General features: G+C 58.3%; 57 protein-coding genes and 1 pseudogene (2 of these 58 cut by a window edge). 32 read left to right on the forward strand and 26 right to left on the reverse strand.

Annotation, left to right across the window (positions count from 1 at the left end; genetic code table 11):
- The 11 genes from FY156_09610 to FY156_09660 form a co-directional block, all read left to right on the forward strand.
- On the forward strand, positions 1-333 hold the 3' portion of the coding sequence (locus tag FY156_09610) for an NUDIX domain-containing protein (GenBank protein ID UXS01705.1). The gene continues 108 nt to the left of window position 1, outside the view; the window shows 333 of its 441 coding nt (coding positions 109-441); its start codon lies off the left edge, out of view; the stop codon is at positions 331-333.
- 920 nt (positions 334-1,253) lie between these two features.
- Positions 1,254-2,333: an ABC transporter substrate-binding protein gene (locus FY156_09615; protein UXS03101.1), complete on the forward strand. Its 1,080-nt coding sequence runs from the start codon at positions 1,254-1,256 to the stop codon at positions 2,331-2,333.
- Positions 2,334-2,441: 108 nt separating this feature from the next.
- Positions 2,442-3,119: a ribulose-phosphate 3-epimerase gene (locus FY156_09620; protein ID UXS01706.1), complete on the forward strand. Its 678-nt coding sequence runs from the start codon at positions 2,442-2,444 to the stop codon at positions 3,117-3,119.
- An 81-nt stretch (positions 3,120-3,200) separates the two neighbouring features.
- Entirely contained in the window at positions 3,201-3,698 is a 498-nt protein-coding gene (locus FY156_09625) for a hypothetical protein (GenBank protein UXS01707.1), read from the forward strand.
- 60 nt (positions 3,699-3,758) lie between these two features.
- The gene (locus FY156_09630; protein UXS01708.1) at positions 3,759-5,066 is read left to right on the forward strand and encodes an adenylosuccinate lyase; all 1,308 of its coding nucleotides are present in this window, start codon (positions 3,759-3,761) and stop codon (positions 5,064-5,066) included.
- A 70-nt stretch (positions 5,067-5,136) separates the two neighbouring features.
- A complete protein-coding gene (locus tag FY156_09635) occupies positions 5,137-5,700 on the forward strand; it encodes a serine hydrolase family protein (protein UXS01709.1) in 564 nt (187 codons plus the stop codon).
- Positions 5,701-6,327: 627 nt separating this feature from the next.
- Positions 6,328-8,577: an EAL domain-containing protein gene (locus tag FY156_09640; protein ID UXS03102.1), complete on the forward strand. Its 2,250-nt coding sequence runs from the start codon at positions 6,328-6,330 to the stop codon at positions 8,575-8,577.
- Between the two features lie 281 nt (positions 8,578-8,858).
- A complete protein-coding gene (locus FY156_09645) occupies positions 8,859-9,623 on the forward strand; it encodes a phosphoribosylaminoimidazolesuccinocarboxamide synthase (protein ID UXS01710.1) in 765 nt (254 codons plus the stop codon).
- Positions 9,624-9,656: 33 nt separating this feature from the next.
- Complete coding sequence (gene purS, locus FY156_09650; protein UXS01711.1) at positions 9,657-9,899, forward strand: phosphoribosylformylglycinamidine synthase subunit PurS; 243 nt, start codon at positions 9,657-9,659, stop codon at positions 9,897-9,899.
- Positions 9,900-9,917: 18 nt separating this feature from the next.
- On the forward strand, positions 9,918-10,589 hold the full coding sequence (gene purQ, locus FY156_09655) for a phosphoribosylformylglycinamidine synthase subunit PurQ (protein UXS01712.1): 672 nt from the start codon (positions 9,918-9,920) through the stop codon (positions 10,587-10,589).
- 97 nt (positions 10,590-10,686) lie between these two features.
- A complete protein-coding gene (locus FY156_09660) occupies positions 10,687-11,091 on the forward strand; it encodes a hypothetical protein (protein UXS01713.1) in 405 nt (134 codons plus the stop codon).
- Positions 11,092-11,264: 173 nt separating this feature from the next.
- On the opposite strand, the gene FY156_09665 is transcribed toward FY156_09660, so the two are convergent.
- Positions 11,265-11,570 (reverse strand): DUF1127 domain-containing protein, encoded by a 306-nt coding sequence (locus tag FY156_09665; GenBank protein UXS01714.1) that lies wholly within the window; start codon positions 11,568-11,570, stop codon positions 11,265-11,267.
- 91 nt (positions 11,571-11,661) lie between these two features.
- Here FY156_09665 and FY156_09670 point away from each other — a divergent pair, with 91 nt between their 5' ends.
- The 4 genes from FY156_09670 (at position 11,662) to FY156_09685 (ending at position 16,387) form a co-directional block, all read left to right on the forward strand.
- A complete protein-coding gene (locus FY156_09670) occupies positions 11,662-13,080 on the forward strand; it encodes a PLP-dependent aminotransferase family protein (protein ID UXS01715.1) in 1,419 nt (472 codons plus the stop codon).
- A gap of 118 nt (positions 13,081-13,198) precedes the next feature.
- Positions 13,199-13,789 carry an acyloxyacyl hydrolase gene (locus FY156_09675; protein UXS01716.1) on the forward strand — a complete coding sequence of 197 codons (591 nt, stop codon included), beginning with the start codon at positions 13,199-13,201 and terminating at the stop codon, positions 13,787-13,789.
- A gap of 114 nt (positions 13,790-13,903) precedes the next feature.
- On the forward strand, positions 13,904-16,138 hold the full coding sequence (gene purL, locus FY156_09680) for a phosphoribosylformylglycinamidine synthase subunit PurL (GenBank protein ID UXS01717.1): 2,235 nt from the start codon (positions 13,904-13,906) through the stop codon (positions 16,136-16,138).
- 15 nt (positions 16,139-16,153) lie between these two features.
- Entirely contained in the window at positions 16,154-16,387 is a 234-nt protein-coding gene (locus tag FY156_09685; GenBank protein ID UXS01718.1) for a BolA family transcriptional regulator, read from the forward strand.
- A gap of 84 nt (positions 16,388-16,471) precedes the next feature.
- Here the strand turns inward: FY156_09685 and FY156_09690 are convergent, their stop codons facing one another.
- Positions 16,472-17,620, reverse strand: coding sequence for a hypothetical protein (locus tag FY156_09690; protein UXS01719.1), 1,149 nt, complete (start codon positions 17,618-17,620; stop codon positions 16,472-16,474).
- Positions 17,621-17,734: 114 nt separating this feature from the next.
- Between FY156_09690 and FY156_09695 the strand changes: the two genes are divergently transcribed.
- From FY156_09695 to FY156_09705, 3 genes are all read left to right on the forward strand, one after another.
- Complete coding sequence (locus FY156_09695) at positions 17,735-17,998, forward strand: hypothetical protein (protein ID UXS01720.1); 264 nt, start codon at positions 17,735-17,737, stop codon at positions 17,996-17,998.
- Between the two features lie 144 nt (positions 17,999-18,142).
- The gene (grxD, locus tag FY156_09700; GenBank protein UXS01721.1) at positions 18,143-18,478 is read left to right on the forward strand and encodes a Grx4 family monothiol glutaredoxin; all 336 of its coding nucleotides are present in this window, start codon (positions 18,143-18,145) and stop codon (positions 18,476-18,478) included.
- Between the two features lie 136 nt (positions 18,479-18,614).
- Positions 18,615-19,823 carry a multidrug effflux MFS transporter gene (locus tag FY156_09705; GenBank protein UXS03103.1) on the forward strand — a complete coding sequence of 403 codons (1,209 nt, stop codon included), beginning with the start codon at positions 18,615-18,617 and terminating at the stop codon, positions 19,821-19,823.
- Positions 19,824-19,895: 72 nt separating this feature from the next.
- Here the strand turns inward: FY156_09705 and FY156_09710 are convergent, their stop codons facing one another.
- The 5 genes from FY156_09710 to rpsD form a co-directional block, all read right to left on the reverse strand.
- Positions 19,896-20,720: an inositol monophosphatase gene (locus FY156_09710; GenBank protein UXS01722.1), complete on the reverse strand. Its 825-nt coding sequence runs from the start codon at positions 20,718-20,720 to the stop codon at positions 19,896-19,898.
- 28 nt (positions 20,721-20,748) lie between these two features.
- Entirely contained in the window at positions 20,749-21,576 is an 828-nt protein-coding gene (locus FY156_09715) for an inositol monophosphatase (GenBank protein ID UXS01723.1), read from the reverse strand.
- Positions 21,577-21,588: 12 nt separating this feature from the next.
- Positions 21,589-22,497 (reverse strand): tRNA 2-thiocytidine(32) synthetase TtcA, encoded by a 909-nt coding sequence (gene ttcA / locus FY156_09720; protein UXS01724.1) that lies wholly within the window; start codon positions 22,495-22,497, stop codon positions 21,589-21,591.
- Between the two features lie 63 nt (positions 22,498-22,560).
- Positions 22,561-23,490 (reverse strand): glutaminase, encoded by a 930-nt coding sequence (locus tag FY156_09725; GenBank protein ID UXS01725.1) that lies wholly within the window; start codon positions 23,488-23,490, stop codon positions 22,561-22,563.
- Between the two features lie 70 nt (positions 23,491-23,560).
- On the reverse strand, positions 23,561-24,178 hold the full coding sequence (rpsD, locus tag FY156_09730) for a 30S ribosomal protein S4 (GenBank protein ID UXS01726.1): 618 nt from the start codon (positions 24,176-24,178) through the stop codon (positions 23,561-23,563).
- 452 nt (positions 24,179-24,630) lie between these two features.
- Between rpsD and FY156_09735 the strand changes: the two genes are divergently transcribed.
- On the forward strand, positions 24,631-25,620 hold the full coding sequence (locus FY156_09735; GenBank protein ID UXS01727.1) for a TerC family protein: 990 nt from the start codon (positions 24,631-24,633) through the stop codon (positions 25,618-25,620).
- A gap of 32 nt (positions 25,621-25,652) precedes the next feature.
- On the opposite strand, the gene FY156_09740 is transcribed toward FY156_09735, so the two are convergent.
- The 7 genes from FY156_09740 to FY156_09770 form a co-directional block, all read right to left on the reverse strand.
- Positions 25,653-27,167, reverse strand: coding sequence for an ATP-binding protein (locus FY156_09740; GenBank protein UXS01728.1), 1,515 nt, complete (start codon positions 27,165-27,167; stop codon positions 25,653-25,655).
- A gap of 130 nt (positions 27,168-27,297) precedes the next feature.
- Positions 27,298-28,182, reverse strand: coding sequence for an EamA family transporter (locus FY156_09745; protein ID UXS01729.1), 885 nt, complete (start codon positions 28,180-28,182; stop codon positions 27,298-27,300).
- 37 nt (positions 28,183-28,219) lie between these two features.
- Positions 28,220-28,855 carry a LysE family translocator gene (locus FY156_09750; GenBank protein UXS01730.1) on the reverse strand — a complete coding sequence of 212 codons (636 nt, stop codon included), beginning with the start codon at positions 28,853-28,855 and terminating at the stop codon, positions 28,220-28,222.
- Between the two features lie 155 nt (positions 28,856-29,010).
- Positions 29,011-29,250: a hypothetical protein gene (locus tag FY156_09755; protein UXS01731.1), complete on the reverse strand. Its 240-nt coding sequence runs from the start codon at positions 29,248-29,250 to the stop codon at positions 29,011-29,013.
- A 385-nt stretch (positions 29,251-29,635) separates the two neighbouring features.
- On the reverse strand, positions 29,636-30,448 hold the full coding sequence (locus tag FY156_09760; GenBank protein UXS01732.1) for a glutamate racemase: 813 nt from the start codon (positions 30,446-30,448) through the stop codon (positions 29,636-29,638).
- Positions 30,432-31,259, reverse strand: coding sequence for an RNA methyltransferase (locus FY156_09765; protein UXS01733.1), 828 nt, complete (start codon positions 31,257-31,259; stop codon positions 30,432-30,434). The genes FY156_09760 and FY156_09765 overlap by 17 nt, the downstream gene beginning before the upstream one ends.
- A gap of 109 nt (positions 31,260-31,368) precedes the next feature.
- On the reverse strand, positions 31,369-31,899 hold the full coding sequence (locus tag FY156_09770) for a hypothetical protein (GenBank protein UXS01734.1): 531 nt from the start codon (positions 31,897-31,899) through the stop codon (positions 31,369-31,371).
- Between the two features lie 214 nt (positions 31,900-32,113).
- Here FY156_09770 and FY156_09775 point away from each other — a divergent pair, with 214 nt between their 5' ends.
- Positions 32,114-33,328, forward strand: coding sequence for an NADP-dependent isocitrate dehydrogenase (locus tag FY156_09775; protein ID UXS01735.1), 1,215 nt, complete (start codon positions 32,114-32,116; stop codon positions 33,326-33,328).
- A 389-nt stretch (positions 33,329-33,717) separates the two neighbouring features.
- The gene (locus FY156_09780; protein UXS01736.1) at positions 33,718-34,344 is read left to right on the forward strand and encodes a glutathione S-transferase family protein; all 627 of its coding nucleotides are present in this window, start codon (positions 33,718-33,720) and stop codon (positions 34,342-34,344) included.
- Positions 34,345-34,398: 54 nt separating this feature from the next.
- On the opposite strand, the gene alaS is transcribed toward FY156_09780, so the two are convergent.
- The gene (gene alaS, locus FY156_09785) at positions 34,399-37,062 is read right to left on the reverse strand and encodes an alanine--tRNA ligase (GenBank protein UXS01737.1); all 2,664 of its coding nucleotides are present in this window, start codon (positions 37,060-37,062) and stop codon (positions 34,399-34,401) included.
- A 221-nt stretch (positions 37,063-37,283) separates the two neighbouring features.
- Complete coding sequence (recA, locus tag FY156_09790) at positions 37,284-38,375, reverse strand: recombinase RecA (GenBank protein ID UXS01738.1); 1,092 nt, start codon at positions 38,373-38,375, stop codon at positions 37,284-37,286.
- Between the two features lie 246 nt (positions 38,376-38,621).
- Between recA and FY156_09795 the strand changes: the two genes are divergently transcribed.
- Positions 38,622-39,563 carry a carbohydrate kinase gene (locus FY156_09795; GenBank protein UXS01739.1) on the forward strand — a complete coding sequence of 314 codons (942 nt, stop codon included), beginning with the start codon at positions 38,622-38,624 and terminating at the stop codon, positions 39,561-39,563.
- 31 nt (positions 39,564-39,594) lie between these two features.
- Positions 39,595-40,518: a pseudouridine-5'-phosphate glycosidase gene (locus FY156_09800; GenBank protein UXS01740.1), complete on the forward strand. Its 924-nt coding sequence runs from the start codon at positions 39,595-39,597 to the stop codon at positions 40,516-40,518.
- 72 nt (positions 40,519-40,590) lie between these two features.
- On the opposite strand, the gene FY156_09805 is transcribed toward FY156_09800, so the two are convergent.
- Complete coding sequence (locus tag FY156_09805) at positions 40,591-42,777, reverse strand: OmpA family protein (protein UXS01741.1); 2,187 nt, start codon at positions 42,775-42,777, stop codon at positions 40,591-40,593.
- Positions 42,778-43,126: 349 nt separating this feature from the next.
- Here FY156_09805 and FY156_09810 point away from each other — a divergent pair, with 349 nt between their 5' ends.
- The 5 genes from FY156_09810 to FY156_09830 all read left to right on the forward strand — a co-directional run bounded on the left by FY156_09810 (position 43,127) and on the right by FY156_09830 (position 47,090).
- Entirely contained in the window at positions 43,127-43,900 is a 774-nt protein-coding gene (locus tag FY156_09810; GenBank protein ID UXS01742.1) for an ABC transporter substrate-binding protein, read from the forward strand.
- A 113-nt stretch (positions 43,901-44,013) separates the two neighbouring features.
- Complete coding sequence (locus tag FY156_09815; GenBank protein ID UXS01743.1) at positions 44,014-44,817, forward strand: ABC transporter permease; 804 nt, start codon at positions 44,014-44,016, stop codon at positions 44,815-44,817.
- Positions 44,814-45,644 carry an ABC transporter permease gene (locus tag FY156_09820; GenBank protein UXS01744.1) on the forward strand — a complete coding sequence of 277 codons (831 nt, stop codon included), beginning with the start codon at positions 44,814-44,816 and terminating at the stop codon, positions 45,642-45,644. Before FY156_09815 ends, FY156_09820 begins: the two co-directional genes overlap by 4 nt.
- 168 nt (positions 45,645-45,812) lie before the next feature.
- Positions 45,813-46,079 carry an aspartate-semialdehyde dehydrogenase gene (locus FY156_09825; GenBank protein UXS01745.1) on the forward strand — a complete coding sequence of 89 codons (267 nt, stop codon included), beginning with the start codon at positions 45,813-45,815 and terminating at the stop codon, positions 46,077-46,079.
- Between the two features lie 186 nt (positions 46,080-46,265).
- Positions 46,266-47,090 (forward strand): class I SAM-dependent methyltransferase, encoded by an 825-nt coding sequence (locus FY156_09830; protein UXS01746.1) that lies wholly within the window; start codon positions 46,266-46,268, stop codon positions 47,088-47,090.
- 102 nt (positions 47,091-47,192) lie between these two features.
- Here FY156_09830 and FY156_09835 read toward each other — a convergent pair whose 3' ends face one another.
- The 4 genes from FY156_09835 to FY156_09850 all read right to left on the reverse strand — a co-directional run bounded on the left by FY156_09835 (position 47,193) and on the right by FY156_09850 (position 50,225).
- The gene (locus tag FY156_09835) at positions 47,193-48,158 is read right to left on the reverse strand and encodes an aliphatic sulfonate ABC transporter substrate-binding protein (GenBank protein ID UXS01747.1); all 966 of its coding nucleotides are present in this window, start codon (positions 48,156-48,158) and stop codon (positions 47,193-47,195) included.
- 274 nt (positions 48,159-48,432) lie between these two features.
- Positions 48,433-48,921: an Lrp/AsnC family transcriptional regulator gene (locus FY156_09840; GenBank protein UXS01748.1), complete on the reverse strand. Its 489-nt coding sequence runs from the start codon at positions 48,919-48,921 to the stop codon at positions 48,433-48,435.
- A gap of 67 nt (positions 48,922-48,988) precedes the next feature.
- Entirely contained in the window at positions 48,989-49,645 is a 657-nt protein-coding gene (locus FY156_09845; protein ID UXS01749.1) for a uracil-DNA glycosylase family protein, read from the reverse strand.
- Positions 49,638-50,225 (reverse strand): thermonuclease family protein, encoded by a 588-nt coding sequence (locus FY156_09850; protein UXS01750.1) that lies wholly within the window; start codon positions 50,223-50,225, stop codon positions 49,638-49,640. The genes FY156_09845 and FY156_09850 overlap by 8 nt, the downstream gene beginning before the upstream one ends.
- A gap of 107 nt (positions 50,226-50,332) precedes the next feature.
- Here FY156_09850 and FY156_09855 point away from each other — a divergent pair, with 107 nt between their 5' ends.
- On the forward strand, positions 50,333-51,868 hold the full coding sequence (locus tag FY156_09855; protein ID UXS01751.1) for a HAMP domain-containing histidine kinase: 1,536 nt from the start codon (positions 50,333-50,335) through the stop codon (positions 51,866-51,868).
- A 57-nt stretch (positions 51,869-51,925) separates the two neighbouring features.
- On the opposite strand, the gene FY156_09860 is transcribed toward FY156_09855, so the two are convergent.
- Positions 51,926-52,330 (reverse strand): diacylglycerol kinase, encoded by a 405-nt coding sequence (locus FY156_09860; GenBank protein ID UXS01752.1) that lies wholly within the window; start codon positions 52,328-52,330, stop codon positions 51,926-51,928.
- A gap of 8 nt (positions 52,331-52,338) precedes the next feature.
- Entirely contained in the window at positions 52,339-53,361 is a 1,023-nt protein-coding gene (gene cobT / locus FY156_09865) for a nicotinate-nucleotide--dimethylbenzimidazole phosphoribosyltransferase (protein UXS01753.1), read from the reverse strand.
- Positions 53,362-53,381: 20 nt separating this feature from the next.
- On the opposite strand from cobT, the gene FY156_09870 reads away from it, so the two are divergent.
- Genes FY156_09870 through FY156_09880 form a run of 3 tightly spaced genes read left to right on the forward strand, consistent with a single transcriptional unit; the run spans position 53,382 to position 55,187 of the window.
- Complete coding sequence (locus tag FY156_09870; protein UXS03104.1) at positions 53,382-54,269, forward strand: adenosylcobinamide-GDP ribazoletransferase; 888 nt, start codon at positions 53,382-53,384, stop codon at positions 54,267-54,269.
- A 19-nt stretch (positions 54,270-54,288) separates the two neighbouring features.
- Entirely contained in the window at positions 54,289-54,483 is a 195-nt protein-coding gene (locus tag FY156_09875; protein UXS01754.1) for a DUF1289 domain-containing protein, read from the forward strand.
- The gene (locus FY156_09880; protein UXS01755.1) at positions 54,480-55,187 is read left to right on the forward strand and encodes a TIGR02281 family clan AA aspartic protease; all 708 of its coding nucleotides are present in this window, start codon (positions 54,480-54,482) and stop codon (positions 55,185-55,187) included. The genes FY156_09875 and FY156_09880 overlap by 4 nt, the downstream gene beginning before the upstream one ends.
- Before the next feature lie 116 nt (positions 55,188-55,303).
- Here FY156_09880 and FY156_09885 read toward each other — a convergent pair whose 3' ends face one another.
- From FY156_09885 to FY156_09895, 3 genes and pseudogenes are all read right to left on the reverse strand, one after another.
- Positions 55,304-55,885 carry a transglutaminase-like cysteine peptidase gene (locus FY156_09885; protein UXS01756.1) on the reverse strand — a complete coding sequence of 194 codons (582 nt, stop codon included), beginning with the start codon at positions 55,883-55,885 and terminating at the stop codon, positions 55,304-55,306.
- A 767-nt stretch (positions 55,886-56,652) separates the two neighbouring features.
- Positions 56,653-56,742, reverse strand: a pseudogene (locus tag FY156_09890) (DUF2497 domain-containing protein).
- A gap of 464 nt (positions 56,743-57,206) precedes the next feature.
- On the reverse strand, positions 57,207-57,413 hold the 3' end of the coding sequence (locus tag FY156_09895; GenBank protein ID UXS01757.1) for an ABC transporter permease. 555 nt of this gene lie beyond the right edge of the window; 207 of the gene's 762 nt are visible here — the last part of the coding sequence; its start codon lies off the right edge, out of view; the stop codon is at positions 57,207-57,209.

Here is a 57,413-nt window from a genome sequence, read left to right on the forward strand (position 1 = left end):
GCGGAACACTGGAGCATTCCAGGCGGAAAAGTCGACCATATGGAGCCGGCTCATATCGCGGCAAAACGCGAGGCCGAAGAGGAAACGGGGCTGACGATCGGCCAGGTGGATTTCCTCTGCCACAGCGAACTGGCGCTGGCCTCCGATAACCAGCACTGGGTTTCCCTGATATATATAGCTCGCGATTTCCAGGGCGAGCCCACATTGACGGAACCGGACAAACTGTCCCAGATCGGCTGGTTCGCACTGGATCAGCTTCCGGAACCCCTCTCCGCCTTCGCAAAAGACGCATTGACGGCGCTCAAGCACCACCCGGTCCATCAGAGTTACTAGGGTACGGCGCAGCACGTCATAGAAGTGCGCGCTTGAAAATTCATGCAGAAAGCAACCGGCAACCATTTGCGTCATGGCCTCGGCGAGTGACGATTCGCGCCCGGATTGCAGCAGGCCTCACGACACACGATCAGACAGGGAAATGCGTACCGAGATTGCGCAGGGAGCTCTTTTGACAAAAAGCATGTCGAAAGCTTCAGCTTCTGCAAGGTTGGAACAACACAACCCAGAATTGCCTCATATTATCCCGCGTAAAAAACCGCTTCAGTTGCCCGAAGCGGTTGGTACGTAATAAAAAAGGATAGAATATCGAGTCCAATATAGTCTGGCAGTGCTTATATTCGGAACACTTCCGAGGCTCAAAAGAGCCAATTTCAGTCGTCCCCTGAAACACCTATATCTAAGCGAAACATTTACTTTTCGTCAAGCACATCTTCTCGCAAATGCGAAAAAACCAGAGAAAACTACGCGGCTGCGAAAGAAAAAATGCGCCATTACGAAAATAAATCAATATATTAACCAAGTGAAAACAAAATGGGCATTTTTTTCGGCTGCACTGTAGAAAGCAGAAATGTAATCTTGCCAGATACAATCTTCAGGTTATATCGCCCTCGCGTTACAGTTTTATAAACTAAAAAACGACCATCGCACATTCAAGTATACTTAAATATTCAAGTATCGTGATTTTCACTTGCAAAGAGGCGGCGCGAACAGGACTGAAGATCAGCTTTTCCTCTACCTGGTGAATTTCAACAACCCTAGCGCGTCCGAACCCGAATCTTTGTGCCCGCAACATTGACCCGGGAAAACATTTCGGTAGCCGGTATCGGCTTATGGTCGCTTTGACGTTATTTTTCCTTTTGAAAACGCGATCCTGCCGATAAACAATCAGACCGTGAAAATAGGATTTCGATCACGTGATGCGTTCTCTTTGCCTGCTGCCCTTTATCGCCAGTCTTGCCTTCGCGGGCGCAGCAAGCGCGGCAACAATTGGCATTGTCGCTCCCCAGAATGGTCCGTTCGAACTTTTGGGACAGCAGATCCGGCAAGGCGCAAAGGCGGCAGCGGCCAAGCTGGGTCTCGATGTGATCGAAATTCATGAAAGCTGCGAAGACGGCAGCGGCGGCGCCATTGCTGATGGGCTCGTTGCTGCCAAGGTCAGCGCGGCAATCGGTTTCCTGTGCACCGAAACGCTGCAGGGCGTCCTGCCGCCGCTCAAGTCTGCCGCCATACCAGCCATCACACTCTCCAGCCGTGCGCCCATCCTGATGGAAGACGCCCTGAAATATGGCTGGCCACTGTTTCGTTTCGCCCCGTCCGACAAGGCGGAGTCCGATAAGGTGGCTGAAATCATCCTGCGCGACTGGAAGGGTCACCCCATCGGCCTGGTCGATGACGGCACGATCTACAGCCGCGAACTTGTTGACCGGGTTCGCTCCGCCCTCGAGGAAAACGGCCTGAAGCCGACGCTGGCCGACACCATGCGCCCCACCCAGGAACAGCAGGTCGCACTGGTGCGCAGGCTGGCACGAACCGGGGTGACGCATGTATTTGTTGGCGCAGAGCGCAACGATGTCGCCATCATTGCAAGAGATGCCGGCACGGAGAACATTGCCCTGACGATCATGGGTGGCGATGCGATGGCCGCAGCCAACAACCCCGTCGCCCTCCCCCCCAATGTTCTGGCCGTAACACGCCCAGCCTACGACACCCTTCCTTCTGCGCAGGCAGTGACGGGTGAATTGCGGGCGGCAAACATCGAACCCGAGGGTTACGTCCTGCCGTCTTATGCGGCGACAGAGCTGACGGCAGCGCTTGTTGAAATGGTGCAGGCGCAAAACAAGCCGGCGTCCGAACTTCTGGCAAGCGGCACCGCATTCAAAACCGTCATTGGCGACATCGCTTTCAACCCCTCACACGAGTTTGCGGCGAACCCCTACGGCCTGCAACGCTGGAACGGCCAACGCTTTGAGCCGACCGACCGGGCGGAAAAACAATAGTTGGCCACGCCACCTAAAAAACCCGTCCGAACCCGCTGTAAAGCCGTTTCAAAGGGCATCGCTTGATGTTAAAGGCACCGCAGCAAACGCGCTGAGAGGAGTATGCCCATGTCCCTACCCATCCGGATCGCCCCATCCATTCTGGCATCCAATTTTGCCAAGCTGGGACAGGAGGTCGCGGACGTTACGGAAGCCGGCGCGGACTGGATTCACCTCGATGTCATGGACGGCCATTTCGTTCCCAACATCTCGTTCGGCCCCGACGTCATCAAGGCACTGCGCCCGCACAGCAAGGCATTCTTCGACTGCCACCTGATGATTGCACCTGTCGACCCCTACCTCGAAGCTTTCGCCAAGGCAGGCTGTGACAGTATCACCGTTCATGCCGAAGCCGGACCGCATCTGCACCGTTCGTTGCAGACCATCCGCTCGCTCGGCAAGAAGGTTGGTGTGACACTCAATCCCGCCACACCGCTTTCGGTCATCGAAAACGTTCTTGATGATGTCGATCTGATCCTCATCATGAGCGTCAATCCGGGCTTTGGCGGTCAGAAATTCATTCCCGCCATGCTCGACAAGATCCGAGCAACCAAAACGATGATCGGTGAACGTCCGATCGAACTCGAAGTTGACGGCGGCGTGACGGTTGAGACCGCACCTGCTATCATTGCCGCTGGCGCCAACGCCCTCGTGGCGGGCTCGGCCGTGTTCAAGGGAGATGGCGTCGACGACTACCGCAAGACGGTTGCCGCGTTGCGTGCTGCCGCCGAAACGGGACGTCGCTGAACCCCATACGTCGCCCTGACCGCTCGGGGCGACATGCGACTATGCCGACAGCAACCCTGCAAGTGCTTCTAGAGTGCTTTGATGCGTAACGACGGTCAGCATTTTTACGACAGGTTCCCCGGAGTGCTCGCCCTGTCGTTTGGCGCGGTGGCATGGGGCATCTGTTCGTCGGCAACGGCATCGCTCGGCCTTTATCTGCAGAACAGGCTCGAAACCGACAATTTCCTTATCATCGCAGTGCTGTTCTTCGTCGGCGGACTGCTCGGCTGGTTGGTCGCCGCCGCCGCATTCTGTGTCGTGCCATCAGCAAGCCAGAATGCCATCCGCTTCGGCACGGCCTTTATCCTGGTGGCCATCTCCACATGTCTTGCCACCGCCCTCATCTTCGCTCTGCAATACCGCGTCTTTTATGCGCAGTGGCACGCACCCGTCTTCTCGCGCATCTGGTTCTTTCAGCAGCTCTTCACGTCGCTTGGCGCCATCTACCAGTTCTCGGTCATCGGTCTTCGCCTGTATTTTCCTTATGCTCTTTTGCCGATCCTTCTGGCCAGCGCCATACTTTGCCGCCGCACGCATTGAGATTGCCGGAACACTTTGCTAAACGGGCAGCAAATTTCCTCCACAAAGAAGGCCCTTGCCATGATCCCTCGTTACTCCCGGCCGGAAATGGTCGCTATCTGGTCGCCGGAAACAAAATTCCGCATCTGGTTCGAGATTGAGGCCCATGCCTGCGACGCGCTGGCCGAAATCGGCGTCATTCCGAAGTCCGCAGCGAAGACGATCTGGGAAAAGGGCGGCAGCGCTAACTTCGATGTGGCGCGCATCGATGAAATCGAAGCTGTAACCAAGCACGACGTCATTGCCTTCCTGACGCACCTTGCCGAATTCGTCGGCCCCGACAGCCGTTTCGTGCACCAGGGCATGACCTCCTCCGACGTTCTCGACACGACGCTGAACATTCAGCTCGTTCGCGCCGCCGACCTGCTTCTGGCCGACATGGACCGGCTGCTGGCCGCGTTGAAGACACGCGCCTTCGAACACAAGAACACGGTGCGCATCGGCCGCAGCCACGGCATTCATGCCGAGCCGACCACGATGGGCCTGACATTTGCCCGCTTCTACGCGGAGATGGATCGCAACCGCGCCCGCCTCGTCAACGCCCGCGCTGAAATTGCCACGGGCGCCATCTCCGGCGCCGTCGGCACATTCGCCAACATCGATCCTTCCGTGGAAGAACACGTCTGCAAGGCGCTCGGTCTTGCGCCGGAGCCGGTTTCGACCCAAGTCATTCCGCGCGACCGCCACGCCATGTTCTTCGCAATCCTTGGCGTCATTGCCTCGTCGATCGAAAACGTCGCGATCGAAATCCGCCACATGCAGCGCACCGAAGTGCTGGAAGCCGAAGAGTTCTTCTCTCCGGGCCAGAAGGGTTCTTCGGCAATGCCGCACAAGCGCAACCCCGTGCTGACCGAGAACCTGACGGGTCTTGCCCGCCTGGTACGCATGTCGGTTGTTCCGGCGCTGGAAAACGTTGCCCTCTGGCACGAGCGTGACATCAGCCACTCCTCCGTGGAGCGCGGCATCGGTCCTGACACCACCATCACCCTCGACTTCGCGCTGAACCGTCTGGCCGGCGTTATCGAGAAGCTGGTGATTTACCCGGACAACATGCTGAAGAACATGAACAAGTTCCGCGGCCTGGTACATTCGCAGCGCGTTCTGCTCGCGCTCACGCAGGCAGGCGTGTCTCGTGAAGACGCATATCGCCTGGTCCAGCGCAACGCCATGAAGGTCTGGGAACACGGCGCAGACTTCCTTGAAGAGCTTCTGGGCGATGACGAAGTCCGCGCAGCTCTTTCCGAAGAGGTTATCCGCGAGAAGTTCGACCTCGGCTACCACACCAAGCACGTCGACACGATCTTCAAGCGCGTCTTCGGCAACGCTTAAGAACAAAATCAGAAAAGATAGTAACGGCGCGATCTTGATCGCGCCGTTATTGCAACACAGATATGGGCCCATGAAGGTTTCAGAAGCAGATATTCTTATCGTACCCGGTTACACCAATTCCGGCCCCGACCACTGGCAGAGCCGTTGGGAGCGCAAGCTTTCCACCGCGCGCCGGGTTGAGCAGGCGGAATGGTCAAAACCGGTGAAGGAAGACTGGGTGGCAAGGCTGGTCGAAGAGGTCAACGCCTCGACCAGACCGGTTGTCATCGTTGCCCATTCGCTCGGCGTTCCAACCGTGATCCATGCCCTGCCCGAGATTGGCAAGAAGGTGACGGGCGCACTTCTCGTTGCCCCGCCTGACGTCGCCAACGATGCGATCAGGCCGAAACACCTGATGACGTTCGGCCCCTACCCGCGCGATCCACTGCCGTTCCCGACCATCACCATCGCCAGCAGGAACGATCCGTTCGGCTCTTACGAACATGCCGACGAAATTGCTGCTGCATGGGGTTCGCTGCTGATCGATGCCGGAATGTCCGGACATATCAACGCTGAGTCCGGCCATGGTCCCTGGCCGGAAGGCGGCATGGTCTTTGCGCAGTTCCTGAGCAAGCTGAAGCCTTCCGAAACCTGACCGCAGGCTTCTTCCGGCGCCTGTAACGAGAGCAATCAACGCGCGAATATTCGCTGACGCGCGTTGCGGCCCTTTTCTCTTCTGTGTCAGAATTCGACTTGCGCCGCGCCCGAAGCAGCCCTATCCATTGGTCGTAAGACTATGCAACTGTTCACAACCGACCCCTATCTATATTAGACATGTTGCAAACACCGGATTTCCTGTAGATTGACATTTCGCAACTTTCGGTAACGCCGTCGTGAATTTAACGATAGATTAAACCGGCAACGTTACAGTTAACCTTCGTAGAAGGCGCGTGAAGAAAATTATTTAATATCAAAGACATCTCAAAATGGGCCGGATCGATTGAGCGTAAATCGTGTTCTCAGTGCCATATTCGAAAGCCTACCGGTTCCGACGCTGGAACTGGGCAAGGATGGCCAGGTATTGCAGATACCTGAACACGCTCCTCTTTTCACCGCACTGCCAGACAAGACCAGCATATTCGGTCTCGTCAACAAGGATCACCATCCAGCAATCAAGGCCGCGCTCGCCAATCCAGAGCAGCAATTGCCCTTTTCCGCCGATGTCCGGCTTGCCACTGTAGACGGCGGGCAGGACGTTTTCGTCGTATTGTCCATCGGCAGGATGGAAGTGGATGGAGAACAGCGGCTTTTTGCTCAGCTGACCGATATCACCAATCAGAGACGGCGCGAAAACGCCATCGCATTCCGCGAAAAACGCTGGGATAGCGCGCTTGTCAGCGCCGGTCTTGGTGTCTGGGACCAGAATTTCGCGACCGGTGAAATGTACGGCTCCGACATCTGGCGCCAGATCCGCGGCATCAGAAACGATAGCGAGCTGGAAACTGATTTCGAGCGCTGGGCGCAGAAAATACACCCCGACGACCGGGAACATACCCTGCATTGCATCGAACGCCAGAACGCCGGTGACCCTGCCTATGCTGTGTTCGAATATCGCGAGCGCCACGAGGACGGCCGCTGGGTCTGGATCGAGTGCCGGGGCGCCTGTGTCGAACGTGATGAAAACGGCAAACCTGTGCGCATTGTCGGCACGGATGCGGATATTTCACAGAGAAAAGAAACCGAACATCAGGTCGAACGCATTTCGCGGTCCCTGAAACTTGCACTCGAAGCCTCTCAGGTCGGCGTGTTCGTGGCGAATTTCGATACCGGCATCACCGTATGGGATGACCGCATGTACGAGATCATGCAGATCGAAAGGTCGGAAACCATAGCGGTCGGCGGGCTCTGGGAAACCCGCGTTCATCCCGACGATATCGAGCGCGTCGAAAAGAACGTCGGATACCATGTCGCGCGGATGATCCCGTTTTCGGAAGAGTATCGTGCCATCATGCCGGATGGTTCGTACCGTTATATTCGCGCACGCTCTCTGCCGTTCATCGATTCCGATGGTCAGAAGAAGATGATCGGGGTGAACTGGGACGTCACCGCCGACGTGGCGCTCCGCAATGAACTGGAACGGGCCAAGACGCTTGCCGAGGCCCGCAACCGCGAACTCGAAACGGCCAAGACCAGGATCGAGTACAACGCCACCCACGACGATCTGACAGACCTGCCGAACCGCCGTTATCTCGATGCGATGTTCGACGGTTTTGCCAGGGAAAGTTTCGCCGAGGGCAAGGGTGTCGGGGTTCTCCACGTCGACCTCGACCGCTTCAAGCAGATCAACGACACACTCGGTCGCAAGACCGGTGACATGATGCTGAAGCACATCGCCGCGCTTTTGAAAAAGAACGCGCGCAATGCCGATTTTGTCGCCCATGTCGGTGGCGACGAATTCGTTGTCATCTCCCGGTTCTCAGGCAATCAGCGCAAGCTCGCATTGATGGCCGACCGGTTGATCAAGGAAATTCGAAAGCCCGTGCACTTTGAGGGGCATGTCTGTCGCCTCGGCGCCAGCATCGGCATTGCGAGCAGCTATGGTCTGACGTCGGACGTCAAGCAGATACTGCTCAATGCCGATATTGCCCTCTACAACGCCAAGAAGCGTGGCCGGAACCGCTACGAATTCTTTTCCGCCGATACGCAGGACATTCTCATCAACACCAAACGCATGTCCGATGACATCCTGCTGGCGCTCGAACGAGATGAATTCATCCCCTTCTACCAGTTCCGTTTTGACGCCCAGACACTGGACATTGCTGGCGTAGAAACACTGGCACGCTGGCAGCACCCGGAAAAAGGCATCCTGACACCTGATCGTTTTCTCGCGATCGCCGAGGACCTCGATGTCGTCTCGTCGATCGATGCGATGATGCTCGACAAGGCGATCAAGGATTTCAAAGCCTGGGATATGGCCGGTCTCGATGTTCCGAATATTTCCGTCAACGTCTCGTCGCGACGCCTGCATGACCCCGGACTGATGAAGTCGCTGTCCAATGTCGATATCCCGCCCGGCTCGGTATCTTTCGAACTGCTGGAATCGATATTCCTCGACGACAGCGACGAAGTGGCTATTTCGAACCTGCGCCAGTTGCGAGACATGGGCATCGATATCGAGATCGACGATTTCGGCACCGGCCACGCCTCCATCGTCAGCCTTCTGAAAGTCAGTCCGAGCGTACTGAAAGTCGACAGGCAACTGGTGCGCACAGCACCGCAATCGTCTGAACAGCGCAAGTTGCTGACATCGATCATCGACATCGGCCGCTCGCTGAGCATCAAGGTTGTTGCCGAAGGTGTGGAAACGGCAGCCCATGTCAGGGTGCTGCAGAAGCTTGGCTGCGACTACCTGCAGGGCTATGCGCTGTGCCGGCCATTACCGCAGCAGGCAATCATCCCGTTCGTCCAGTCGCAGCCCTGGCGGCAACTGAACCTGGAAAGCCCGGGACCAACGCGCAAGCGCGCTTTTTGAGGCGCTTTCCCCTTTGCCATCGTGAAAACATAATTTTTCTTCGCTGATGGATGTCGCGTTCGTGGCATTCGTCTTCACGACGAATGGGATATTCATGAAGCACCGCTGCTGAAAAATCGTGACCGACGGTATCATTCAGGCGTAACCTGCAGCAGACCATAAGAATCGAAGGGAAGATATGCCGCCCGCATTGTAGAATTCTCTCTTTTCCGTTATGGGACCGCTTCAAAGACAGAAACGCAACGCCGACAGAATCGGCGTCAACCAAGAGACCTGCTAATATGAATCGTCGCCGCCGTATCTACGAAGGCAAGGCCAAGATCCTTTACGAAGGTCCGGAGCCGGGAACGCTCATCCAGTTCTTCAAGGACGATGCGACCGCCTTCAACAAGAAGAAGCACGAAGTCATCGACGGCAAGGGTGTGTTGAACAACCGCATCTCTGAATATGTCTTTACCCATCTGAACAAGATCGGCATTCCGACGCACTTCATTCGCCGCCTCAACATGCGCGAGCAATTGATCCGGGAAGTCGAAATGATCCCGCTTGAGGTTGTCGTGCGCAATGTCGCCGCCGGCTCGCTATCCAAGCGTCTTGGCATCGACGAAGGCGTTGTTCTTCCGCGCTCGATCATCGAGTTCTACTACAAGTCCGATGCACTTGAAGACCCGATGGTCTCCGAAGAGCACATCACGGCTTTCGGCTGGGCAAATCCTGCCGAGCTTGATGACATCATGGCACTGGCGATCCGCGTCAACGACTTCCTGTCCGGCCTGTTCCTTGGCGTCGGCATCCAGCTCGTCGACTTCAAGATCGAATGCGGCCGCCTGTTCGAAGGCGACATGATGCGCATCATTCTCGCTGACGAGATTTCTCCCGATAGCTGCCGTCTGTGGGATATCGAGACCCAGGAAAAAATGGACAAGGACCGCTTCCGCCGTGACATGGGCGGACTGCTGGAAGCCTATTCCGAGGTCGCGCGCCGGCTTGGCATCATCAATGAAAACGAACCGATCCGCGGCACTGGCCCGGTTCTGGTGAAGTAACTGCCGTTTTAAGTGAAATCAGGAGAAGATCAGGTGATCAAGGCACGGGTGACTGTTACGCTGAAGAATGGCGTTCTCGATCCGCAGGGCAAGGCAATCGAAGGCGCGCTCGGCAGCCTCGGTTTCGAAGGTGTGGGCCAGGTCCGTCAGGGCAAGGTGTTCGACCTCGAAGTCGGCGGTACAGACAAGGCCAAGGCCGAAGCCGACCTGAAGGCAATGTGCGAAAAACTGTTGGCCAACACGGTTATCGAAAACTACGCCATCGCTATTCTCTAAGCTGAGGAGCCGTCGTCCATGAAATCCGCCGTCGTTCAACTTCCCGGCCTCAACCGCGACCGCGACATGATCGCCGCCCTGACCAAGATTTCCGGCAAGGCGCCCGTGACCATCTGGCAGACGGAAACGGAAATTCCCGATGTCGACCTGATCGTCATTCCCGGTGGCTTTTCCTACGGTGACTATCTGCGTTGTGGCGCAATCGCTGCACGTATGCCGGTCATGCAGGCCATTCGTGAAAAGGCTGAAAAGGGCGTCAAGGTTCTTGGTGTCTGCAACGGCTTCCAGATCCTCGTCGAAGCCGGCATGTTGCCGGGTGCATTGATGCGCAACGCATCGTTGAAGTTCGTCTGCCGCGAAGTGAAGCTCGAAGTCGCCAACAACGACACCGAATTTACCCGCGCTTACGACAAGGGCCAGATCCTGCGTTGCCCGGTTGCTCACCATGACGGCAACTACTTTGTCGAAGCCGACGAACTGAAGGCCCTGGAAAACAACGGCCAGGTCGTTTTCCGTTATGCCGAAGGTACCAACCCGAACGGCTCGCTGAACGACATTGCCGGCGTAATCAACGCCAAGGGCAATGTTCTCGGCATGATGCCGCATCCGGAAAACCTGATCGAAGCTGCCCATGGCGGCAACGACGGACGCGGCCTGTTCGCATCGGCGCTCGGCGTCATCGCGGCCTGATCCCGCACAAGGCCCAAAGGGCCGACAAAATACAGAGCGGCGGGACCGGTTCCGCTATCCGCCGCTCCCGCCTGTTCTCATTTTTCGGATAAACGTGATGAGCCGCCTGCTTCGCTTTACTTTCAGCCGTGCCGCAGGTCTGACGCTTGCCGCCCTTGCCCTCGCCGCTTGCCAACCCAAACCGCAGCCGGTCAGTTCCGTTTCCCACGCAGCATTGCCGACCATGGAGCGCATCGCGCTCGGCGCCAATGCCTGCTGGTTCAAATCCGGCGACCCGGCATTCAAGTCCTACCGCCTTGCACCCGAACTGAATTCCTTCTCCGGCCGCCCGCGCATTCTTCTCGTGCCGCGCAACAGCCCGGAATCCAGACCGATGCTCGTCGTCCAGGCGGAAGGCAATCCGGCAAAGCTCGATGCTTTCGGTCCTGTGATGAATGAGGGTATGTCGTCTCGCATTGCCGCCGACGTCAAGCGTTGGGCAAATGGCGGCAAGGGTTGCTGATCTAACAGCCTTCCGCACATAAAAAGACCCGCCAGGCCGGTTGGGATTGGCATGGCGGGCCTGCCGATGGCATTAAGGCGCCGGGGAAAGAAGGCGCCGCTCTCCGGCAGAAAATCAGCAGGCACCGGGCCGCAGAACCTGATATGGTCTGCTGGTGATCCGCTGACAGAAAACTAAAGGGATCGCGAAGGCCAGTTGAGAAGATCGGCCTTGCTTGCCTCCCTCTGGGCCTCCTGACGCGTCAGACCGATATCGAGCAATTGCTCATCGGACAATTCGCGCAGGGCAAGACGGCCCGACCGCTTCATGAACCACTGAGATGCGCGCACAATGACGCGACCAATAAACGTGCGGGCGATCCTGGCCGGAAACGGCGCCGGTGCAACCATGTCACCGGCATCGCGGAACACGCGTTCCCGTTCGTAACCGTCAGGATAAATTGTATCCATTGTCGAAAGGTATTGATCCATCTTGCGCATATTGCACCTATTGTCTCCATTTATATTCACATTGAACGCAAACAATAAATACAATTGACTCATAGACAGATACAATGCATAAATTGTCACCATGACAAATTGGCTTCCAGACATCACCAAGGGCGATGGCCCGATTTATCTCCGCCTTGCAGACAGCGTTGAAGGCGCGATTTCGGATGGCACGCTTGGCGCCGGCACAAAATTGCCGCCACAACGAAACCTCGCTTACGACCTGGGCGTGACAATCGGTACAATCAGCCGGGCCTATGCGCTGATACACGAGCGCGGGTTGGTCAGTGGCGAGGTTGGCCGCGGCACCTATGTCAACGAACGAAAATCTCCCACACCGCAGACCCAGGCCGCGCCGACAACGACGGCCTTCGGTGGAACACGCCACGGGCTCGACGTTAAGGGCGAATTCCGCATGAACACGACGGCCGCCCCCGATATCGGCCAAAGCGCATTGATCAGCGCGCATATCGGTGAGATTGCCCGAGACTGCCCTTCCGAGATCACCAATTACATCAGGGCATTGCCGGATAGCTGGTGCATCGCCGGCGCGCGCTGGCTGTCGCAGAATGGCTGGTCCCCCAAGCCGGAGAACATCGTCTCCACGCTCGGTGCGCATGCAGGCGTGATGAGCGTCATTACCGCCATGACTGCGCCCGGCGACCGGATTGTTTTCGAGCCCCTCACCTATTCGCACATCAGCCGCAGCGCGGCCCTTGCCGGACGGCGGGTGACGCTGGTCGAAGCGGATGAGAAGGGCATCGTTCCCGAAGATTTCGAACGGGTCTGCGCCCAGCAGCACCCGAAGATGATCTTTCTGATGTCGGCCGGCCAGAACCCCACTTGCGCCACCTTACCGGAAGAGCGGCGGCGGATGATTGCCGACATCGCCCGCAAATACGGCGTCTGGATCATCGAAGACAATTTGTACGGCGCCATGACCCGCGAAGAAATTCCGCTTATCGCTGAGTTCGCGCCGGATATGACCTTCGTTGTGGGAGGCCTTTCCAAATCTGTTGCAGCCGGCGTCCGTGGCGGCTGGGTCGCCTGCCCCGCGCAATTTTCATCGCGAATCCGCATCTCGCATTCGATGATGACTGGCGGATTGCCGTTCATGCTGGCGGAATTGAATGCCCGCCTCGTCAACAGCGGTGACGCGCACGATATCCGCAAGGACTGTCTTGCCGAGATCAATCAGCGCGAAGCGATCGCCAGAAAGGTTCTTGCCGGCATGGAGTTCAATTCCCTGCCGGATATTGCCTTCCTCTGGCTGAAGCTGCCTGAACCCTGGCTTTCCGGGACATTCCGCAGCGCTGCTGCGCGAGAAGGCGTGCTGATCGATGATGAGGACGAGTTCAAGGCCGGCAGAGCCGAGAAGGTCTATCACCGCGTCCGTATCAGCTTCTCCGGCCCCTCGACGCAGCAGGAAATGACCGAAGCCTTCGGCATTCTGCGCCGCCTCCTCGACAATGGTTCGGCAGGATATGAAAGCGTTGCCTGAGCCGATCTGACGGCAACAGAGTCTTTCGCGCAACAGCCGGCGGAATTCGAAAACCGGATCATTTCCTAACCCCGCGAATCTGGCATCCTCCGCCTGATCAGAGCGGGGGATTGATTCGATGGTTGCATTCGGTTCCTTTTCCGCCAGGCGTGCAATCGCTCTGGCTATGATGTCTGCCCTTTTGCCCATTGCTGCAGTGACGGGGGCGCAGGCTGCCGAGGGCACCGTGTTCGACGAGTTGCGGTTTGGCACCACAGCCTCCGTCTCCAATCCGGACAATGGCGGCGAAGACGGCGTATTCCCCGCCTTCACCGCATATTTCGACCCCTTCGCCAACGCTTCCGCCGTCACGCTCGGTCAAAAGCTTGCCCGCCCCCGTCTGCACATCGGCACTGAAATTGGCACCGATGGCGCTGCCAACACCATTTTCGGCGGCGTGAACTGGACCTTCGATCTCAATCCGAAAATCTTCATCGATCTTGGTTTTGGCGGGCTGTGGCATGACGGCAAGCTGAAAAACGACCCCGGCGAAACAGGCCCTGAGTTCGGCTGTCGGGCGCTTTTTCACGAATACGCCGCGATCGGCTATCGCTTTGACAACAACTGGAACATTTCGGCCCAGATCGAGCACGCATCACACGCCAATCTTTGCGACGGCCCCAACGACGGACTGACGCGAGTGGGCCTGATGGTCGGTTACAAGTTCTGAATAAGGGCATAAAGCGGCGATTTGCTGGGTTTACCGCGCATTTTCCTGTCGCGCCAATCAGCCTCTTGCGCTAAAGAACCGGAAACTTCCCTCGGCTCGAACCGCGTGAGACCTATGTCGATTCCAAACTCCATCAAGATCACCCCGGAACTCGTTGCATCCCACGGGCTGAAGCCCGACGAATACCAGCGTATCCTCGACCTGATCGGACGAGAGCCCACTTTCACCGAGCTCGGCATCTTTTCCGCCATGTGGAATGAGCACTGCTCCTACAAATCTTCGAAGAAGTGGCTGAAGACGCTGCCGACCAAGGGGCCGCGCGTCATTCAGGGACCGGGCGAAAACGCCGGTGTCGTGGATATCGATGACGGCGACTGCGTCGTCTTCAAGATGGAAAGCCACAACCACCCGTCCTACATCGAACCTTACCAGGGCGCGGCAACCGGCGTCGGCGGCATTCTGCGCGACGTGTTCACCATGGGCGCGCGTCCGATCGCAGCCATGAACGCGCTGCGCTTCGGCGCTCCGGATCACCCGAAGACCCGTCACCTTGTCGCAGGCGTTGTTGCAGGCGTTGGCGGCTACGGCAACTCCTTCGGCGTACCGACCGTCGGTGGCGAAGTGGAATTCGATCCGCGCTATAACGGCAACATTCTGGTCAACGCATTCGCTGCCGGCCTTGCCAAGTCCGACGCCATCTTCCTTTCCGAAGCCAAGGGCGTTGGCCTTCCGGTCGTTTACCTCGGTGCGAAGACCGGCCGTGACGGCGTGGGTGGTGCAACGATGGCGTCTGCCGAGTTCGACGAGTCCATCGAAGAAAAGCGCCCGACGGTTCAGGTCGGCGACCCCTTCACCGAAAAGTGCCTGCTGGAAGCCTGCCTTGAACTGATGAAGACCGGCGCGGTCATCGCCATTCAGGACATGGGAGCGGCTGGCCTGACCTGCTCGGCTGTTGAAATGGGCGCCAAGGGCGACCTCGGCATCGAGCTTGACCTGAATACCGTGCCGGTGCGCGAAGAGCGCATGACGGCTTACGAAATGATGCTGTCGGAAAGCCAGGAGCGCATGCTCATGGTGCTCGAGCCCTCCAAGGAAGACGTTGCCAAGGCGATCTTCGTCAAGTGGGGTCTGGACTTCGCCATTGTCGGCAAGACCACCGACGATCTGCGTTTCCGCGTTCTGCACAACGGCGAAGAAGTTGCCAACCTGCCGATCAAGGATCTCGGCGATCAGGCTCCGGAATACGACCGTCCGTGGACACCGGCCAAGGTTGCCGCACCGCTTGCGGAAAACGACGTGCCTGCGGCCGATGTTGCCGATGCGCTCGTTTCGCTGATCGGTTCTGCCAACAACTCGTCGCGCCGTTGGGTCTACGAACAGTACGACACGCTGATCCAGGGCAACTCCCTGCAGCTTCCAGGCGGCGACGCCGGTGTGGTGCGCGTTGAAGGTCATGACAAGAAGGCACTTGCCTTCTCCTCCGACGTAACGCCGCGTTACGTCGAGGCCGACCCATTCGAAGGCGGCAAGCAGGCCGTTGCGGAATGCTGGCGCAACATCACGGCGACCGGCGCTCTGCCGCTGGCTGCCACCGACAATCTGAACTTCGGTAACCCGGAAAAGCCCGAGATCATGAGCCAGCTCGTTCATGCCATCAAGGGCATCGGCGAAGCCTGCAGCGTGCTGGAATTCCCGATCGTTTCGGGCAACGTCTCGCTCTATAACGAGACCAACGGTCAGGCGATCCTGCCTACCCCGACCATTGGCGGCGTCGGCCTGCTGAAGGACTGGGGCAAGATGGCTCGCATTCGTTTTGCTGCGGCTGATGAAGTCATTCTTCTGATTGGCGCGCCTGTCGGCCTCGGCAGCCATATTGCCCAGTCTGTCTACATGCGTGACATTCACGGCCGTATCGATGGCCCTGCCCCGCATGTCGATCTCGCTGCCGAAAAGCAGAACGGCGATTTCGTTCGTTCGCTGATCGTCGACGGACTGACGACTACCGTTCACGATTGCTCGTCCGGTGGTCTGGCGCTCGCTGTTGCCGAAATGGCAATTTCGTCCGGTATCGGTGCAACTGTTGATGCGGTTGAAGGCCATAATCCTATCCTCAGCTTCTACGGCGAGGACCAGGGTCGCTATGTTCTGACGGTCAAGACATCCGACCTCGAAAAGGTCGAGGCGGCTGCCAAGGCATCGGGCGTTTCCTGCCAGAAAATCGGCGTTACAGGCGGCTCCAGCGTAAAGCTGGGCACGGCGCGTGCTGTCGAGATTAAAGAATTGCACTCGGCCTATGAATCGTGGTTCCCTGAATTCATGGACGGCGAAACTCTCGTCGCTGCAGAATAATCAAGGAGAAACACCATGCCCATGAAACCCGGCGACATTGAAGACATGATTAAGGCGGGAATCCCCGGGGCAAAGGTCACGATCCGCGATCTGGCCGGTGATGGCGATCATTACGCGGCGGAAGTCGTCGCTGACGCATTCAAGGGCAAGACCCGCGTGCAACAGCACCAGATGGTCTACGACGCATTGAAGGGCAACATGGGCGGCGTTCTGCATGCCCTGGCCCTTCAGACATCTGCGCCTGAGTGATCTGCCCGCAAGATGAAACTCAAAGGCCCGCGTGACATCTCACGCGGGCCTTCTTGTTTTCAGAACTGGAAATGGCGTTGCCGCTTACAGGACGGGTGGCTGCTGCGACTCCAACCCGGCAAACGACGCCACCGGCAAAGGCCCGGCGGTCATCAAGGTAAAATCGAATCCCGACTTGCGATCCGGGCCGAGCACATATTGCCTGTGCATACGCAGGAAGTTGCGCTTGTTCTTCTTGTAGCGCTCCGCCGAGAGCGAATGCTTGAAGCGGATCGGCACGATGGTGGGCTGCTGCGCATCCTCATGGCCGGCAAGATGGGCCGTATTGCAGCGATAGAGATGAATGGGGTCGGTCAGGCACTGAATGTCGAACCATGTCACCTCCGGGTGATGCGCGACCGTTCCGATGCTCTGCCGCAGCCGCGTTGCGCTCGACAGGAAGGCGCATTGCAGCGCAGCCCCGCCAAGGGTCGAGAAGGATAGCTTGCGGCCCTTGAGGGCATCCGGCTGCAATTCCAGAACCCGTCCGATCACGGCCAGTGCGAGACTTGCACCCATGCTGTGAGACACGACGAGAATTTCTTCTGACGGCTGTTCAAGGGCGAGAAGCACCGCCTGCGCTTTGTCCTCGATCCAGTCACGCGCCAATGGGTCGTCCCTGCCCACCGCAAGCGCAAACCGCCAGTCGGCGTAAAGATGCAGGGTATGGAAACGCTCCGCAAACGGCAGGAATGCTTTTACGAAGAACAGCCCCGCAACCGGCACGCTCAGCAGACAGAGCCAGGCGGAAAGGCCGAACAGCCAAGGCAGAAAGGTGATTGCAACAGTCGCGGCACCGCCTGCCAGCATCAGGAGAAACGGGAAAATGAAAAACAGTCCAAACCGCCAGGCATGACGGAAGTAGCGAACGGCAGCGCCTTCGGCGATGATCCCTGCTCCGGCCTTGAAGCCAGAGGCCACCTGCTGCGCGACAGACGTGCTGCGCAGATGCGAAATGATGTCGTTGTGATCGTAGACGAAAATGGAGGAACGCGTGTTTTTCTCGCCTATGCGGGCATCAACCGTGAAATGGTCGCCGGCCGGTGTGCTCTCCAGCTTGCCCACCTCATAGGCCACGTCCCAGGTCTTGCCGGCAAGGGCAGCGGCGCGTTGATACCGCAGATGGTGGGCAGCCGCATCGAGAGGATCGAAACCGGGAAAATAAAATACCAGCCGTGACTGCACAGTCGCCATAAACAAAGAACCTTTGGGTTTGAAATACCCAAAAGGATCGCTTGATACAGTGGGTGACGCACGTATAGTAAAAATCACGACCGAAATATGGTAGATTTTGCAGGCGGTGAAAATTTGTCCAAGATCGTAGATGAGCTCGTTGGCGGCGTCATGAAGGGCGCCATGGCTGAGATTCTGAAAAAGACGGGCGTCAAGAAAACCCGCCGCACAAAGCGCAGGACCAAGAGCAGCACCTCGCTAGCAGGCGGTATTGTCGGCTCGATCATCGAGGCGGCGCTCGGCGGCAGCTCATCCTCCACTGCCAAGCGTAAACCAGCCAGAAAGCAGGTCAGCAAACGCCGCACCGCCTCCTCGCGCAGCAAGCAGAGAAGCCGCTAAGGTACGAGTTCGAAAATCTGACCCGACGGGTTTGCAACTGCCGCAGTTTTTTAGCTGCGGTGGGTGGAAATCGCGTCGCGACATGTTATTTAAGAACAAAGACAAAGCAGCGGCCTTGACCCGCATGTTGAAAGGATTTGGCCCATGAGCGGCATCAACGACATGATCGACAACGAAGTGAAGAGCAACGATGTGGTGCTGTTCATGAAGGGCACACCGCAGTTCCCGCAGTGTGGTTTCTCCGGCCAGGTCGTTCAGATTCTCGATTATCTCGGCGTCGACTACAAGGGCATCAACGTGCTTGCCGATGCCGATATCCGCCAGGGCATCAAGGACTACTCCAACTGGCCGACCATTCCGCAACTCTACATCAAGGGTGAGTTCGTCGGTGGCTGTGACATCGTAAGAGAGATGTTCCAGTCCGGTGAACTTCAAAACCATTTCCAAGAACAGGGTATCAGCGTCCGCGGCGCGGCCTGATTTCGGCCGGGAAACCGGCCCACTCTGATTGTCAGAAAACTATGCCAGGCGTTGCGTCATGCAACGCCTTTGCCGTTATTTTGGGGCAAACTCTGTGACAAATCTTTCACAATCCACCGCTTCGCGCGCAGGCTCGATGGGGCGCACGGAATTTATTGGCCTGGCCGCAATGCTGATGGCGCTCAATGCACTGGCCATCGACATCATGCTGCCCGGCCTTCAGGAAATCGGCGCGTCGCTTGGCGTCGAGAACGAAAACCATCGCCAGTATGTCATTTCCGCCTATCTTCTCGGTTTTGGTATTGCCCAGCTTTTCTACGGCCCCATTTCGGACCGTTTCGGGCGCCGCAAGCCGATGTTTTTCGGTCTGGCTATCTACATCGTTTCAGCCATCGCCGTTGTTTTTGTACCGTCCTTCTCCGGCCTGCTCATGCTGCGCTTCATCCAGGGCATCGGCTCGGCGGCAACCCGCGTCATCACAGTGTCGATCGTCCGTGACATCTATGGCGGCCGCCAGATGGCCGAAGTGATGTCGCTGATCATGATGGTCTTCATGGTTGTGCCTGTCATCGCGCCGGGCACCGGCCAGATCGTGCTGTTCTTTGGTGACTGGCACCTGATCTTCGCCTTCATGGCCGTCATCGCAGCCGTGGTGACCGCGTGGATGTATTACCGTCTTCCCGAGACACTGCACCCGGATGATGTACGCCCCCTGACGGTTCGTTCGGTTATCGGCGGCTTCAAGATCGTCCTCACCAACCGCATTGCGCTCTGTTACACACTGTCCAGCACCTTCATCTTCGGCGCCCTGTTCGGCTTCATCAACTCCGCAGAGCAGGTCTACAAGGGCATTTACGGGCTCGGCGCATGGTTTGCGGCCGCCTTCGCCGGCGTCGCATTGTTCATGGCCTTCTCGTCCTTCATCAATGCCCGGCTGGTCGGCAAGTTCGGCATGCGCAAGCTCTCGCACGGGTCGTTGCTTGGCTTCATCGCCATCACCTTCCTGTGGCTGCTGGTGCAGGTTCTGGGGCCGGAACCGATGCCGTTCGCGATCTTCATCGTGTTCTTCGCGCTCGCCATGTTCCAGTTCGGCTGGATCGGCTCGAACTTCAACTCTCTGGCGATGGAACCACTGGGTCACGTCGCTGGAACAGCCTCGTCGGTCATCGGCTTCATGGGCACAGTCGGCGGCTCGCTGATCGGTGCCGTTATCGGACAGGCTTTCGACGGTACGGCGCTGCCAATGGTCGCCGGCTTCTTTGTCGTCTCGATCATCGGCCTGATCTTCGTGCTGATCGGTGAAAAGGGCGTGTTGTTTCAGGCCCACAACAAGCCGACGCGATAAGAACGCATTTCATTAAAGACAAAGGGCGCGGGAATGTCTTCCCGCGCCCTTTTCTTTTGGAAGATACCGTCTTCAGACGGTGAAGATCTTCTCGCGCAGCAACTCCCAGGTTGCCTGATCAGGAGCAAGCAGCAGCCCGCCATCGACATGGCTCGGCAGATAAGCCGAACCGTCCAGACGCGCCGCATAGGCGCCGGCTTCCTGCGAAATCAGCGTACCCGCCAGGTGATCCCAGGGCATCAGCTTGTTGTACATCAGGAAGTGCATGTGACCGCCGCAGAACAGGCGATATTCATGCGCCGCGCAACGATAGCTGGTGAACAGGCGCACATCGGCGAGGTTCAGCAGCACCTTGCGACGAGTTTCGATATCGAAATAGCCGGTATTGGCAATGCCGATCATCTGCGACAGCTCAGGCGCCGGGACGACAGACATCTGCGTCTGTGCACCGTCTGCGCTGCAGAGCCACGCGCCGGAGCCCTTCTCGGCAATCACCCAGTCATTGCCCATCGGATCGAAGATAAGGCCGGCAATGGTCTCGCCCTTGGACACGACGCTCATCATCACGCCGAAGAGCGGCAGGCCGGATGCGAAATTGTAGGTGCCGTCGATCGGATCGACCACAACAGCAAGATCGGCATCGGCGATTTTGCCAAGCAGCGACGCGTCCGCCGCAACCGCTTCCTCACCGATAAAGACCGCCTGCGGCATGATCTCTTCGACACGGGCGCGGATCAGGCGTTCAGCAGCCTCATCGGCTTCGGTCACGAGGTCGATCGCCTCGGTTTTGATACGCACGTCACCATCGCCCAGATTACGGAACCGCGGCAGAATTTCCACCGCCGCCGCTTCCTGAAGCGTGGTGGCAAGCGCTGCAATGTCGAGTTCGATACTCATGGGCGTCATCCTTCCTGTGGTCTTGAATTTATAAGGCAGCAATTTCCCGGCGCAGCATTCTCCAGCTCTCCTTGTCAGGCGCGGACAGAATGCCACCGGTGATGTCTCCGGGACGATATGGGGTATTGTCGAAACGGGCCGTGTACCCACCCGCTTCCTGGTGAACGAGCACGCCGGCCAGATGATCCCAGGGCATCAGCTTCTCGTGACCTATGAAGTGCAGCTTGCCGGTGGAAACCAGCCAATATTCATGCGCCGAGCAGTTCAGCGAGAGCGCCATCTTGGTCTTCGCCATATTGGCCGCGATCACCGGACGCCGATCGATGTGGCTGTGCCCCCAGGAGAAGATACCGACCATATCCGAAAGCGGTACCGGATCGGCGACCTTGAGCTTTGCCCGCGTACCGTTTTTCCGCGTGAGGTAAGCCCCCTCGCCTTTGACGGCGATGATGGTGTCGGCCATGACGGGATCGTGGATGATGCCGGCAACGGTTTCACCCTTGACGGTCACCGCCAGCAAGGTTCCAAAGGCAGGAAAGCCGGACGCGTAATTGAACGTGCCGTCTATGGGGTCAATGACGAAGGCAAGTGGCGCATCGGCTAGCGCCGGAACAGCGGACTTGTCCGCATCATAGGCTTCTTCACCCACGATATGCGCCTTCGGGAAGCGCGCCAGCAGTGCCGCTGTAATCCGTTTTTCAGCGAGAAGATCGGCCTCCGTCACAAGATCCACAGCCGACGACTTTTCCGAGATCGCTCCGGCGCTCAGGTTTCGGAAACGGGGAAGAATTTCTTCCGCGCCGACAGCGGCAACAGTGGAAACGAGAAAGTCGAGGTCGGAATCAGAAAGTGGCATGGAGGATCTTTTTCATAAGGGAGGGTGGGCCTCCCTACGCTCCTGATGTGACGGCTCGGTGACAGCAAGCGCCGAAAAGTCGAAAAGCTTCGGATCGAGCAGATGTGACGGGTTCACGTGCGCAAGCGCCCGCAACATCACATCCTTGCGGCCCGGCATACGCCGCTCGATATCCGCCAGCATGTCCTTCATGGCATTACGCTGCAACCCGTCCTGCGAACCGCAAAGGTCGCAGGGAATGATCGGGAATTCCATGGCAGCGGCAAACTTCGCCATGTCGTCCTCGGCGCAATAGGCAAGCGGCCGCAGCACCATCAGGTCGCCTTCGTCATTCATCAGCTTGGCGGGCATGCCCGCAAGCCGGCCGCCATGGAAGAAATTCATGAAGAAGGTTTCGAGAATGTCTTCGCGGTGATGGCCGAGCAGCAACGCGTCACAGCCCTCCTCGCGGGCAATGCGGTAGAGATTGCCACGCCGCAACCGCGAACAGAGCGAACAGTAGGTTCCGCCCTGCGGAACCTTTTCCTTCACGACGGAATAGGTGTCGCGATATTCGATACGGTGCGGCACGCCGATCCCGGTGAGGTACTCGGGCAGAACGTGCTTGGGGAAATTCGGTTGCCCCTGATCCAGATTGCAGGCGATCAACTCGACCGGCAGAAGACCGCGCCACTTCAGATCCAGCAGCAGCGCCAGCAGGCCATAGCTGTCCTTGCCGCCGGATAGCCCGACGAGCCAGCGTTTCTGACCCTTCAGCATGTCGAAGTCTTCGAAGGCCTGTCGCACGTTCCGGAGCAAGCGCTTGCGCAGCTTGTTGAACGAGACGGAACTCGGCGCGTTGGCAAACAGCGGATGCGAGCCGTTTTGCTCTCCGGTCAGATCCTGATCCGGCATATCATCGATGCTCGTGATAATGTTCATGATTAGCTCGCTTGGCTTGCCCGCCACCTTTGATGCTCGAAATGCCTGTATATGCCGGGAAGATCAAGCCCCGAACACGGACCAGCCGGTTTTTGTCGCCAGCATTTCCAGCGCAACTGAACCCAGCGCCGAATTGCCGACCTTGTTGAGACCCGGCGACCAGACGGCAATCGACGCCTTGCCCGGCGCCACCGCGAGAATACCGCCGCCAACACCGCTCTTGCCCGGCAGGCCGACATGATAGGCGAAATCGCCCGAACCGTCATAATGGCCGCAGGTCAGCATCAGCGCATTGATCCGTCGGGCCCGACGATCGGAAACGACAGTGTGCCCGGTCAACGGGTTGCGCCCGTGGTTTGCCAGAAACAGCCCGGCACGGGAAAGCTGCGAGCAGCTCATGGCCAGCGCGCACTGATGGAAATAGACACCCAGCGTATAGTCCACCGGATGATGGATATTGCCAAACGAACGCATGAAATTGGCAAGCGCCATGTTGCGGAAACCGGTCGCCTGTTCCGACTTCGCCACCGTGTCATCAATGCTGATCGTATCGTCGTCGGCAAGATAACGCACGAAACGCAGGAGTTCACCGATTGCTTCGCGCGGCTGATGTCCGGCAAGCACGATATCGCTGACGACGATCGCACCCGCATTGACGAAGGGGTTGCGCGGAATGCCATGCTCATGTTCGAGCTGGACAATGGAATTGAAGGACGAGCCGGACGGTTCGCGGCCAACACGGTTCCAGACTGTCTCCCCCGCCTTGCCGAGCGCCAGCGTCAGCATGAAGACCTTGGAAATACTCTGGATCGAAAACGGCGCCAAAGCGTCGCCCGCCGTATAGGTCGTGCCATCCACAGTGGTTACGGCAATACCGAACTGCTTCGGGTCGATCTTGGCCAGTTCGGGAATATAGTCAGCGACTTTCCCCTCGCCCAGCCGCGGCACCATGCTGCCATAGATCGAATCGACGATCGCCTGAATGTCCTGCATACCCAGCCTTCCGCAACAAACAAAAAAGCCGCCCACAAGGGGCGGCTTCTTGAATAATAAAACCCGACGATTAACGCGAGTAGAATTCGACGACCAGATGCGGTTCCATGATGACCGGGTACGGAACGTCGGACAGCGAAGGAACGCGAGCGTAGGTCGCAACCATCTTGTTGTGGTCAACTTCGATGTAGTCAGGAACGTCGCGCTCAGCGAGAGCAACTGCTTCGAGAACGATTGCGAGCTGCTTGGACTTCTGACGAACTTCGATAACGTCGCCCGGCTTGCAACGGTAAGAACCGATGTTGACGCGAACGCCGTTAACCGTGACGTGGCCATGGTTGATGAACTGGCGCGATGCGAAAACGGTCGGAACGAACTTTGCGCGGTAGACGATGGCGTCCAAACGCGACTCGAGCAGGCCGATCAGGTTTTCAGAGGTATCGCCCTTGCGACGGTTTGCTTCGTCGTAGGTTGCGCGGAACTGCTTTTCACGCAGTTCGCCGTAGTAGCCCTTGAGCTTCTGCTTGGCGCGCAGCTGCGTGCCGAAGTCGCTCATCTTGCCCTTGCGGCGCTGGCCGTGCTGGCCCGGGCCGTATTCGCGGCGGTTAACCGGGGACTTCGGACGACCCCAGATGTTTTCGCCCATACGGCGGTCAATTTTATACTTAGCCGATTCGCGCTTGCTCATCGTATTTCCTTCTAAACAGGTTATGCCGGTCCGTTGCCAAACCGGATTAAGGAAACACGCCCTCCTCTGAGATCCGTTTCAGAACCTCTGACAGGATTCTCACACACGCTTGTGGAGAAGCCACGGGACATGTCGGTGATGTTGACCGCCGAACGTCAGCTTATAAACTGCAAGGCAGTCAACGAAACACACCGGACATCACTGCCCGGCGTTGGGGCGGCTTCTATAGCTGTTTTACAAATTTGTCAAACACGCCATTTTCGTTTTTTTACAGCTCCGCTCTTGAAAAGCCGGAAAGGCTTCCTATCTCCCCGTCGTGATCAGAACTCGGGCCCCTCTGGCGTGTTACCGGACAACACGTGATGTCGAGTTTCTATAGGATGGGGCCACGTTAAGTTCTGATATGCGTTCCCCATCCGAAAAGCCAACCTCGTCCGGCTAAAGGTTGACTGATGGACTTCCTGTTTCTGGATTTTCTCGGCACCCCCACATGGATGTGGGCGGTTTTCATTTCTCTCGTTCTCGGCCTTCTGGCCCTTGACCTTGGTGTTCTGCATAAGAATTCCAAGGAAATCGGCATTCGCGAAAGCATGCTGATGTCCAGCTTCTACATCGCCATCGGCTTGGCCTTCGGCGGCTGGATCTGGTACCAATCCGGTCAACAGTCGGCGATGGAATACGTCACGGGCTTTGTTGTCGAAAAAAGCCTGGCGATGGATAACATCTTCATCATCGCCATGATCTTCTCCTATTTCGCCATTCCGCGCCAATACCAGCACCGCGTCCTGCTGTGGGGTATCCTCGGCGTTATCGTACTGCGCGGCATCATGATCGCGGCTGGTGCGGCCATCGTCGAAAACTTCCACTGGGTTCTGTATTTCTTCGCGGCTTTCCTTGTCTTCACCGGCCTGAAAATGCTGTTTTCGTCCGACCACGATGAAAATGACATTGGCAACAACAAGATCCTGAAATTCCTGCGCAGCCACCTGCCGGTCACCAATGCCCTGCATGGCGAAAAGTTCTTCGTCAAGGAAACCGATTCGAAGACCGGTAAGCTGAAGACCTTCGTTACGCCGCTGTTCCTGGCGCTTATCATGGTCGAAATTGCTGACCTGATCTTCGCAGTCGATTCGATCCCGGCGATTTTCGCGATCACCACCGATCCGTTTATCGTCTATACGTCGAACATCTTCGCAATCCTCGGCCTGCGTGCGCTCTACTTCGCACTTGCAGCCCTGATGCACCGCTTCGCTTACCTGAAATACGCGCTGGCTGCGGTTCTTGTGTTCGTTGGCTCGAAAATCTTTGTCGCCGACATGCTGGGTATCGCCAAGATCCCGCCGGCTCTTTCGCTCGGCGTGACCGTCGCCATTCTGGCGACCGGCATCATCGGTTCGCTGATCGCGACGCGCAACGAAGACAAGGTCATCGACAAGGCATAAATGCAAAAGGCGGCGAAAGCCGCCTTTTCTCATTATTCTGCAGCGAGACTGACGTCTCCATCCGCCGCATCCGCATCGCCGGGTGCGGTTTTTGCGTCGAGGTCGGGGAAAGCCACGATCCGCTTGCCGGAAAAATCGGCGTGAACGACCACCAGTTCCTTTTCCTCGAAATAACCGAGAAGGCGCCGGGCCCGGCGAGCCGAATGGGTGCCGTAAGCACGGGCAATACGGGCGTCAGAGGGACATGGCTCTTCGCCGAGCGCCGCCTTCACCAACAGCAGGAACACGCCTTGAAGATCGTCGGAAACGCTTTTTGAAAGCTCGAGCGCTGTCTGCCAGTGCTCGCTTGCCGCCATCTCCACATCGACGCCAGACCGGGTAATGGCCACCTGACGACGGAATTCGGACAGCGGCATGGGGGTGCCGGCAATACGCCGCATACGGGCGCGCACCAGAAAATCCTGATAAAGCACGGCATCGGTACGATAGGCCGATTGCGGATCATCGAGAATTTCCATCAGCACGCCGGCGATCTTCTCTTCCCGCTCCTCGGGGGACATTTCGGGCTGGCTCGAGCGTGTCTGCTCGGAGGGTGACGTGACGGCTGCCGGCGTCGATCGCGAAAGCTCCGCCAGGATATCCGTTGTCGGGCGCGGCGCAGGCGGCGTACGACGAACGACTGGCCGGTTGAATTCCTCCGGATCGGGCGTGAAGATCAGGTCTTCCACATCCTGCGGCGCATCCGGCAGCGGCATCAGCTTCGGTGAGGAGGAACGCGCCGAGGTTTCAACCGCACCAATGACGATCGGCAGCGGGCGGCGCGACAAAGCCGGACCAAGAGCAACGAAGTTACCACGCTGCAGATCGCGGAACATTTCCGCCTGACGGCGATCCATGCCGAGAAGATCGGCTGCACGCGCCATGTCGATATCGAGGAAGGTTCGGCCCATCAGGAAGTTCGAGGCTTCAGCCGCGACGTTCTTGGCAAGCTTGGCGAGGCGCTGTGTGGCGATCACACCGGCAAGTCCACGTTTACGGCCTCGGCACATCAGATTGGTCATGGCGCCAAGCGAAGCCTTGCGCGCATCTTCCGTAACCTCGCCGCCGACGGATGGCGCAAACATCTGCGCCTCATCCACCACAACGAGAACCGGATACCAGTATTCGCGATCGGCATCGAACATGCCGTTGAGGAAGGCAGCGGCGGCGCGCATCTGCTGCTCGATATCAAGACCTTCCAGCGTCAGAACGCAGGAAACGCGGTGCTGGCGGATACGATTGGCGATACCGGCAAGCTCTGCTTCGGTGCGCTCGCCATCCACGACAATATGCCCGAACTTGTCGGCCAGCGTGACGAAGTCACCTTCCGGGTCAATGATGACCTGCTGCACCCACGGCGCGGACTGTTCCAGCAGACGACGCAGAAGATGCGACTTTCCGGAACCGGAATTGCCCTGCACCAACAGACGCGTGGCCAGCAATTCCTCGATATCGAGCTTGGCAGCCTGCCCGCCCGAAAGTGTTCCCATGTCGATGCCGACCTGCACTTTACACTTCCCTGCACTGCGAATGGATGAAACGCCGACTCTCATGGAGGCCGACCGAACACCCTCTTTAACAAAAAATTAAACGAATAACCCTGCCCATCGCAACAATGCACAGGGAATTGCTGGTGCTTCACACCGCCTTCGGGCGACGGCCAAAGGACAGGCGACGGCCGAAGACGTTGAGCGCCAGGCCACCGACAACCAGCGTGCTGCCGATGATTTCAAGACGCGTAATGTGCTCGTCAAAAGCAAAATAGGCGCCGAGGAAACCGACAATCGGCACCAGGAGCGAAAATGGCGCAACCGTTCCGGCAGGATAACGCAGCAGCAGGAAACTCCAGATGCCCGCTCCCACGATCGTCGCGCCATAAGCCATGTAGATCACCACCAAGCCCGTCATCAGATTGGCACTCGCCATGCCATCGGCGATGGCCTGCGGGCCTTCGAGCAGCAGCGAGAGGATAACGAGCGGCAACACCGGCACCAGGCTTGTCCAGGCGACAAAGGAGATCGCATTGACCGATCCGACCTTGCGGTTGACGATATTGCCAATCGCCCAGCTGAACGCAGCGCCAACGCACATCAGAAGCGGGATCATGGCGGCAGCCGTCATCCGCTCCAGGCCAATGACGGCAAGACCCGCAAATGCAACGCCGGCACCTGCAATGTGGGACTTCAACGGAATCTCACCCAGCATCGTGACCGCCAGCGCCATGGTAAAAAACGCCTGAGACTGCATGACCAGCGACGACAGCCCGGCCGGAAGCCCCCATTTAATGGCCGTGTAGAGCAGCCCGAACTGCAAACAGCCCATGACCATGCCGTACACGATCATATGGCCCCACGGTACTTTCGGGCGCGGCAGGAAAAACACCAGCGGCACGGCTGCAAACAGATAGCGCAAGGCTGTCAGCAAAAGCGGCGGCATGCCCATGACGCCAACCTTGATGACAACAAAATTGAAGCCCCAGAGAAACACGGTAACGAGGGCGAGAAGAATGTGCGGCACTGCCATTGGGATGTCCGAATTTCAAACCGCCACCGGCGGCATTTCAGGAAGCAGCCCTCTTCCAGCCAATTGCCAACAAACCAGCGCCGATCAGCAGACTGCCGCCGGTACGATTGACGATGCGCTGAACGTTGGGTTTGCGAATGGTGTTGCGGGCTGCACTTGCCAGCAATCCATAAAGAGCCGCATTGCAGGTGGCAAGCACGAGAAATGTCACTTCAAAGATAATCACCTGCGGCAGGAAGGGCAAAGTCGGCACCAGGAACTGCGGCAGGAAAGCGACGAAAAACACGATGCTTTTCGGGTTCAGCGCCGTGACGACATAGGCATGCAGGAAGATCTTCAGCGGCCGTTCCCGACCCGTTGCCCCCTCGCCTGCGGCCATTTCACCGCTGACGGGCGCGCGCCAAAGCTTGATGCCGAGATAGATAAGATAGGCCGCTCCGACCCACTTCAACCCGGTAAAAAGTGCGGCCGACGTTGCAAGCAGCGCACCAAGCCCGAGCATCGAAGCTGTCATCGCCGTGAAGTCGCCGAGCGCCACGCCGGTAACCGTTGCCGTGCTCGCCTTGCGACCATGGCCCAAAGCATAGGAAATCACCAACAGGATCGTTGGCCCAGGAATGGCGAGCATGATGGCGGATGCGGCCACGAAGGCCAGCCAGTTTTCGAGAGGCATGAGGAAACTCCCCTTGTTGATCGGAGCGAGCAAGCCATGGAAACGCCACGCTGGCAAGTGGTCGCCTGCGTGACGGCAGGCGGAAAGAATGCGGCGATCATTCGGCCTGCACCGACACCTCTCAGGTGTGGTGCAGGCCGTTGAATGACGCGCCGTTAGAACCGCGGCGCCCAGTAAGGAGCCGACCAATCGCGCCGCTTCTTCCTCGCGGAAGGTTCAACGCCGATATCGTCGAGCAGCCACTCCGGCAAATCGTCAACGCTGTCGGGCGGCGCACGCGGCACAATCGCCGCAAGCAGAACGGTTTTTACGGTTTTCCAGACACCGAATACGACGAACAGACGGTCGACCGCATCAGGAAGGCTAAATGCTACCAATGGTTGATTTTTATGCATAGGAAATCCATCCCGGCGCCGCACGGGCAGCCAGGTCCTCTGGTGATGAAAAACGGCATGCGAGGCGAGCGGACGCGGCTCAGCACCGCGCGAACGCGCAACTCAATTGCCAGATGATGTGAAAATGCCAGATGGCAAGGAAAACAGGCGTATCAGCCTTGTCGGAGGCAAGAACCTCGGGTCATATAACCACCGGAAACATTGCCCGAAATAGCGGACACGCCCAAAAGGCGTACATTGATATTTGCAGACATTCCACGCCTCCATAGTTAGCGGTTATAGACGATTGCCACGATACACGAGATGCCCGCATGCGCAAGCGCCGCAATCTCGAATTGCATAATCAGCGAAAAACAGATGCAAAAAAGCAACAGGCCGTTTGGACCTAGACGCTGAGGCCGAAACCCTGCATCAGTCGCCGTGTCGCGAAATCCGGCTTGCCGGACGTAAACCGCGCAAAGTCAAATCCGTCAGGATGCTCCGCCCCCTGGACGAGTGGCACCAGATGGCGGGCACGGCGCGCAATCGCCTCCGCAGGGTCCAGCCAGTCAACCGGCCAGGGTGCCAGCTTGCGAAACACATTCGCCATGAAGGGATAGTGGGTGCAGGCAAGGACGACGATGTCGGTGCGTTTGCCGTCGTTATCGATAAAGCACGGTTCGATCTCGGCCAGCACCGCCTCGTCGGAAATCGGCTCGCCCCTGATCCAGCTTTCCGCCATCCGCGCAAGGTTCTCCGAACCGACAAGGCGGACATGACATTGCGAGGCAAAGGACTGGATGAGATCACGCGTATAGGCACGCTTGACGGTGCCCGGCGTTGCCAGAACGGAAACCAGCCCGGAACGGGTGCGCTCGGCAGCCGGCTTGATCGCCGGCACCGTACCAACGAAGGTCATATCCGGAAATTTCGCACGCAGATCGGCACCCGCAAGAGTGAATGCCGTATTGCAGGCAATGATGCAGACTTCAGGATCGTAGTCTCGCAAGAGCTCTTCGAACAGCGAGAGAATGCGGACCTTCAGTGCGGCCTCTTCCCAGCCGCCATAGGGAAACCCTGCATCGTCAGCGACATAGATGAAACCGCGCTCGGGCATCAGCACGCGCGCTTCGCGCAGGACCGTCAGACCGCCAATGCCGGAATCGAACACCAGCACCGGCTTCAGTTCTGCTGCATCCATCTCAGTCGCTAGAGCCATTCTCCGTCGTCTCCCCTGTCGTTTCCGTCTTTCCGGCCTGCTTGGGCCAGCGACGCGGGAAACGGTCGAGCGAATTGATTACGCCGCGAAACACGCTGATTTCCTGTTCCGAAAATCCCCGCCGGGAAAGCACGGCACGCAGGTTGTCGACCATTTTGGGCTTTTTTTCAGCCGGGTGGAAATATCCACGTGCCTCGAGCGCTTCTTCGATGTGCTCGAAAAGGCCAAAAACCTGTTCCTTGGTGGACGGGCGCTGTTCGACGGACTGGAAGACCGTATCTTCCAGATCTTCCATGCCCGATTTCATCCACTCATAGGACATCAACAGCACAGCCTGCGCGATGTTGAGCGAGGCAAAGGCCGGGTTGACCGGAAACGTCACGATCTCGTCGGCGAGAGCCACTTCCTCGTTGGTCAGACCCCAGCGCTCGCGCCCGAAGAGGATGCCGGTCTTTTCGCCTGCCTTGAATTTGGTCCGCAGCGTGTCGCAGGCCGTGACCGGCGCGCGCACCGGCTTGAAGCCGTAGCGTTCGCGAGCCGTGGTGGCATAGACGAAATTGAGATCCTTGATCGCTTCTTCCAGCGTGTCGAAAACCTTGGTGCCATCGATGACATGGTCGGCCTTGGACGCGGCCGCACGGGCCTTTTCGCTTGGCCAACCATCGCGTGGATTGACGAGGCGCAATTCGGCGAGGCCGAAATTGGCCATCGCCCGCGCTACCATGCCGATATTTTCTCCGAGCTGCGGTTCGACCAGAATGATCGCCGGGCCTTCCGCCACAAGTTCAAGCTCGCTGTTCGTACCTGCCATCGTTCGTTTTCCAGTTTCCAGACCGCCGTATCGAAAATCGATACTCTAAAGCGCGTCTCACTCGCACAGATCGGCGCGGAAATCAAAGCAGGAAGGCTACGTGCCCTCGTTATTCGCCCTTGATGATGGTTGCCATCTCTTCGCGCAGCGAGTCCGTGCCCTCATCGCCAACACGATGAATGTCGTTGATCACCGGACGACCATCCTCTTCGATGACGTCAAAATTCACTTCATCGACTGTCGCCTTCATCTCGGCCTCGTCCATGCAGGCCCACAGCTTGAACTTTGCCGTGACGTTCGTCACGCCATCCTTCGCAGGCGCAGCATCCACGATGACATCCTGCAACGGGCAACCGTCCTGCGAGTTGGTGACGACATCGTAACCGAAGGGGTCGCCCGTCGTGCCGCTTTCAGCCTCATAGGCCGGCTTTTTCGCGGCCTCGCGATATTGTGCGACGAATTCCTTGCTGAACAGTCCGGTCAGCATGTCCTCGTCAAAGATGTATTTCCAGTCCTCGGCTTCGCCTGACCAGTTCTTGACGGTGATGTCCATGATCTTCTGGACCGGATCGGTGGGACCGGCAGCAAAAGCGCTGGTGGAGAAGAGGATGGCGGCGGTGGCGAGCAGAATGGTCCGCATGATGTAATCCTGGAATTGACCCTTAGACGGGCGAAGCGATTCGCCTGACTGTATTGCGGCAATATGGTTTGGCAATGTTCAAAGCAGCAATGGCGCCCAGCCAAAAAAGCGCCACTCATGGCTTTGCCTCACGCGCATGCGATGCTATAGCCGCACCGGATATTTTTTCCACATAACGGCGTTTTTGCGCCGCAGCTTCGAAGGTGAGGAATTCATGGCAAAGATCAAGGTAGCCAATCCGGTCGTCGATCTCGACGGCGACGAAATGACCCGTATCATCTGGCAGCTCATCAAGGACAAGCTGATCCTGCCGTACCTCGATCTCGATATCGAATACTACGACCTGTCGGTCGAAAACCGCGATGCCACCAACGACCAGGTTACCGTCGATGCTGCCAACGCCATCAAGAAGCACGGCGTCGGCATCAAGTGCGCAACGATCACGCCGGATGAAGCCCGCGTTGAAGAGTTCGGCCTGAAGCAGATGTGGAAGAGCCCGAACGGCACGATCCGCAACATTCTCGGCGGCGTCATCTTCCGCGAGCCGATCATCTGCAAGAACGTTCCGCGCCTGGTTCCAGGCTGGACGAAGCCGATCGTTGTTGGCCGTCACGCTTTCGGCGACCAGTACAAGGCAACCGATTTCAAGTTCCCTGGCAAGGGCAAGCTGACGATCAAGTTCGTCGGTGAAGATGGTCAGGTTATCGAAAAGGACGTCTTCGACGCTCCGAGCGCCGGCGTTGCACTGGCAATGTACAACCTCGACGAATCCATCCGCGAATTCGCACGCGCATCCATGAACTACGGCCTGATGCGCAAGTGGCCGGTATACCTTTCCACGAAGAACACCATCCTCAAGGCTTACGATGGCCGCTTCAAGGATATCTTCGAAGAAGTCTACCAGACAGAGTTCAAGGCGAAGTTCGACGAAGTCGGCATCACCTACGAACACCGCCTGATCGACGACATGGTTGCTTCCGCTCTGAAGTGGTCCGGCGGCTACATCTGGGCCTGCAAGAACTACGACGGCGACGTGCAGTCCGACACGGTTGCGCAGGGCTTCGGCTCGCTCGGCCTGATGACCTCCGTTCTTCTGTCGCCCGATGGCCGCACGGTTGAAGCCGAAGCTGCTCACGGTACGGTTACGCGCCACTACCGCCAGCACCAGAAGGGTCAGGAAACCTCCACGAACTCGATCGCTTCGATCTTCGCATGGACCCGTGGCCTCGCTCACCGCGCCAAGCTGGACGACAACGCCGACCTGGCGAAGTTCGCAAGCACGCTCGAAGAAGTCTGCGTTGCAACCGTTGAAAGCGGCTTCATGACCAAGGACCTCGCGCTCCTTATCGGTCCGGATCAGCCTTGGCTTTCCACAACCGCATTCCTCGACAAGATCGACGAAAACCTTCAGAAGGCCATGGCTGCCTGATTTTCCCGATCATGACACAGAAAACCCGGCCATATGGTCGGGTTTTTTTATGCTTTCGGTCTGGGCTGCGGCTTCAATAATTCACGACCAGGCGCTTGTTACAACGTCGGGTTTCTTTTTGAATCACCATATCTTGATTAGACGTGACACTAGGCGCACACTCCGCAACCGACTGCGGCCGTATGCGAAGCTGAACACGACAACAACAATAACCACCTGAATTTCGAACTTCACCCGACTGGCCCGGTCAACAATGCCACACACCTCTATCGGACCCCGGAGATATATCCCGGTTGCCGACATGTATGCTGCGTGGCTGAACGAGTTGGAGCGTCCATGCCTCCATCCGGGCCAATGGCGCTCTGAAGTGCGCTTCAGGAGGAGGAGCCATGAGCGAACTGATATTTTATACGAACCCCATGTCGCGCGGCCGCATCGCCCGCTGGATGCTGGAAGAAGTGGGGGTCCCTTACAAGACGGAAGTTCTGGGCTTCGAAACATCGATGAAGTCGCCCGCCTATCGTTTGATCAATCCGATGACCAAGGTTCCGGCGATCAAACACGGCGACACGATCGTTACCGAAGCCGCCGCGATCTGTGCCTATCTGGCAGACGCGTTCCCCGGCGCCAATCTCGCACCCACGCCAAAGTCACGTGGCCTCTATTATCGCTGGATGTTCTTCGCAGCCGGTCCGCTCGAAATGGCTGTCAGCATGAAGGCACTGGGTTACGAGGTGCCGAAAGAAAAAGTGCGGATGGTGGGCTGTGGCAGCTATGATGACGTGATGAACACGCTCGAACGCGCCGTCAGCGAAAACCGTTATGTGGCGGGCGATCATTTTTCCGCTGCGGACGTCTACGTCGGCTCCCACATTGCCTGGGGCATGCAGTTCGGCTCCATCGAAAAACGCCCGCACTTTGTCGAATATGTCAGCCACCTCGGCGAACGCACGGCCTACAAGCGCGCCCATCAACTGGACGACGAAGCTGCCAAGGAAATGCAGGCAGCCGGTTGAAAAACAAAAAAGGCGGGCAATGCCCGCCTTTTTCATGCGTATGAAATGCCGTTATCAGGCAGCCAGAGCAGCAGCAACAGCGTCGATTGCCTCACTGGCTTTCGCACCGTCAGGGCCGCCAGCCTGCGCCATGTCAGCGCGACCGCCACCACCCTTGCCGCCGAGCGCTGCCGAAGCGGTCCGCACCAGATCAACGGCGCTGAAGCGCGACGTCAGGTCTTCGGTAACAGCGGCAACGGCGCTCGCCTTGCCGTCCTCAGAGACTGCAATCAGGAGAACGACGCCCGAACCAAGACCACCCTTGGCTTCGTCGGCGAGGCCCTTGAGATCCTTGGCGTCGATGCCGGAAAGCGACTTGGCGAGGAACTTCACTCCGCCGATTTCCTTGACGTCGCCGGCCGAACCTTCTGCGGAACCGCCACCCATCGCAAGTTTGCGGCGTGCTTCCGCCAATTCGCGCTCAAGCTTCTTGCGCTCGTCCAGAAGACCTTCGACACGCGAAAGAACATCGGCCGGCTGAACCTTGAGTGAGGATGCCAGCGCCTTCACGCGCTCATCCTGTTCCGCGAGGTAGGCAAGTGCGCCCTGCCCTGTCACGGCTTCGATACGGCGAACGCCGGCACCAACCGCGCTTTCACCGAGAACGCGGACCAGGCCGATCTGGCCGGTCGCCGAAACATGCGTACCACCGCAAAGCTCGACCGAGTATGGACGGTTGGCCTTGGCGCCATGAATGCCCGTTCCCATGGAAACGACACGAACCTCATCGCCGTACTTTTCGCCGAACAGCGCCATGGCGCCCTCGGCAATCGCATCGTCGACGCTCATCAGGCGGGTCACGACCGGCGAGTTCTGCAGGATGATCTCGTTTGCCATTTCCTCGACGATCTTCAGCTCTTCAGCCGACATCGGCTTCGGATGCGAGACGTCGAAACGCAGGCGCTCGGGCGCGACCAGAGAGCCCTTCTGGGCAACGTGGGTGCCGAGAACCTCGCGCAGTGCCTCATGCAGAAGGTGGGTTGCCGAGTGGTTGGCACGCAGGCGCGAACGACGGTCGTGATCGACTGTCAACTGAACCGCTTCACCGACCTTCAGACCGCCCTTCGAAACGGTACCGACGTGCACGAACAGGCCTTCGCCCTTCTTCTGCGTGTCGGATACGGTGAAGGCACCGTTTTCGCCGTTGATGACACCGGTATCGCCCATCTGGCCACCGGATTCACCGTAGAACGGGGTCTGGCTGACAACGACCTGAACGGCTTCGCCATCAGCGGCGGCGTCAACCGACTTGCCGTCCTTGACGATTGCCTGCACGACGCCTTCAGCCGTTTCCGTGTCGTAGCCGAGGAATTCGGTTGCGCCGAGCTTTTCCTTGAGCTCGAACCAGACGGTTTCGGTCGCCTTGTCGCCGGAGCCGGCCCAATGCGAACGGGCTTCCGCCTTCTGGCGCTCCATGGCGTCAGTAAAGCCGGAAATGTCGACGCCGATACCGCGAGCGCGCAGAGCATCCTGCGTCAGATCGAGCGGGAAGCCGTAGGTGTCGTAAAGTTTGAAGGCGGTTTCGCCATCGAGCATGCCGCCCTTGGACAGATCCACAGTTGCATCAGACAACAGCGACAGACCACGCTCCAGCGTCTTGCGGAAACGGGTTTCCTCGAGCTTCAGGGTTTCGGAAATCAGCGCTTCTGCACGCACGAGTTCCGGATAGGCGCGGCCCATCTGCTGAACGAGCGCAGGCAGGAGCCTCCAGATCAGCGGCTCCTTCGCGCCGAGCAGTTCGGCGTGGCGCATGGCGCGGCGCATGATACGGCGCAGAACATAACCGCGACCCTCATTCGACGGCAGAACGCCATCGGCAATCAGGAAGGCGGACGAACGCAGGTGGTCGGCGATAACACGGTGGCTGGCGCGCTTTTCGCCTTCCGCCGGAACACCGGTTGCCTCGACCGACGCCGAGATCAGAGCACGGAACAGGTCGGTGTCGTAGTTGTCGTGCTTACCCTGAAGCAGCGCGGAAATACGTTCCAGGCCCATGCCGGTGTCGATCGACGGACGCGGCAAATCGATGCGCTCTTCCTTCGTAATCTGCTCGTACTGCATGAAGACGAGGTTCCAGATCTCGATGAAACGGTCGCCATCTTCATCCGGCGAACCGGGAGGGCCACCCCAGATGTGATCACCGTGGTCATAGAAGATTTCCGAACAGGGACCGCAAGGACCGGTATCGCCCATCGCCCAGAAGTTATCGCTGGTCGGAATACGAATGATACGGTCGTCGGAGAAACCGGCGATCTTCTTCCAGAGATTAAAAGCCTCGTCGTCGGTGTGATAGACCGTCACGAGAAGGCGGTTCTTGTCGATGCCGAACTCGCCAGTGATCAGGTTCCAGGCGTGGCTGATTGCTTCTTCCTTGAAATAATCACCGAAGGAGAAGTTGCCGAGCATTTCAAAGAAAGTGTGGTGACGTGCCGTGTAACCGACATTGTCGAGGTCGTTGTGCTTGCCACCGGCGCGAACGCACTTCTGCGCCGACGCTGCCGTGGAATAAGGGCGGCTCTCAAGACCGGTGAAAACGTTCTTGAACTGCACCATGCCCGCATTGGTGAACATCAGCGTCGGGTCGTTACGCGGAACCAGCGGACTGGAAGACACGATTTCGTGCCCGTTCTTCTTGAAGTAGTCGAGAAACGTCGACCGAATTTCATTCACACCGCTCATGCCCACACACCGCTATAGCTGGAGTCCATCATCGCCATCCCATGCGGACGGCCATATTATAAAATCACTGGCTTTTATCGCCCGCTTTCCGCCCTGTCCAGCCGTTGAGCGTAGCATGACGCCCTGGCAAAACAAAAACGACCGCGCGAAACAAGTTCGCGCGGTCCAAATCTCAGAAACGGAAGTAGAGAGACTACAATTCAGGCCAATCTCGAAGCAGATCAGCCTTCACCGTCGCCATCGTCACCTTCACCGGCGTCAGGCCCACCGTTCTGCAGGAAGCGATCGGCGATCAGGCCAGCGTTCTGGCGCAGCGCCAGCTCGATCTCATTGGCAACCGCCGGATTATCGCGCAGGAAGGTCTTGGCGTTTTCGCGGCCCTGCCCGAGACGCTGACTGTTGTAGGAGAACCACGCACCGGACTTCTCGACGATGCCGGCCTTCACGCCGAGATCGACAAGCTCACCGGTCTTGGAAACACCTTCGCCATACATGATGTCGAATTCGACCTGCTTGAAGGGCGGAGCCATCTTGTTCTTGACGACCTTGACGCGGGTCTGGTTGCCGACAACCTCTTCGCGTTCCTTGACGGCACCGATACGACGAATGTCGAGGCGCACTGAGGCGTAGAACTTCAGCGCGTTACCGCCTGTCGTGGTTTCAGGCGAACCGAACATCACACCGATCTTCATACGGATCTGGTTGATGAAAATTACCATGCACTTCGAACGAGAGATCGACGCAGTCAGCTTGCGCAGCGCCTGGCTCATCAGACGGGCCTGAAGACCTGGAAGGCTGTCGCCCATCTCACCTTCAATTTCCGCACGTGGCGTCAGCGCCGCAACGGAGTCGACGACGAGAACGTCAACGGCGCCGGAACGAACCAGCGTGTCGGTGATTTCAAGCGCCTGTTCACCCGTGTCCGGCTGCGAGATCAGCAGGTTCTGCAGATCAACGCCGAGCTTGCGGGCATAGACCGGATCGAGCGCATGCTCGGCGTCCACGAAGGCGCAGATGCCGCCCTTCTTCTGGGCTTCTGCAATGGTCTGCAGCGCCAGCGTCGTTTTACCCGAGCTTTCCGGCCCGTAAATTTCAATGATACGCCCCTTCGGCAAACCACCGATTCCGAGCGCGATATCCAGACTGAGCGAACCCGTCGATACGGTTTCGACTTCGACTACGTTTTCATTGGAACCGAGCTTCATGATCGATCCCTTGCCGAACGAACGTTCGATCTGGGAGAGCGCCGCTTCCAGTGCCTTGCTTTTATCCACCGATTTATCCTCTACGAGACGCAAAGAATTTTGTGCCATCTGAAACACCTTTAGGTTATTGAAGCCACGCAGGCAATGAAGCAGTATGGAAACGGTATGTACCCTATTTGTTCTCATTTCGCAAGGCGACGCCAGAACATTGAAAACAAATAGCGATAAGTCATTTGTTCTATTTTTGTTTTTCTCGGCGCCGCTCGGGTCGCCTTTCAGGAAAAACAGTCCGGGAACCGATTTTTTCAGCCGAATCGGAGAAAGATTTCGGGTCTCCAGAAAAGGGAAGAAGCGTTGAAAAAGATACTCGTTCTGGGAGGAGCGCATATCGACAGGCGCGGCATGATCGAGGCGGAAACCACGCCCGGTGCCAGCAATCCAGGACACTGGATGGAAGAAGCAGGCGGCGGCGGCTTCAATGCGGCCCGTAACCTGTCCCGTCTCGGCTTTGAGGTTCGCATCATCAGCCCGCGCGGTGGAGACGTCACTGGCGAGGCCGTTGCGGCAGCGGCTCGACAGGCCGGTGTCGAAGACACCCCTTTCGTTTTCCTCGATCGCCGCACACCAAGTTATACGGCCATTCTGGAACGCGACGGCAATCTGGTCATCGCGCTCGCAGACATGGACCTCTACAAGCTTTTCACGCCGCGACGCCTGCGCGTACGGTCCGTGCGCGAAGCGATCCGCTCGACCGACATTATCCTATGCGACGCCAACCTGCCGGAAGACACGCTGACGGCAATCGGCCTGGCAGCCCGCGTCTGCGGCAAGATGCTTGCGGCGATCGCGATCTCGCCCGCCAAGGCGGTCAAACTCAAACCGGCATTTGCGGACATCGACATTCTTTTCATGAATGAAGCCGAGGCGCGCGCGCTGACCGGAGAGAACCCCGACGATATCCGGCAGTGGCCCGATATCTTCAGAAAAACCGGCCTGCGCGGTGGCGTGGTCACGTCCGGCTCCAAACAGGCGATCGCTTTTGACCGAAACCAGGCAGCGACACTCGTTCCGCCCCGCGTCGACGATGTGAAGGATGTGACCGGTGCGGGCGACGCCATGGCCTCCGGTTATCTTTCCGCCATTGCCGAGGGCGCAACCATCATGCAGGCGCTGCGACTGGGGGCAGCAGCAGCAGCCCTCACCGTCCAATCGCCCTTCGCAACCTCGCCCGATCTATCGAAAAACGGTGTCGAGCTCATGTCGGGACTTGTGCCCGAGGCCGAAACACTGGCATGAACCCGCTTTTAAAAAATCTGGAACAGATAAGATGACCCGTCCAATTTCCCCACGTCTCCCCATCGTCTATTCACAGGAAGTCGCGGCCGCCAAGCAGCGCGGAGCGCCGATCGTGGCTCTCGAATCCACCATCATCACTCACGGCATGCCCTATCCGGGCAATATCGAGATGGCCGAAAGCGTCGAACAGATCATCCGTGACCAGGGTGCTGTGCCGGCAACCATCGCCGTCATTCATGGCGTACTGCATATCGGCCTCGAGAAGGACCAGCTCGAAGCACTCGCCAAGACCACCGATGCGATGAAGGTTTCGCGCGCCGATATCGCCTTCGCGATTGCCGAGCGTCGCACCGGCGCCACCACCGTGGCGGCAACCATGATCGCCGCCGCACGCGCCGGCATCAAGGTCTTCGCAACCGGTGGCATCGGCGGCGTACACAAGGGTGCGGAAGAAAGCTTCGACGTATCCGCAGACCTGACCGAACTTGCCAAGACCGGCGTGATCGTTGTCTGCGCCGGCGCCAAGGCTATCCTCGATGTTCCCAAGACGCTCGAAGTTCTGGAAACGCAGGGCGTTCCGGTCGTGACCTTCGGCTCGGAAGAGTTCCCGGCATTCTGGTCGCGCTCCTCCGGTCTCAAAAGCCCGTTGTCGCTCAATAGCCCGGCTGCAATCGCCAATTTCCAGGCAACCCGCGAACAGCTCGGCATCGACGGTGGCATGCTGGTCGCAAACCCTGTTCCGGAAGAAGACGAAATCCCCAGCGAAGAGATGGCCATCTACATCAACCGCGCCATTTCCAACGCCGAACGCGAAGAAATCACCGGCAAGGAGGTCACGCCATTCCTGCTGGGCGATATCTTCAAGATCACGGAAGGCCGCAGCCTGGTGACCAACATCGCGCTTGTGAAGAACAATGCACGCCTCGCAGCAGAGATCGCGGTCGCGCTCGACTGAGGCAGAAAGGCGTATTCAAGCAAAAGGCCCGGAACCTTGTGGTTCCGGGCCTTTTTCGTTGTGGCGGACCGCTTAGTTCTGCGCAACCGGGCGCACAAGCGGCGTAACGCGACGGATGGTGACACGACGGTTCTGCTGTTCCGCAGTCAGCGTCTGAACCTTGAGGTAACGCTCGCCATAGCCCTGGGTCGCAAGGTTTTCCGGCGGGATGCCGTAGACATCCGTCAGGACATTGGCGACGGAGGCCGCACGTTCATCAGAAAGCACGAGGTTGCTTTCATCCGAACCAATCGCATCCGTATGTCCTTCGATCAGGAAGGTTTCCGCCGGGTTCTTGTCCAGCGCCTTGTTGATCGCATCGGCCACCTTGCGCAGCGAGCGGGCCTGCGCCATCGGAATTTCCGCACTGCCCGTGGCAAAGGTGATGGTATCGAGGTCGATACGACGCACCTTGTCACGAATACGGGCCGAATACCGTACCTCATCGAGGGAGTAGACGCGTTCGACCGGCTCGACCGGCGGCTGTTCCAGGAAGCGGTAGTAATCGCGATCCGGATCGCTGGAGGTATCGATGATGTAATCGCGAACAGGGATGCGCAGACGCATCGGCGGCAGGTCAAGGCCCGGATCGCGATAGACGTAATCCTGATCCGGATCATCCATCAGCTCAGGCGCATAGAACAGCACATATTCCCGGCCGCGATCATCGATGCGCGAACGCTGGATGACATCGCCATAACGGTTGCGGATCGTCACGACCTGGGTGCCATCCCGGCGTTCGACGGTTTCGCGGACCCGGCCTGCAGGCAGGCGCTCGTAATAGGGTTCGCCACCATCGCGGATGAAGCGCTGGTTATCGTCACCACGAACCACGACGCGATCACCGAATTGCAGGATGATCGGCGCATCGCGGTCTCTGTCGCGACGACCGCCTTCGCGTGGCTGCCATTCGCGCACGCCATCCGGCCGCTCATATTGCGGGCGCTGATCGATGCGCTCGCCCTGCTGCGAGGTGATCGCCTCCATCTTCACAGGCGGTGGCGGCGGGTTGCCATCCGGTCTTGCGGCGCGCTGGGCTTCGGCATCCGATGTCGGAACCTTGTAATCCCCGCCCTGCTCGCGTTCGCGGCGCCGCTCTTCGCGGGCCTGACGGTTGCCGGAGCGTTCGACCTCCTTGTCGCTGTCGAGAACGGCAGCACCCTTGTCAACAGGCAGAATAACCGTATCCGCAGTCTTGGATGGGTCCTGAGCAATCGCCTTGGCCTTGTCCAGCTGTTCCTTGCTCATTGGCGGCGCCTCGGTCTGAGGGGTCGCGACCTGATCGGGAACGGCTTCACCAGCCGGGGCCTGTCCTGTGGTTGAACCATCCTGCGGCGGCGGGTTCGGTGCATCCGGCAGAGGGGCCGGGCGAGCATTGCCCTGACCTTCCGTTGGCTGCTGCTCGGACGGCTGCTGGCCAGGTGCGGGGTTTGGCTGTGCTTCCGGCGGACGCGGACGTGCCGGCGTCGGAGCCTCGGTCGGAACCGGTGCATCCTTGGCGGCGGGTTCTGGAGCGGCCGGCTTTTCGGCTGGCTGCGCCTTCTGCTCAGGCGCCTGTTCCTCTACCGGCTGTTTGCGGCGATCCGGCTTCTGTCGTGGCTCAGCGTTTTCGGGCGCCTGTGCAGCCGGCTGTTCGGCCTGGGGTTCCTGGGCGCGCTCCTGTCTGCGCGGCCGCTGCTGCTCACCCTCGCCTTCCGGCTGCTGGGCACGTTCAGGACGGCGTGGGCGCTCCTGTTGCTGCTCGGCAGGGGCTGCCTCCTGCGCCGGTTCACGGCGCGGGCGGTCCGGGCGCTGCTCGCCCTCACCTTCCTGCTGCTGCGCGCGCTCGGGACGACGCGGACGTTCCTGCTGCTGCTCCGGGGCCGCCTGCTGGTCTGGGGCTGGTGCTTCCGGCTGCGCCTCACGCTGTCTTGGACGCTGCTCTGCCTGCGGTTCCGGCTGGCGCTGCGGCTCGGGCGCGGGTTCCGCCTGACGCTGCTCCTGCGGCTGAGCTTCTTCGGCCTGCTGGCGCTTCTTGCGCGGAATTTCTTCCGGATTGGGTTCCTCGGCAGGCGCCTGCGCCTCAGCCTGCGCCAGGATCAATGGGCGGGTATCCGCCGCTACGGTTGAACGGATGCCTGCCGGAGACCCGGAAAAACCGGCCAATGCCGGTTCCACAGCGACCACCAGCGACATCAGGGGAAAGACCACCCCTGTCAGCAGTTTGTTCTTGTTCAGCATCGGTGCTTCCTCATCTGCCTTCATTTTTCAGCGTCAACGCTACCGAGACGCTTTGTATTTCTTTGCCGTGCAGGCGCTGAACAACGCCATGCACGCACTTCGGTTCCCATGATGAGCAAAGCCTTCTGTACTGGAAATGAACAGAACAAGGCCTTTTCGTGGAAGCACTGCGGCAGAAATGGAGGCAGAATTATTGCGGTTGCATTTTTTGACCAACAGGAAGAATAATTGCCGGCGCATTTGAGGTCGAAGACGCGATATTCCGTTCCGCCGACCTCACGCGCAAAAGGCGTCTGCAACTGAAGATAAAAAACAGCCCGCAGATGAACGACCAAAAGAGAGGATCTAAATGCCTATTTCCACCCGTCTGCTCGCAGCCGTATCGATCGCCGCCATTTCGCTGTTTTCCAGCGCTGCCATGGCGCAGGACAAGCTCGTCATCGGCACCGAAGGTGCATACCCGCCCTTCAACAATCTTGAAGCCGACGGCACCCTGACCGGCTTCGACATCGACATCGCCAAGGCGCTGTGCGAAGAAATGAAGACCGAATGCACCTTCGTGACCAACGACTGGGACGGTATCATTCCCGCCTTGCAGGCCAAGAAGTTCGACGCCATCATCGCGTCCATGTCGATCACGCCTGAGCGTCTCCAGAAGGTCGACTTCTCGAAGAAATATTACAACACCCCACCGGCAATCGCCGTCCCGAAGGATTCGCCGATCAAGTCTGTCGAAGACCTGAAGGGCAAGTCGCTCGGCGCGCAGGGCTCCACCACCCACTCGAACTATGCCGAAAAGCATTTTCCGGATTCCGACCTGAAAATGTACCCGACCGCAGACGAGTATAAGCTCGACATCTCGAACGGCCGTATCGATGCCGTCATCGACGATATCGTCGTTCTGTCCGAGTGGCTGAAGTCGGATGCCGGTGCATGCTGCAAGATCATGACGCCGCTGAAGGTTGACCCTGAAATCAACGGCAACGGTGCCGGCATTGCTGTCCGCAAGGGTGAAACCGCTCTTGCCGACAAGTTCACGGCTGCTATTGCCGCGATCCGCGCCAACGGCAAATACCAGGAAATCAACAAGAAATACTTCGATTTCGACGTTTACGGCGAATAAGCCTTACGCGATCTGTTGAAATCTGATGGCGGAAGGCTTGCCCTTCCGCCATTTTTGTTTGAAAACGTGACGATAACAATCACGGCGGCTTAAGACCGCAGGGGAAAATTGGCATGAGCGGAGCATTTTCCGCCATAGGTGCGTTCTGGACCTATGTCTCGACACTTCTCGACCCATTCTGCGGACCGGTCGGCATTTTCTCGGTTTTTGGAAACGGCACCCTCGTTGCATGCGGCGATACCGGATGGGGCGATGAAATTGCCTTTGGCGTGAAAGTCACGATCTCGCTGGCGCTTGCGACACTGCCTGTCGGATTGATCATCGGCTTCCTGATCGCGCTTGCCGCACAATCTGAAGAAAAATCGCTGCGTCTCGCCGCTGGTATCTACACCACGATTTTCCGTGGACTGCCGGAACTGCTGACGCTCTTCATTGTCTATTACGGCATCCAGATGCTTCTGCAATCTGTCGCCGGATATGTCGGCATCACCGGTCCCGTTGAAATCAACGCCTTCCTCGCAGGCATGATCGCGCTTTCCGTGGTCTTTTCATCCTATGCCTCGGAAGTTCTGCTTTCGGCCTTCAAGGCCATTCCGAAAGGTCAGTATGAGGCTGGCGATGCGCTGGGTCTTTCCCGTGCCCGCACCATGACCCTCGTCATCATTCCACAACTGGTCCGGATCGCCCTGCCCGGCATGACGAACCTCTGGGTCATTCTGCTCAAGGATACGTCCTACGTCTCGATCATCGGCCTTGCCGATATCGTCCGCCAGACCGGTATTGCCGCCCGCGTCAGCAAGGAAGCCTTCTTCTTCTACGGCATTGCCTGCCTGCTTTACCTGACACTGGCGCTGATCTCGTCCTTCGGCATCGGTTTCATCGATCGCTGGTCGAAAAAGTCGGAGGTCCGCCGATGAGCCATATCCAGGAACTCATTCCGCCGCGTCCGGCTCCGCCTGTCGTCGACAAACCCTTCAATCTGTCGCGCGTCGTCGGCATAGCCGTCATCGCGCTCTGGCTGATCCTTGCCGCCGGGCTGATCTTCGCCATGATAGAAGGCTGGGACTGGGACAAGTTCGAGCGATACGGGCCGCGCTACATCGATGGCCTCATCACCACCATTACCCTGGTTGGCATGTCGATCATTCTCGGCGCAATCGTCTCCGTGCCGATTGCCTTTGGTCGCATGTCCGAAAACCGGTTCATAGGCTCGCTCGCTTATGCCTATGTGTATGTGTTCCGCAGCACGCCGCTGCTGGCGCAGCTCTTCCTGATCTATTACGGCCTTGGCAGCTTCCGTCACGGGCTGGAGAGTGTCGGCCTCTGGTGGTTCTTCCGCGAAGCATGGTATTGCGGCCTCCTCTCGCTGACGCTCAATACCGCCGCCTATCAGGCGGAGATCCTGCGTGGCGCAATCCAGAGCGTTCCGCGCGGCCAGCACGAGGGTGCAGCCTCTCTCGGCCTGTCGAAACTCGTGACCTTCCGCAAGGTCATTCTGCCGCAGGCACTGATCGTGGCCCTTCGCCCTTACGGCAATGAGATCATTCTGATGATCAAGGGGTCGGCCGTAGTTTCCATCGTCACGGTGTTCGACCTGATGGGACAGACGCGTTACGCCTTCTCCCGCACCTTCGACTATCAGACCTATCTGTGGGCAGCGATCTTCTACCTGGCGATCGTGGAAACCCTGCGGCACGTCTGGGCATGGCTCGAAGCGCGTCTTACGCGCCATCTGAAGCGATAGGGCGAACGTTGGCAGCACTCACCAACAAACGCTGCTAACATTATGAAAAATATAAATATTTTGTGACAATCCAGGCCATTGGCAAGGGTGAATTAACCATGTCATGCTCCCGTATCCGATACAGCGCAAATGCTGAAATCGGCAACAACAAGAATGGGAACAGCCTTCATGAACAAAGACATGGAAATGATGCTGAAGGGCTACGGCCTGACAACCGCCCAGATCTTCTATCGCATGCCCGATCACCCGTTGGTTCTCCAGAGCTATGTCTGGCAGAACTATGATGTTGCACCGGATTTCCCTGAAATGCGTGGTTTCCTTAAGTTCTGGCAGGAAAAGCTCGACGGGCCGCTGCACTCGGTTCGCTATGTCCACCGGCAGGTAATATCCGCACAGGAATGGCGTGCCCTGAAAGGAGAGTTCATCATCCACTGAGCGTGAACAGCATATAGATATTGCGCCCGTTACTGTTGCGGCTTACAGCAGACGTCAGCCAGAGCGCCGTCCGTTTGAAAGACGACGGCATGAGATGCTCTGAACCTTAAAATCCGCGCATCCTTTATCTTGCAAATCGACGTTGATTTCCGAGACGATGTGCCAAGACGCTGATGGACCCGCACCATGACGAAAAACCAGAAAATTGACGAAGAGGCACTCGCCGAAGCCTACAATCGCGCACTTGCGTTGGAAAAGGCGGGCGACGTGGACGCTGCCGTCAAGGCTTACGAAGAGGTTCTCGCCATCGATCCGGAGGATCACGGTGGCGCAGCGGTCCGTATCGCGGCCATGGGACGTGGCGAAGTACCACCAAAAGCACCTGACGCCTATGTCGAAACGTTGTTCGACCAGCACGCCGAAGCATTCGAGGACATTCTCGTCGAGCAGCTTGGCTATGCCGTACCGATGATGGTGCGCCAGCGCTTCCAGACACTCGAGCTCGGCCCCTTCAAGCGCCTCCTCGACCTGGGCTGCGGCACCGGCCTCACCGGCGAAGCCCTGCGCGACATGGTCGATGACATCACCGGCATCGACATTTCCGAAAACATGGTCGAGATCGCCCACGAAAAGGACATCTACGAAACGCTCTACGTGGCGGAAGCGGAAGATTTCCTCGAAGACAATGATGACGAGCCCTTCGATCTCGTGGCTGCAACCGATGTTCTGCCCTATCTCGGCGCGCTGGAGCCGCTGTTCTTCGGAGCTGCGGAAAATATGACGCCCGGCGGCATTCTGGTGTTCTCCTCGGAAACGCTTCCAGACGACGTCATGGCTGGCCGACCCTATATCGTCGGTCCGCACCAGCGCTTTGCCCATGCCGAAAGCTATGTGCGCGATCGCCTTGCCGCCACCGGTTTCGAAATCATCGAAGTCACCGACATCAACGTCCGTATGCAGGATGGCAACCCGACCCCCGGCCACCTGGTCATCGCAAAGCTCAAGGGCTGACGGTCAAGGCGCTCCCGAAAACGGGAGCGCCTCCCATGATGCAAACTTTCAGCAGAACACCCCAGCCCACTGAATTGACTCTCTTTTCCGAACGCGGATGCGTCAGCTTGCTTTCGGACGCCAGATGATATCGGCGACATTCAGTTTCTTCGGCACGATCTTCAGATCATAGAACTCGTCTGCGAGTGCCTGCTGGTAAGCTATCGCCTCATCCGGCACAGTCGACACCCGACCAAGATCAGCACCTGGACGCGTCAACGAAACCTTCGTCACATCCTCCGGAACGCCCGTGATGACAGAGAGCGATTTCGCCGTGGCATCGATGTTTGCCTGCGCCTTGGCGCCGACATTTGCCAGCTCTTTCAGGATCACCGGGATCAGGTCGGGATTTTCGTTGACGAAATCGCCATTGGCAAGGAAGTAGCTCCACGGATCGACAATGCCTTCCGCCGTTGCCAGCACACGCGTTGTCGGCTCCTTTTCAGCGACGGCAAAATACGGGTCCCAGATCGACCACGCGTCGATACTGCCCGAGCGGAAAGCCGCCGCCGCATCCGGCGGGGCAAGATCAACGGGGGTGACATCGGCAAGTGTCAGGCCCGCTTTCCTCAGCGCCTTGACCGTAACGTTATGAGCACTGGAACCGCGCTTGAAGGCCACCTTCTTGCCCTTGAGGTCTTCCAACGTCCTGATGGGAGACTCTTTCTGGACAAGAAGAGCCGAACCACCGGCCGCACCCTTATAGGTGCCGACGTAACGCAAATTGCCACCGGCGGCCTGTGCAAAGAGCGGTGGAACATCGCCGGTCGGGCCGATATCCAGAGCACCGGCGCCGAGCGCTTCGAGAAGCGGCGGCCCTGAGGAAAACTCGGACCACTTCACTTCGATACCACGATCCTTCAACAGCGCCTCAAGCGCCCCCTGGCTTTTGGCGAGCGCGATCACACCGTTCTTCTGCCAGCCGATGCGCAACGTTGTCGTCGCTGCCGCAGCCCGCCTGACATGAGGCAAGAAGACCGCTCCTGTTGCGCCTGCAATCAATCCCAATGTTCCGCGTCGTGTCAGCATGCTGGATATCCCTCGCTGTTGGCGTTCATCGCACCTCAAAAGCGTAGATATTCCACTGATTTTATCAAATTAATGCTTTGCGCGGATCGCGCCCCAATGGAATTGAATGTGCGCATTTGCCGACGTGAGAAGAATACGTTTTTTTCTCCGTCGCGGCATCGCTGAACTGATCTTGTATCGAGGGTGCTAAGAACTGTGCACCAAACAACGAAAAATGCCCTCCCCGCATATCGGAAAGGGCATTGCAAAACGTCAGACGTGACCGCGACCGGAGTTATTCTTCGCCGGACTTCGGATTGTCCAGCATCATGTAATCAAGCGGCAGTTCGGTCGTATATTTGATCTGCTCCATGGCGAAGGCCGAGGATACGTCACGAATTTCGATCTTGGCGATCATGCGCTTGTAGAACGCATCGTAGGCGGCGATATCAGGCACGACAACACGAAGCAGATAATCGACGTCACCGCTCATGCGGTAGAATTCGACGACTTCCGGAAACTCCGAAACCACCTCGGAAAAACGCTTCAGCCATTCAATCGAGTGGGATGCGGTGCGGATGGAAACAAAGACCGTAACCTTGGTGTTGACCTTGGCCGGATCGAGCAAGGCCACACGGCGACGAATGACCCCATCCTCTTCCATCTTCTGGATACGCCGCCAACAGGGCGTCGTCGAAAGGCCGACCTTCTTTGCCAGATCGGCAACGGCCAGCGTAGAATCTTCTTGCAGAATGCGCAAAATCTTACGGTCAAGGCGATCCAATGCGTCTATCCTCCTGAATTAATTTCCTTTCAATACACCAATTCAGAGACAAAAACAGAAAATTGTTTCACTTTGCCAGGTTTTTTACATTCTCGCGTAGAACCGGCAGCAATTCCAGCTCGAACCACGGGTTGTTTTTCAACCAGCCACTATTGCGCCAACTGGGATGCGGCAGCGCCAGAACACGCTGGCCCGTGTTGGTATGGAAATAACTGCGCCAGTTGCGAACGGTCTCGGTCACCGTTTTCAGACGCCTCGAACCGAGATGCCAGGCCTGCGCATACTGACCGATCGTCAGGACCAGCTCCACCTGCGGCATTGCCGCAACAACCTCGTTACGCCACTGCGGAGCACATTCTCGCCGCGGCGGCAGATCGCTGCCCTTGTCGTCATAACCGGGAAAACAGAAGCCCATTGGTACGATGGCAAAACGGTCACGATCGTAAAACTGCTCGCGATCCACATCCAGCCATTGGCGCAGACGATCGCCTGATGCGTCATTGAACGGCAGGCCGGTTTCATGCACACGCAGTCCTGGCGCCTGCCCGGCAATCAGAATGCGGGCCTTCGTCGAGATCACAGCAACTGGCCTTGGTTCGTGCGGCAGACGGTCTGCCTCCCCTTTCAACGGGGTGTCACGACAGAGCCGACAGGCCGCGATCCGATGGCGCAACGCATCGAGCCCATCTGAAGCCTGCGGCGTATCGGTCAAGATGTCAGACATTTCCCCACCCGAGAAGATGACGAATGATCGTCAACACGCCAGCGGCAGGCGTATCGAGTTCAGCGGCGCGATGCTCCCGCCTCCAGTCTTGCGGACGCTGAAAATCGCCGGACCAGATCCCCGATTTCTCCTGACGCGCCTGACGCTGCTCGTCCGAGAACTGGAAATATCCGGTCGCAACGGCAAAACCGGCCTCGACCATGGCAGACGAGATGTCCCTGCCATCAGCGCTGCAATAGACCAGCAACCGGTCGTAGCGGTCTCTCGAACCGCCCGAGCATGCAACCTTGCGGCCCTCGATGAGACCTTGCATGAAACGACGCGCCTCCTCGCCGCATTGCCAGACCGTGCCGTCCCGCTCGCAGGATTGCCGCAGTTCCGGCGCATCGATACCAAGCAGCCGGAAGCGCTCACCGTTTTGCGAAAGTGTATCACCATCGATGGCGAAAAACCGGCCCGCATAGGTCTCGCTATTGACCTGGTCGAGCCGCGCGGCAATCAGAATGCCGAACACCATCATCAGCAGAAAAAGCACGCCATCCCGCAGCGGGGAGAAGCCTCTGCCTCCATTCCGTCTCATATAACAACAAACCCTTGTCAGAAATGGCAAACAAATCCTTTAACGGCAGCATCTTCTTAAGATTTTCCTCTTAGGCTGCAAGCGTTCATGTCATTTGCGTAGTCACAATGAGTAGAAGCGTCAGCACGTCCACCGACAAGATCATCGTCGACCGGTCCAGGAAACACCGCAACAAGGCGGTTTTCGACACCGTAAAGGCAACGCGCGAGCGCCTGCAACAGGGCGGAGCGTCGAGCGACGCCTATGAGCGTGAAATGCTGACCATGCACGTCGCCGAGACCCTTCAGGGGGCGACGATCATGCCGCTGTTCATTGTGCTGGCTTCGATCATCGGCGTCTACATCACCCGTGACGTCGAACTCATCATATGGTCATTGCTGGCGCTGAGCGCGCACGCCGTTTCGCTGATCCTGGTCAAGAGAGCGTCCAAACAGGACATTACGACGGAAAATCTGCCGCGCTGGCGCAGCCTTTTCCTCGGCACGCAGATTGTCATCGGTTGCGTCTGGGCAATGTTCTCGCTTGCCGAGCCGGCATCGACCGACCCAAGCCTGATGCTGTTCTACAAGGGCTCGACCCTGTTGATCGCGCTTTCGCTGACGGCGATGGTCAGCTTCATGCTTCGGCGCGCCACCTACATGACCTTCCTGCCGGTGCTTGCGGCACTGTCGGTCACCGCGTCCATATCCCGTGATCCGTTCGACGTCGGCCTTGCCCTGATGTTCGGCATGGCGATCCTGTTTTGCCACCGCATCACCAGCAGGCTCTACCAGTCGAGCGTCAAGCTGCTCTCCTATCAGACGGAGAAGGACGACCTGATTGCCGAACTGGAGGTCGCGAAATCCGTGTCCGACGAGGCCCGCCGACGCGCTGAAGAGGCCAATCTGGCGAAGTCACGCTTCCTCGCGTCGATGTCGCACGAACTCAGAACGCCGCTGAACGCCATCCTTGGCTTCTCGGAGGTCATGGCGTCGGAGGTTTTGGGACCGCTCAATAATCCTCTCTACAAGGAATATTCGGGCGACATTCATCGTTCCGGTCAGCACCTTCTCAACTTGATCAACGAAATCCTCGATCTCTCCCGTATCGAGGCAGGCCGTTACGACCTCAATGAAGAGGCAATCTCGCTTCTTGAAATTGCCGAGGATTGCATCGGCATGATCCAGTTGCGTGCCCGCACCAAGAACATCAAGATCGCGCAGCAGTTCGAAAACAGCCTGCCGCAGGTCTGGGCGGACGAAAAATCGATACGCCAGGTGGTGCTGAACCTCTTGTCCAACGCCGTCAAGTTTACGCCGCAGGGCGGTGAAATCCTCGTCAAGGCGGGCTGGACGGCTGGCGGCGGACAATATGTGTCGATCAAGGATAATGGACCCGGCATTCCCGAAGACGAAATCCCGATCGTTCTTTCCGCATTCGGTCAGGGATCGATCGCGATCAAAAGCGCCGAACAGGGAACGGGCCTTGGTCTGCCGATCGTGCAGGCCATTCTTGCCAAGCACGACGGTCAGTTCATTCTGAAATCGAAATTGCGCGAAGGTACGGAGGGCATTGCCATCCTGCCGGCAAAACGCGTGATGCAGAGCCTGCCTGCGGTTGAAGAAACCCACGCAGTCCAGCCGCGCCGGCGCTCCTTCGCCTGAACGGAAGGCCAGAGGCGAAGCGTTGTCGCCCTTCGCCTCCTCTCCAAAATACCGCCGTTAAAAGAACAGCGACGTTACCAGCGAATAGAGCATGAAAAGGCCGTTTGCCGTCAAAAGGCAAAAGACGGAGAAGGAGCCAAGGTCCTTCGCGTGACGTCCCACCGACGAAAATTCAGGCGAGATGCGATCGATCACTTCCTCGATGGCGGTGTTCAGGGCTTCGACCGCGAAGAGCAGAAGCATCAGGACAGCAAAGACAAGGAAGTGGACAAAGGGCGCGCCGACAAGCACAAGCAGCACCACGCCGACACCAAACGCCAGAACCTCGTGCCGGAACGCCGCTTCCTGCCAGAGACGCCCCAGCCCCTGCGCAGAGTAGCGCGCAGCGGCAAATAGGTGGCGCAGGCCCTTTTCCTTACGGAAGACCGGCTCTTGTCCTGGCGGTTGCGGCATCGCGTCCATGCTCGTCCTCAGTGGTTGATGCGGGTATCGACACCCGCAGCCTCGAAGGTTGCCATGCCGGAATGGCAGGCGGCAGCGGCTTTGACGATGCTGGCGGCAAGGGCTGCACCCGTGCCTTCGCCAAGTCGCATGCCGAGTGCGAGAAGCGGCGTCTTGCCAAGCTTTTCAATGGCCGCCAGATGGCCCGGTTCTGCCGAGACATGACCAATCAGGCAATGGTCGAGTGCCGAAGGGTTGGCAGCCTTCAGAAGCGCGGCAGCGGCAGTTGCGACATAACCATCGATCAGAACGGGAATACGTTGCACGCGTGCGGCAAGGATCGCGCCGGCAATTGCAGCAATCTCGCGGCCGCCGAGACGGCGCATGATTTCGAGCGGATCGGACAGATGATCCCTGTGGAATTCGACAGCCGCCTTGACCACTGCCACCTTGCGCGCCAGCGTCTCTGCATCGGCACCGGTGCCCGGACCCGTCCAGTCTTCCGCTGTGCCGCCGTAGAGGGCGAGGTTGATCGCGGCCGCAACCGTGGTGTTGCCGATCCCCATTTCACCCACGCACAACAGATCCGTACCGCCTGCGATCGCTTCCATGCCGAACGCCATGGTCGCGGCGCAGTCACGCTCGGAAAGGGCAGCCTCGCAGGTGATATCGCCGGTCGGATAATCGAGCGCCAGATCGAAGATCTTCAGGCCAAGATCGAAGGTAACGCAGATCTGGTTGATCGCAGCACCACCGGCGGCAAAATTCTCCACCATCTGCTGCGTGACGGAATTCGGATAAGGAGAAACGCCATGGCGCGTGACACCGTGATTACCGGCGAAGATCGCCACCAGCGGACGATTGACCGCCGGTGCGCGACCGGACCATGCCGCCAGCCACATGGCGATCTCTTCCAGACGCCCGAGCGAGCCGGCAGGCTTGGTCAGTTGCGCGTTGCGCTCCTTGGCCGCGACCAGTGCATGCGTCTCAGGTCCGGGAAGCTCGCGCAGCAGCGCGCGGAAATCATCGAAGGGCATTCCGCTCATGCTCATGGTATCAGTCTTTCTCGTGTATCCGGAAACTTGTGTTTTCCGACAAATCGGTCTTTGTTGCGCCTCTCATAATCGCGGACGCGTTGAGGAACAACCGGAAATGCGCGCGAAGCAGTGGAGAGAGCATGAAGGCCGGGGATTTTATAACAGATGTGATGCGGTCCGTGGCCTTTCTCAGCCGCATCCCGGTTTCATCCCGCTTCTTTGAAGATGACGACGGCTCGATGCGCCGCACGGCGCGCGCCTTCCCCGCAGCCGGCCTGCTCATTGCCCTGCCCGCTGCAGCCGTCATCGCAGTGCTCGGGTCCTTTGATGTCGACGCCGACATGACGGGCTGGATCGCCATTGCCGTGATGGCACTGATGACCGGCGCATTGCACGAAGACGGGCTGGCCGACATGGCGGATGGTTTCGGCAGCGGCAAACCGCCTGAAAAAGTCCTTGATATCATGAAGGACAGCCGCATCGGCACCTATGGCGCCATCGCACTGATCCTGTCCTTTGCGCTTCGCGCCACTGCACTTGGCGCACTGATCGCTTATCTGCCTGCCAAAACCGCCGCCGCCTGCATGATCGCAGCGGCCGTCGCTAGCCGCGCCGTCATGGTGTGGCACTGGCAGACACTTGCGCCTGCACGCCCCACAGGCGTTGCAGCCTCCGTCGGGCAACCGGGAAAGAGTGAGCGCAATATCGCCCTCGCAACCGGCCTGTTCCTCGTGGCAATGTTTACGCTGCACACCCTGCCGGCACTGTCGCTGGTTGTCGTCTTGGCGACAGCGTGTGGGGCCATGATCCTGTTTAACCGCCTGTGTCTCGGCAAAATCGGCGGGCATACGGGTGATACGATCGGCGCTTGCCAGCAGATCACGGAGATCGTGATTCTGGTTGCCCTTGCCATCGCCATTTGACCCCCTGATATAGATCCCTATGGAAACGCCTTGCCGTCATATCTGTGTGCTCGATACCGCCGGTCGCCTCTGCATCGGCTGCGGGCGAACGCTGTCGGAAATCGGCGGCTGGTCGAGCTATAGCGACAAGGAACGCAGCGCCATCATGACCGCCCTGCCCGCGCGACTGGCATTGTTTGAAGAAACCGCCGCCGAGGAGAAAAGCACCGCATGAACAGGCTCACCTTCATCCTTCTGGTCCTGGCAGTGGGCCTTGGGCTTCTTCTCATCAATCACGACAGCGGCAGAACCTTCGGCATCAACAACGAACAATTTGGCCAGATGGTCTATCTGGTGCCGATAGCCGCCCTTCTCTCCGCCGGCATTCTGGCCGGACGCCGCGGCAGCCTTGCCTCCGTCATCCGGCAACTGGCAATCTGGCTGGTGATTATTCTCGGTCTCGTCTCCGTCTATCTCTACCGGTACGATCTCCAGGCTTTCGGCAATCGCCTGGTGGGCGGACTGATACCGGGCCGCGCCGTCGTCATCACGACTGCTGACGGCACGGAGGAAATTGTGCTGCACAAATCCATGAGCGGCCACTTCGAAGCCAATGTCACGATAGACGGCAAGACGATCCACATGCTGGTCGATACCGGGGCAAGTTCAATCGTACTCGCCAATGCGGACGCCGCCGCCATCGGCATCGATACGCAGAACCTTCGTTATTCCGTGCCGGTCATGACGGCCAATGGCCGCACATCTGCAGCACCCGTCAGTCTGTCGGAAATCAGCATCGGCCCCATCGCCCGGAGAAACATTCCAGCCCTGGTGGCCCAGCAAGGCCAGCTTGAGCAGAGCCTTCTCGGCATGAGTTTCCTGTCCACTCTCGGTTCACTTCAAATGCAGACCGATGAACTCAGACTGCGTGACCGATAAGGAACGCGGCACGACCTCGACATTGTCCCTCAGGACGAGAGGTCAAACCTACCGCACCGGATCAACCGAAACCGCGTAGCGGCTTTCAGATCCGGTGCCACCTCAATGGAAGAGGCTCAGATTTCGCTGAACTGGCCAGCGCGCGGTCCGGCGAGAACGACTTCCCAAGCGGACTTGTTGCCGTATTTCTGGCGTGCCAGATAGGTGTAGCCAGTACGGTTCCAGGGTTTGATCGAGCCGCTCATATTATCGAGAACGTACTCGCCGTCCGACAGCCGCACCAGAAGCACAGCGTGGTTGTTGCCGCTCCGGTCCAGCACAACGGAAACCGACATCTTGTTGGACGGGAAACCTGCATCCAGCAACGCCTTGGTTTTTGCCATGGCATAGTCTTCGCAATCGCCACGCCCGTCTTTCGGCAGCGACCAGTAGTTGCTCCGACCGTAAACGATCGCATCATCGACCGGCTTGATGGCACTGTTGACCTTGCGATTGACCTTGTTCAGCAGATCGAGCGCCTGCTCGTCCGTGAACTTTTGACCGGCTTTCGCCGAGCACAGCCAGCCATAACGCTGACAGGCGGAGGAAAAGCCCTCCGGTGCGGTGATTGAGCGACTGGCTGGAAGCTCGCCAGCAGAAACGTTTGCGCCAAACGTCATCGCGCCCAGAAGAGCGAATGCAACAACAGAAATCTTCATGATTATGTCAGTTCCTTCGAGAAAGCCTTGTGATTCATGGACTGGCCTGATGCCGTCCGACTCACGCATGAACAAATTAGGCATTGACTGAAGGTGACCCGACGTCACGTCGTACTCGAACTAAAAAACACCCCTGAAACGCGCCTAAGGCTCACCTATTGGCATGATTAGCCCAAAATTTCAAAAAAAAATTAATTTAGCCCGTTCTGATATGTGCCAAATCGGGAAAAACACCGGGCGCAACAAATATTCCAAGACAGACAAACCCGCAGCCGACGATTAAAAAACAGGCAATAAATTAGAAAAATATCCTCAAAACAGAATAATACTTTCGAGTAATACAGCAAAAAACATAACTAAATAGGATTATAGTCAAGAGACATGAGCGAAATAACCACAGAATAGCAGTATATTGTGGATAACATTCCCTTAATATACCTTGGAGAATGCGGTTAACACTGCCAATAAGGGAGGAAACCCATGAGCAGTAAGATAACAACTGTGTTCTCGTGTATTGCAATCTTGCTGTCCAGCACGACACTGGGAACTGCGCAAACGCGTTTGCAGCGATGCGAATTCGTGAGGCCCGGAACACTAGAGGCTGCCCTTTGCAGGCCTACAGCCTCCATCCCCAGATTTGATGAAAGCCGTGGTGGCGACAACGATAGGAACAACGGCGGGATACAAACCAGCAGTTCGGGCAGCACAAGCAACCCGGGCGGAGGAACAAGTGACCCTGGCGGCGGTAGCAGCGGCGGCGGTGGCGGTGGCGGCGGCGGCGGCGGCGGCGGCGGCGGTGGCGGCGGTGGCGGCGGCGGTGGCGGAGGCCACGGCGGCGGTGGCGGTCACGGCGGTGGCGGAGGCCACGGCGGCGGTGGTGGTCACGGCGGTGGCGGAGGCCATGGCGGCGGTGGCGGTCACGGTGGTGGCGGAGGCCATGACGGCGGTGGCGGTGGTCACGGCGGTGGCGGAGGCCATGGCGGCGGTGGCGGTCACGGTGGTGGCGGAGGCCATGGCGGCGGTGGCGGTCACGGCGGTGGCCATGGCGGCGACGATGACCATGGCGGAGGCCGTGGTGGCGACCGCGATGGCCACGGCGGAGGCCGCGGTGATCACGACGGCGGTCACGGTGGTGGTCACGGTGGCGGCCATGGTGGCGGTCGCGGTGGCGACGACAACAATCGGAACTGATTGCTACACCCTATCAAAACTGGCGGTCGGAAGGCCGCCAGTTTTTATTTTGCCATAATTCGTTTGCTCGAAAGCATTTTCAGCGGGCAATCATCCGGATCCCCACGTATCTGATCATTGACGTGATCTGTCAGTTGCGCAGACGGTAACCGGTCTTGAACATCCAACTGACGACACCGAGGCACGCCGCCAGGAATACGGCAATCATCAGCAGACTGAAAACCGGATCGACATCGGCAATACCGTAGAAACTCCAGCGAAAACCGCTGATGAGATAAAGCACGGGATTGAAGTGACTGACCGTCTGCCAGAATGGCGGCAGCATATCGATGGAGTA

Source organism: Agrobacterium tumefaciens, from assembly GCA_025559845.1.
Lineage (GTDB): Bacteria > Pseudomonadota > Alphaproteobacteria > Rhizobiales > Rhizobiaceae > Agrobacterium.

Bases quoted from the DNA above. Each gene is read 5' to 3' on its own strand.
- FY156_09685 (UXS01718.1), top strand. From the start codon at position 16,154: ATGCCCATGAAACCCGGCGACATTGAAGACATGATTAAGGCGGGAATC.
- alaS (UXS01737.1), bottom strand. From the start codon at position 37,062: ATGAGCGGTGTGAATGAAATTCGGTCGACGTTTCTCGACTACTTCAAG.
- FY156_09775 (UXS01735.1), top strand. From the start codon at position 32,114: ATGGCAAAGATCAAGGTAGCCAATCCGGTCGTCGATCTCGACGGCGAC.
- FY156_09805 (UXS01741.1), bottom strand. From the start codon at position 42,777: ATGCTGAACAAGAACAAACTGCTGACAGGGGTGGTCTTTCCCCTGATG.
- FY156_09825 (UXS01745.1), top strand. From the start codon at position 45,813: ATGAACAAAGACATGGAAATGATGCTGAAGGGCTACGGCCTGACAACC.
- FY156_09815 (UXS01743.1), top strand. From the start codon at position 44,014: ATGAGCGGAGCATTTTCCGCCATAGGTGCGTTCTGGACCTATGTCTCG.
- FY156_09835 (UXS01747.1), bottom strand. From the start codon at position 48,158: ATGCTGACACGACGCGGAACATTGGGATTGATTGCAGGCGCAACAGGA.
- FY156_09705 (UXS03103.1), top strand. From the start codon at position 18,615: ATGGGGCGCACGGAATTTATTGGCCTGGCCGCAATGCTGATGGCGCTC.
- FY156_09675 (UXS01716.1), top strand. From the start codon at position 13,199: ATGGTTGCATTCGGTTCCTTTTCCGCCAGGCGTGCAATCGCTCTGGCT.
- recA (UXS01738.1), bottom strand. From the start codon at position 38,375: ATGGCACAAAATTCTTTGCGTCTCGTAGAGGATAAATCGGTGGATAAA.
- grxD (UXS01721.1), top strand. From the start codon at position 18,143: ATGAGCGGCATCAACGACATGATCGACAACGAAGTGAAGAGCAACGAT.
- cobT (UXS01753.1), bottom strand. From the start codon at position 53,361: ATGAGCATGAGCGGAATGCCCTTCGATGATTTCCGCGCGCTGCTGCGC.
- FY156_09855 (UXS01751.1), top strand. From the start codon at position 50,333: ATGAGTAGAAGCGTCAGCACGTCCACCGACAAGATCATCGTCGACCGG.
- FY156_09690 (UXS01719.1), bottom strand. From the start codon at position 17,620: ATGGCGACTGTGCAGTCACGGCTGGTATTTTATTTTCCCGGTTTCGAT.
- FY156_09640 (UXS03102.1), top strand. From the start codon at position 6,328: ATGGAAGTGGATGGAGAACAGCGGCTTTTTGCTCAGCTGACCGATATC.
- rpsD (UXS01726.1), bottom strand. From the start codon at position 24,178: ATGAGCAAGCGCGAATCGGCTAAGTATAAAATTGACCGCCGTATGGGC.
- FY156_09625 (UXS01707.1), top strand. From the start codon at position 3,201: ATGCGTAACGACGGTCAGCATTTTTACGACAGGTTCCCCGGAGTGCTC.
- FY156_09615 (UXS03101.1), top strand. From the start codon at position 1,254: ATGCGTTCTCTTTGCCTGCTGCCCTTTATCGCCAGTCTTGCCTTCGCG.
- FY156_09820 (UXS01744.1), top strand. From the start codon at position 44,814: ATGAGCCATATCCAGGAACTCATTCCGCCGCGTCCGGCTCCGCCTGTC.
- FY156_09660 (UXS01713.1), top strand. From the start codon at position 10,687: ATGAGCCGCCTGCTTCGCTTTACTTTCAGCCGTGCCGCAGGTCTGACG.
- FY156_09875 (UXS01754.1), top strand. From the start codon at position 54,289: ATGGAAACGCCTTGCCGTCATATCTGTGTGCTCGATACCGCCGGTCGC.
- FY156_09620 (UXS01706.1), top strand. From the start codon at position 2,442: ATGTCCCTACCCATCCGGATCGCCCCATCCATTCTGGCATCCAATTTT.
- FY156_09765 (UXS01733.1), bottom strand. From the start codon at position 31,259: ATGGCAGGTACGAACAGCGAGCTTGAACTTGTGGCGGAAGGCCCGGCG.
- FY156_09760 (UXS01732.1), bottom strand. From the start codon at position 30,448: ATGGCTCTAGCGACTGAGATGGATGCAGCAGAACTGAAGCCGGTGCTG.
- FY156_09800 (UXS01740.1), top strand. From the start codon at position 39,595: ATGACCCGTCCAATTTCCCCACGTCTCCCCATCGTCTATTCACAGGAA.
- FY156_09710 (UXS01722.1), bottom strand. From the start codon at position 20,720: ATGAGTATCGAACTCGACATTGCAGCGCTTGCCACCACGCTTCAGGAA.
- FY156_09630 (UXS01708.1), top strand. From the start codon at position 3,759: ATGATCCCTCGTTACTCCCGGCCGGAAATGGTCGCTATCTGGTCGCCG.
- FY156_09745 (UXS01729.1), bottom strand. From the start codon at position 28,182: ATGGCAGTGCCGCACATTCTTCTCGCCCTCGTTACCGTGTTTCTCTGG.
- FY156_09645 (UXS01710.1), top strand. From the start codon at position 8,859: ATGAATCGTCGCCGCCGTATCTACGAAGGCAAGGCCAAGATCCTTTAC.
- FY156_09885 (UXS01756.1), bottom strand. From the start codon at position 55,885: ATGAAGATTTCTGTTGTTGCATTCGCTCTTCTGGGCGCGATGACGTTT.
- FY156_09725 (UXS01725.1), bottom strand. From the start codon at position 23,490: ATGCAGGACATTCAGGCGATCGTCGATTCGATCTATGGCAGCATGGTG.
- FY156_09665 (UXS01714.1), bottom strand. From the start codon at position 11,570: ATGCGCAAGATGGATCAATACCTTTCGACAATGGATACAATTTATCCT.
- FY156_09735 (UXS01727.1), top strand. From the start codon at position 24,631: ATGGACTTCCTGTTTCTGGATTTTCTCGGCACCCCCACATGGATGTGG.
- FY156_09850 (UXS01750.1), bottom strand. From the start codon at position 50,225: ATGAGACGGAATGGAGGCAGAGGCTTCTCCCCGCTGCGGGATGGCGTG.
- FY156_09635 (UXS01709.1), top strand. From the start codon at position 5,137: ATGAAGGTTTCAGAAGCAGATATTCTTATCGTACCCGGTTACACCAAT.
- FY156_09755 (UXS01731.1), bottom strand. From the start codon at position 29,250: ATGCATAAAAATCAACCATTGGTAGCATTTAGCCTTCCTGATGCGGTC.
- FY156_09880 (UXS01755.1), top strand. From the start codon at position 54,480: ATGAACAGGCTCACCTTCATCCTTCTGGTCCTGGCAGTGGGCCTTGGG.
- purL (UXS01717.1), top strand. From the start codon at position 13,904: ATGTCGATTCCAAACTCCATCAAGATCACCCCGGAACTCGTTGCATCC.
- FY156_09750 (UXS01730.1), bottom strand. From the start codon at position 28,855: ATGCCTCTCGAAAACTGGCTGGCCTTCGTGGCCGCATCCGCCATCATG.
- FY156_09670 (UXS01715.1), top strand. From the start codon at position 11,662: ATGACAAATTGGCTTCCAGACATCACCAAGGGCGATGGCCCGATTTAT.
- ttcA (UXS01724.1), bottom strand. From the start codon at position 22,497: ATGAACATTATCACGAGCATCGATGATATGCCGGATCAGGATCTGACC.
- FY156_09810 (UXS01742.1), top strand. From the start codon at position 43,127: ATGCCTATTTCCACCCGTCTGCTCGCAGCCGTATCGATCGCCGCCATT.
- FY156_09770 (UXS01734.1), bottom strand. From the start codon at position 31,899: ATGCGGACCATTCTGCTCGCCACCGCCGCCATCCTCTTCTCCACCAGC.
- FY156_09860 (UXS01752.1), bottom strand. From the start codon at position 52,330: ATGGACGCGATGCCGCAACCGCCAGGACAAGAGCCGGTCTTCCGTAAG.
- purQ (UXS01712.1), top strand. From the start codon at position 9,918: ATGAAATCCGCCGTCGTTCAACTTCCCGGCCTCAACCGCGACCGCGAC.
- FY156_09845 (UXS01749.1), bottom strand. From the start codon at position 49,645: ATGTCTGACATCTTGACCGATACGCCGCAGGCTTCAGATGGGCTCGAT.
- FY156_09830 (UXS01746.1), top strand. From the start codon at position 46,266: ATGACGAAAAACCAGAAAATTGACGAAGAGGCACTCGCCGAAGCCTAC.
- FY156_09780 (UXS01736.1), top strand. From the start codon at position 33,718: ATGAGCGAACTGATATTTTATACGAACCCCATGTCGCGCGGCCGCATC.
- FY156_09715 (UXS01723.1), bottom strand. From the start codon at position 21,576: ATGCCACTTTCTGATTCCGACCTCGACTTTCTCGTTTCCACTGTTGCC.